Here is a 57,124-nt window from a genome sequence, read left to right on the forward strand (position 1 = left end):
CCCTTCCGGGCTGGCGGGGGCCCCCCCCTGCGGGGGGCCGTGGGCCGCCCCGGCCCCGGCCCGGGTTTCCGGGGGGGGGGGGGCCGCGGGGGCCCCCCCCCGCCACGGGGAGTCAGCCGGTGACTGGCAGGAAGCTCCAGTGGAACGTGGGAACAGGGGACGAGGGGCTGCTGATCGTCGCCTCGTCGGAGGAGGGGCTCCGGGTGAGGTTCAGCCGTTCCTCAGGGGTGGTGTGGTTGGTCAGCAGCGTTCCGTTGGGGCCGTCGGGGGTCGCGCACCACAGGTAGCCGTCGTCGTTGGGGCGGAAGCCGCCCATGGTGACGAGGCTGCCGTCCAGCGGTCGTCCCGGGTGGGCCGTTGTCGAGTTGACGTACTGGCCCAGGTTGACCAGGTAGAAGCAGGCGTCCGAGCCGATCCGCCCGGCGGAGATCGTGGCGAACCGCTGGTTCGAGCCGTGCCCGTTCGGGGCGAAGATCAGCGGCTGGGGCGCGGTCTCCAGATCGTCCACCGTGAGCGTGGAGGGCTGGGACCCGTTGTCCCCCGAGACGATCTCGTTGAGGCCCGCGGCCTCGCGGGGGTCCTGGAGGAACCAGCGCTGGGCGGCCGAGCCGTCGTAGTCGCGGCCGGCCAGCGCCTGGCCGCTGCCGACGTCGGTGAGGAACTGCCGGGTGGTGTAGTTCCGCAGGGTCCAGGTGCCGTCGAGCTGGTCGACCGGCGCCCAGAGCTGGTCCGGTGCCGCGTTCGGCCACAGCACCGTCCGTGCGTCGCGGGCGGCGCCCTCCTGCCCCAGGTAGCGACCGCTGTAGGGCGCGTTCGCGTGGAACAGGCGGTAGTAGCCGGGGTACTCGGGGTCGGGCGTCAGGCTGAACACCTGCGACGGGAGATTCGCCCGGTCGATCGGCTGGTCGGAGACCACGTGACTGGTCCCGGAGGGGCCGGCCGCGTTGGTGGTGGCGGCACTGCGGACCACGGCTTGGGCGGGCACGGCCGTCGAGGCCTGCTGCTGCGCGGGCGGCTGCTGGGCGGGCGGGACGGTGAGGGTGAAGACGACGGGGTAGTGGTCGGACGTGGTCAGGTTGGCCCGCGTCACTCCGCCGATGGTGGGCTGCGCCTGCGCCGTGGGAACGACGGCGTAGTCGATGGTCGAGGGCGGCGCCGTGCTGGTGACCAGCGGCGTCGGGCGCGTGGGCAGGTGTTGGGAGTGGACGGTGAAGTCCGGGGCGATCGCGGCCTGCAGGCTGTCCACCGCGCGGTTGTAGTCGCCCATCGCGATCCAGGGCAGATTGGTGCCCCTCAGCTGCTCCCGGATGTTGAGCAGGAGCTGGGGGTCGTCGCTGCCGCTGCCCGAGGATCCGTGCACCGAGAAGTAGACGACGCCACCGACGTTGACGCCGAGCGCGGGCCGGGAGTCCGTGCCGTCGGTGATCCTGCCTTCCCGCGTGGTGTACACGCCGTTGCGGTCGACCCGGGTGCGGCTGAAGACGGCCATGTTCACCCGCCCGACCGTTCCCGGCCTGGGATTGGTGTCCGTGTGCAGCCAGTACAGGAACCCCGTGGGCCGGGCGGCGGTGCCGATCCGGTACTCCTGGACCGGAACGGTGAACCCGCCGTTGTCGAACCACTGGATGTTGGCGGTCGCGATGTCCCCCAGGTACGTGGCGCCGCGGGGCGGAGCGCCGGCCTCCTGCAGGGCGATGACGTCGGCTCCGGCCTGCCCGAAGCCGCGCCCGTACAGCTGCGGCAGGTCGTTGGCGTACTTGTTGCCGTTGGCGTCGGGGGTGTCCGCCCCCTGCATGTTCCAGGTGGCGACCTTGCGCGTGTTGTCGTCGCGCGGTTCGAGTTCGCCGGTGTGCGCCAGGAACAGCGACGGCCGCTTGCCCGCGTCGAGGGGCACGACACCCTTGTTCGTGTAGTCGAGGGTCTCGCGGCCGCCCCAGTCGGGGATGGCCTGGCCGCCCTGGCTGAGCGGCTGGAACTGGTTCGGCGAGTCGTTGGCCGAGCCGAACTGGAACGCCGTGCCGGACTGGGTGCCGTAGGGAGCGTACGGCTCGAAGGGCCCGCCGGGCGTCGCTTGCTTGACCATCGTGTTGTTGTAGAACACGTTCTGCGGGCCGGAGGAGCCGGACCACTTGACCGCCTTGGGGCCGGCCGCCCACCAGATCGGGTACCAGGTGCCCTCGTCGACCTCGCCGCCCTCGCCGCCGCAGTTGGTCTGGCAGCTGCCCGAGCGGTGCTCGTACGGGACGCGCAGGGTGTTCTGCTCGAAGAGGTTGGCGTGCTCCCAGCCGCCGTGCAGGTTGAGGTCGGAATCGAGGTCGTTGCGGAAGGCGACGTTGCCGCTGGCCGACCACTGGAAGGTGAAGTGGCGCAGGTTGCGGCTGAGGTTGTAGGCGTACAGCGAGTCCCAGACGCGGCTGCCGCGCAGGTAGCCGTTGCCGCCCTTGCCCTTGTTCCAGGCCCCGTCGAAGCTGTTGCGCTCGATCTGGAGGTTGCGGGCGTCCTCGGTGACGATCGGGTGCGAGCCGGTCATCTCGGCCTTCAGCCCGCGGGCCCAGTCGTTGGCGGCCCACTTGAAGACGATGCCGTGCATCGCGTACTCGGGGGCCAGGTTGCCGTAGTTGTGCACGGCCTGGCCGGGAGTCAGCTGATACGTACCGCCGCCGAGCTTGGGCAGGCCGTTCATGTCCTGGGTGAAGGCGAAGTCCTCGAAGCCGACGCCCTGGACGACCTTGAGCGGGGTGACCTTGCTGGCGTACGGCTTGTCGCCCAGCGCGGGGGAGCCGTCGGAGGTGGAGTCGACGGGCAGGTCCCACTCCAGCGGGCGGTCCAGCGTGACGGTCCTGGCCGCCGCGTCCAGGGAGTCGACCCGGAACATCTGCTGGCGCATGTGCAGGTTGTCCATCTGGCTGCGGTCGGACACGCCCTGCTGCTCGTAGAACATGACGCTGTTGGCCGCCCCGACCCAGACGTAACCGCCCGGGGAGAACCTCTTCATGTCCGCCTTGGCGTCCAGCTGCACGGTGCTCTGGCCCTGGCGGGCCGCGTAGCCGGGGTCGGCGGCCGGGGCGGCGACCTTGATGCCGGAGGCCCAGTGCTGGTTGACGCTGCCCTCGAAGATGTCCTTGCGGTTGGCGGGGGCGGCCGCCCAGTCGTCCTGGTAGCGGTCGGCGATGTCGCGGGTCTGCACCCGGAACAGGCCGCGGCCGGGCCAGATCCAGCCGCCGGTGCCGACGTCGCTGCCGCTGCCGGCCTTCATGGCGTCCTGGTCCCAGCGGCCGTTGACCAGGGTGTCGTAGCGGGTGTTGACGTCGGGCCGGAACACCAGCCGGGTGCCGCCGTCGCCGGAGCCCTGCCCGCGCAGCACCAGGTAGTCGGCGTCGACGTAGATCTGCCGGGACACGTCGATCCGGCCGGCCGGCAGGGAGATGAGCGAGAGCCGGTTGAAGTTGGCGTTCGGCGAGCAGGTGGCCTTGACGTCGTCGACGGCCTTCTGCAGCCCGGCGGTGTCGTCGGCGCCGTCGTTCGCCCGCACGCCGTACCGGGCGGCGAGCACGTCCGGGGTGATGCGGCAACCGGGATCGTCGGTCAGATCGCCGTCACCGGGCAGCTGCCGGCCGCCCCGGAAGCCCACACGGGACCAGTCCGGCATCCCGGTCGGCGGCGACGTGCGGTTGGCGAAGCTCAGGTCCGGGCCCTCGGCGCCGGGGCCGGCCGTCACCGCGGTGGCGGGGGCTGCCGCTTCGAGGACGGGCGCGGCCGGGGCGAGCGCGGGGACGGTGAGGCAGAGCAGCAGGCCGGACAAGAGCGCGGCCGCTGGTCGGAGGCGTTTGATGAGAGTTCCTTCCGGGACGTCGGATGGTTCCGGGGGCGGGTGCCGGGGCAGTGGCGAGCGGGGCGGATCCGTCAGGGGCACCGCTCTCGGACCGGAGCCTGCTGCTACGGGCACCAGAACTGGAGGGAGGAGACCCGGTCGTTGAGGTAGTACTTGGAGCTTCCGGGGCCGTAGTCGGCCGTCGCACCCCAGTGCCACATCTCGGTGTAGTCCAGGTCGGAGGGGTGGAGCTCGCCGTACGGGTCGTCCATGAACTTGACCGAGCACTGCGAGTTGTTGATCCAGGACGACACCTGGTTGTCGGCGATCTCCCCGTTCAGGAAGTGGACCTGCGTGAGGCGCACGATCGCCGCGTTGCCGCCGGCCGGGGGAGGCGTGACGATCGCCTTCGAACCGGTCCCGCCCTCGTGCTGGTAGAGGCAGAGCGCCCACGCGGGGCAGCCGTCGTAGGGCGGGTTCGCCGCGGACGCCGGAGCCGCCGTGGCGATCAGCGCCGCGCCGGCGAGGACGGTCGCGACGACGGCGGACTTCAGCCGGAGGGATGTGCGGGTCATGGTGGGAACTCGCTTTCGGGGTCGGCCTGCAGAGCTGGTGCAGGCTGGGTGGCATGGCGTGCGCGCGGCCGTCGAGCGGTGCGTCCGGGCCGAGGGGGCCACGACGCACCGGGCTGGAGCCGCTGACCAACCGTGCTTCACCGCCACGCGTCGGCACATCAGTCATCTGACTGCGGGAGCCGACTGGTTCCGCGTCGGTGCACGTCGGGCGGTGAGCCGCGGGCGGGGATGACCGGACCCGTGCGGTCCGGCCGGCCCGGTCTTCGTAGGATGGGTGCAGCTCCTCCGGGAGGAACTCGTCCCGGAGGAGCCATGCCGCAGCACACGAAGCACCAGCTACTCGGGCGCGCCCGGGAGTTGGAGGTGCTGGACGGACTGGTGCGCGAGGTGGGCGGCGGGCGCAGCCGGGTGCTGGTGCTGCGGGGTGAGGCCGGCGTCGGCAAATCGGCGCTGCTCGACCACCTGGCCGGGCAGGCGGGGCGGTGGCAGGTCGTGCGCGCGGCCGGCGTCGAGGCCGAGGCCGAGTTCGCGTACTCGGCTCTGCAACGGCTGTGCGCCCCGCTGTTGTCGCACCTCGGCCGGCTGCCGGAGGTGCAGCAGGACGCGCTGCGGGTCGCGTTCGGCCTGAGCGCGGGGAACCCTCCCGAGATGCTGCTGGTCGGGATGGCGGTCCTCGGCCTGTTCGCCGAGGCGGCGGCCCGGTCCCCGCTGCTGTGCCTGGTCGACGACGCGCAGTGGCTGGACCTGATGTCCCGGCGGATCCTGGCGTTCGTCGGGCGCCGGCTGGACGCGGAATCGGTGGCGTTGGTGTTCGCCGAGCGGATCACCGACGGGAGGGCGCAGGACGAGGGCCTGTCCGGTCTGCCGGACCTTCCTCTGGGCGGGCTGGCCGACGCCGACGCCCGGGCGCTGCTGGACGGCGTGCTGCCGGGACCGGTCGACGCCCGGGTACGGGACCGGATCGTCGCCGAGACCGGCGGGAATCCGCTCGCCCTGCTGGAGTTGACCCGGGGCCTGTCGCCGGCGGAGTTGGCCTTCGGCTTCGGCGGGCCCGGCGCCGGCCCGCTGGCGACCCGGCTTGAGGACGGCTTCCGTCGGCGCGTGGAGGCGCTGCCGGTCGACACCCGCGCCCTGCTGCTGGTCGCGGCGGTCGAGCCGGTCGGCGACGGGGCGCTGTTGTGGCGTGCTCTGCTCCGGCTGGGAGTCGGTCCGGAGGCTGCGGCGGCAGCCGAGGCCGCAGGCCTGGTCACGCTGGGAGCCTCGGTACGGTTCCGGCACCCGCTGGTGCGCTCCGCCGTGTGGCGGGGCGCGGCCCCCGGTGAGCTGCGGAAGGCGCACCGAGCCCTGGCCGAGGCCACCGACGCCGAGCGCGACCCCGACCGGCGGGCCTGGCACCGGGCCCACGCCGCGGTCGGGCCGGACGAGCAGGTCGCCACCGCACTGGAGGGCTCCGCCGGCCGGGCCCTGGCGCGGGGCGGGCGGGCGGCCGCCGCCTCCTTCCTGGAACGGGCCGCCGCGCTCACCCCCGACCGGAAGGAGCGGGCGCGGCGCGCGCTGGCGGCCGCGGCGGCCAACGTCGCCGCCGGCCTGCCGACCCGGGTGCCCGACCTGCTCGCCGCCGCGGAGCTGGGGCCGCTGGACCGGTTGCAGCAGGCCCATGCCGGCCGGCTGCGGGCCAAGGCGTCGTCCATGACCGACTCGGGGAAGGGCGCGGTGCAACCGCTGCTCGACGCCGCGCGCCAGTTCCGGGACCTCGACCCGGCCGTCGCGCGGGAGACCTGCCTCGCGGCGTTCGACGCGGCCGTCTGGGCCTGGCCGCACGACGAAGACGGAATACGGCGAGCGGCCGAGGTCGCCCGTGGTCTGGCACCCGGCGACGAGCCGGCCGGAATCTTCCTCCGTGCCCTGGTCGTGTGGACCACGGACGGGCAGGCTGCCGCCTTCCCGCTCCTGGCGCGGGCGCTGCGCTCCCTCGCCGGCGAGGAGGAGCCGTCCGTCCTGTGGGCGGCCACCAACGCCGCCGCGGAGCTGGGCGATCTCCAGGCATGGCTGGACGTCACCGAGCGGGCGGTCCGCTTCGCCCGGACGACGGGCACGCTGTCGGTGCTCTCGACGGCTTTGCCCTACCGGGCGGGCGCGCTGGGCCATGCGGGGCGTCTCGCCGAAGCCGAAGACCTGCTGGCCGAGGCCGCGGCCATGGGGACGGCCACCGGCGTGGCGATGCGCACGGCCACGGCGGCCTTGATCGGCGCGTACCGGGGGCGGGAGCGGGAGGCCCTGGACCTGCTCGATGCCATGGAACGGGACGGCGAGCAGCGTGGCCTGGGCCGTCTCATCCGCGTAGCCGCGTGCGAGAGGGCCGTGCTCCACAACGGCCTGGGCAACTATCCGCTCGCCATGGAAGCGGCCCTGCGCGGGGGAGGGCACAAGGACCTCGTGGTGCACTTCTGGACGTGCAGCGAGCTGGTCGAGGCCGCGACCAGGGCCGGTGAGCCGGCCGTCGCGGCCGGGGCGCGCGAGCGGCTCGCCGACTGGAGCCGGGCCGGCACGCCCTGGGCCCTGGGCGCGCATGCGGTCGCCGACGCCCTGACCGGAGCACCCGAGCGGGCCGAGGACCGTTACCGCGAGGCCGTCGACCACTTCGGCCGCGGCGGGCTCGGAGTGTTCGAGACCCGGGCCCGACTGCTGTACGGGGAGTGGCTGCGCCGCCGGAACCGGCGTGCACAGGCCCGTACCGAGCTGCGGGCGGCGTACGGGGCGGCCGCGCGCATGGGCATGGAGGCGTTCGCCGAGCGGGCCCGGCGTGAGCTGCTCGCCACCGGTGAGACGGTGCGCAAGCGGACCGTCGGCACACCGGTCCTGACCCCGCAGGAGGCGCAGATCGCCCGCCTCGCGGCCGCAGGGCATCCGAATGCGGAGATCGGCGCACATCTGTTCCTCAGCCCCCGGACGGTCGAGTGGCACCTGCGCAAGGTCTTCACCAAGCTGGGGATCTCCTCCCGTCGGGAGATCGACGGCGCCCTGTCGGAGCGGTGACCGCCGTACGGTGATCGCCGAGGTCCGGCGGGCCCGTGGGACGGCTACGGCAGCACGGTGCGCAACTCCCGCCGTGAGCCGATGCCGAGTTTGGTGAACACCTTGCGCAGGTGCCACTCGACGGTCCGGGCACTGAGGAAGAGCTCGGCGCCGATCTCCGCGTTCGACCGGCCGTCCCGCGCGCGCCTGGCGATCCGGCTCTCCTGCTCCGTCAGCTCGACCGTCCGTCGGGCGGCGGGCGGCGACACCGGCACACCGCACGCGGCGAGTTCACGGCGGGTGCGTTCGGCGAACGCTTCGGCGCCGATCTCCACGAAGGCGTCGTGCGCCGCGCTCAGCTGCCTGCGGGCGTCCGGCTCGCGGCCCTGCCGGCGCAGCCATTCGCCGTGGAGCAGAAGGGCCCGGGCCAGCGCGACCGCGCCGCGGCTGCGCCCGAGCCGGTCGATCGCCTCGCGGTAGAGCCCGTCGGCCGCGGAGCCCTCGCTGACCAGGGCGCGCGAGCGTGCCTCGGTTCCGAGGCTCCACTCCGTCGCGCTGGGGGTGGTGGTGCGGGCGAGTCGTGTCACGGCCCGTTCCGCCAGGGCCCGGTCGCCGCAGCGGACCGCCGCCTCGACCAGCTCGCTCAGCGCCCAGGAGGCGAACGCGGTCTCCTCGGGGTTCGCGGCCGCCAGCACCGCGGCGTCCCTGGCCTCGGCGAAGCGGCCGAGGCCGTTGTGCAGGACGGCGTTCGTGTAGTCGACGAGCGAGAGCCCGAGGCCCTCGCACCGTTCGGCCGCGGTGCTCCGGGCGGCCCGGATCAGGTCGTGGGCCCGGGCCTGACCGCGCCAGGCGGCCAGAGCCGCCGCGTCGTAGGCGGGGCGGGCGATTCCGGTCGCCTCGGCGACGACCTCGGACTCCTCCAGCAGGTCGGCCGCCGCCCCGAACCGCCCGGCGTGCAGATGGGCGGCGATCCGCTGGGTCAACGCGACCGGCAGGATGGTCAGTGCGCCGGCGGCCCGGGTGCGGCGGACGTTCTGCTCCGTGAGCGCCTCCCAGGCCTCGTCGTCCCAGGTCTCCCACGAACCGTGGGCGGCGACGACGAGCCAGCGCGTCCCCTCCTCGACCGTCAGCTCGTCGCGGCGGATGGCGTCCAGGGCCCGCCGCATCAGCGGGGTTCCCTCGGTGTGGCCTTCGGTGAACAGCACGGCGTACGCGTCGAGCAGGAGGTCCTGTTCACGCGGTGGCCGGCCCGGCGCAGGCGCCGTGGCCGCGGCGGCGGCCACGCGCGGCACGGTCGCGCCGGCGGCGAACCGGCCGGCCAGCAGCGAGTAGCTGAACGTGTCCAGGTAGGTCTCGCGGGACAGGACCGGGTCGAGCCGCTCGAACCGCCGGGCCGTGTCCAGCAACAACCCGGGGGCCCGGGCGGTGTCTCCGGTGGCGAACGCCAGGTACCCCCGCAACTGGCCGACGCGGGCCGATCGCAGCTCGTCGTGCGGGCCGGACTCCGCCCTGTCGAGCAGGACCCGCGCCTCGTCCGGGGCACCCGCGTGGTACTTGCTCCCGGCGGCGGCGAGCTCGCGCTCGGCGCGCAGCGCCGGGTCCGCCGTCAGCGCGGCCGCGCGCTCCAGGAACCCGGCCGCCGCGGCCAGCCCGCCGCGGGACTGCGCCCGGTCCGCCGATGCCTCCAACTCCGCGGCCACCGACTCGTCGTGGTGCTCGGTGGCGTGGGCGAGGTGCCAGACGCGGCGGTCCTGATCCGCTTCCTGCGACATCGCCTCGGCGAGGGCCCGGTGGACCCGGCGCCGGGCATCCGCCGTGGCGGCGCGGTAGACGGCGGAGCGCACCAGCGGATGGCGGAACACGATCCGGACTCCGATCGTGAGCAGCTCCGCCGCTTCGGCGGCGCTCCCGGCCTGCGGGCTCAGCCCGAGGGCCGCGGCGGCCCGCCAGATGAGCACCGGATCGCCGACCGGGTCGGCAGCGGCCAGCAGCATCAGTTCCCGGGAACCGGCGGGCAGTCCGGCGATCCGGCGCCGGAAGCTCTGCTCGATCCGCGTCGAGAGTGCGGCGGCTTCGACCAGGCCGAATCCGCCGGCGAGCCGGTCGGGCGAGGCGAGCGAGAGCTCCCGCAGTGCCAGTGGGTTGCCCCGGGCCTCGGCGAGGATCGCTGAGCGGACGGCGCCGTCGAGCGGCCAGCGCACCACGGAGTCCAGCAGTTTCTGCGCGGCGTCCGTGTCGAGGCCCTGAACCGTCAACTCGCTCAGGCCGCGCATGCTGGTGATCGGCTCCCGGGCCGCGATCAGCAGGAGGACCGCCTCGGCCCGAAGCCGGCGTGCCACGAAGGCCACCACCTGCGCCGAGGCGTCGTCGAGCCAGTGCGCGTCGTCCACCACGCACAGCAGTGGCCGTCCGCGCCCTGCCTCGGCGAGCAGATTGAGCACGCCGAGGCCGACCAGGAACGGGCTCGGCGCGTCCCCGTTCCGCAGGCCGAACACGGTTGCCAGCGCCTCGGCCTGGGGCGGGGGAAGACGGTCGACCCCGTCCAGCAACGGGAGGCACAGTTGGTGCAGGGCGGCGTAGGGCAGTTCCACTTCGGACTCGACCCCGGCGACTCGCAGGATCCGTGCGTCCGCACCGGTCCGCAGGGCGTGGTCGAGCAGGGCGGTCTTCCCGACCCCGGCCTCGCCCAGGACGACGAGGGCGTCGCTGCGGCCGTCCCGCATCGCCCTCAGAAGGGCGTCCAGTCTTGCGCACTCCGCGCCCCGCCCGAGCAGCACCAGATCCTCCCCGAAGTCGACGCACGGGCGTCGTCGCCGATCCTAGACGATCGCGCGCCGGGCACCGGGCCGGCTCGGGGAGGACGGCCGGGAGGTGGCCGGGAGGTGGCCGGGAGGGCGGAGGGGGTGGACGCGCCTCCCGGCGCTCGGGGGCCGCTGGTCAGCGGCAGAGCGGTGCGGAGTCGTCAGCGGGTGGCGCGGGCGGCCAGAAGGCCGGCGTCCACCACCGCCTGGGCGAACGCCGTCGGCGCCTCCTGCGGCGCGTTGTGGCCGACGCCCGCGAGGACGCGGTGCTCGTAGGGGCCGGTGAAGAACCGCCGGTACCCGCTGCCGTCGGTCGTGGGCAGGAACGGGTCGAGGGCAGGATCCACGGCGATGGTCGGGACCGTGACGGGCGGTCGGGCCGCGAGCAGGTGCTCGTAGCGGTCGTAGCAGCGTTCGCCGTCGGCCAGGCCCAGGCGCCAGCGGTAGTTGTGGATCACGATGGCGGCGTAGTCGGGGTTCTCGAACGCGGTGGCCGTGCGCTCGAAGGTGGCGTCGTCGAAGTTCCAGGTCGGGGAGGTCTCCTCCCACACCAGCCGGCACAGGTCGTGCCGGTTCTGCCTGGTCTCCATGGCGACGCGGCCGCGATCGGTGGCGAAGTAGTACTGGTACCACCAGGTGCGCTCGGCCTTCGGCGGCAACGGGTTCTTCTGCGACGGCACGTTGACGATGAGGTAACCACTCACCGCCACCAGGGCCTTGACCCGCTCCGGCCACAGCGCCGCGACGGTTCCGGCGGCCCGCGAGCCCCAGTCGAAGCCGGCCAGCACCGCCCTGGGGATCTCCAGGGCGTCCATCAGGGCGATGACGTCGAGGGCGATCGCGGCCTGCTGGCCGGTGCGGGCGGTGGTCGGGGACAGGAAGGTCGTGGTGCCGTGACCCCGCAGGTACGGCACGATCACCCGGTAGCCGGCGTCCGCCAGCAGCGGCGCCACGTCGACGTAGCTGTGGATGTCGAAGGGCCAGCCGTGCAGGCAGATGACCACGGGCCCGTGCTCCGGCCCGGCCTCGGCGTAGCCGATGTCGAGCACGCCGGCCCGGATGCGCTTCAGGCCGGTGAACGCGGTACGGGTGCCCGGGGCGACGTCCGGGATGACCGCGGCCGGGCGGCCGGGCCGGTCGGCACCGGCCGCGAAGGCGGCAGGCGTGTTCGACGCGCCGCCGAGCGACGCGGCCGCGGCACCCACGCCGAGACCGACCGCTCTGGTGAAGGAACGCCTGTTGATCATCTCTGGTCCTTCCTGGAGACCTGCTGATGCCTCCACTGTTCATCGGCCACCGGCCCGGCGCATCGGTCACATGACGTCGAGACGCCCGTAGGGGCTCACGGACGCACGGAGGGTCTGCCGGGCCGCCGGATTCAGTCATTCGACTGTTTCCGCCGTCCCACCGCTCGGTGATCCTCGACGGAGCGCCGCGATGCCGGCGGGTCGTCGTGTGTGCAAGCGGAAGGTCTGGCCGTGCAGCAAACCCCCGTCGTCCTCATCCACGGTGCGTGGTTCCACCGGTCCTCCTGGGACGGCTGGGCCGAACGGTTCACCGCGCACGGCTACGCCGTGTGCGTCCCGGGCCGGCCCGGCGAAGGGCCCACCGCCGACCAGGCCCGCCGCGACCCCGGCCGGCTGCCCGACCTCGGGCTCGCCGCACTCACCGCCCACTACGAGGAGGTCGTGCGCACCCTGGACGACCCGCCGGTCCTCATCGGGCACTCGGTCGGCGGCCTCATCGCCCAGCAGCTCCTCGGGGCCGGCCTCGGCCGGGCCGCCGTCGCTCTCGCGCCGTTGCCGCCCGGCGGTGTGCCGCTGGAGGGCGGCCGGCCCCGGTCGTGGGCGCCGGGGCCGGCGGGAACGACCCGGAACCCGGGCTCCGGGCTGCTGCCGCGCGCCCGGTTCCGACACCTCGTCGTCAACGCGGTCTCAGCGGAGGAGGCCGAGGAGCTCTTCGACCGGTACGCCGTCCCGGCCCCGCTCCGGCTGCTCGCGGACCTCGGACTCCACCGCACCGCCGCCGGGCCGGCCGACACCGTCGTGGACACGGCCAATCCGGCGCGCGGACCGCTCCTGCTCGTCTCCGGCCAGGAGGACCGGATCGTCCCGGACGCCGTGACCCGCTCGGTCTACAAGCTCTACGGCGACTGCTCCGCCGTGACGGACCTGAAGCAGTTCGCCGATCGAGGGCACTCCCTGGTGTTCGACAGCGGCTGGCGCCCGGTCGCCGATCACGTCCTCGTCTGGCTGGCCGCCAACGGCGTCGAGGCCGTGGTCGCAGGGGGCTGAGCGCCGGCATCAGACCTGCGCCGCGTCGGTCCGGCTCAAGGCGTCGCGCAGCGCCGCCCGGGCCGTGATGCCCAGCTTGGGGAAGACGCGGTACAAGTGCGAGCTGACAGTACGCGGCGAGAGGTGCATCCGCCGGCCGATCTCCTTGTTCGTCAGGCCGCTGGCGGCCAGATCGGCGATGCGGCGTTCCTGCCAGGTCAGCGAGGCCGGGTCGAGCGCCGGGACGGGGGGCGGGGCCCCGGTGGAGCGCAGTTCGGCCCGGGCCCGCTCGGTCCAGCCGACCGCACCGAGCCGCTCGAACGCCTCGGCCGCGGGGACCACGTACCGCCGTGCCGCCGCCGGACCCTGGACGTGGCGCACCCGGATGCCGTGCGCCAGCCGGATCCGGGCCAGCTCGAACGGGAAGCGGCCGGCGTCCGGGTGCGATGCGGCCCGCGTGAACATCTCGGCGGCCTCCCGCTCGTCCTCGGCCGTCATCGCCAGCGCGCCGTAGGTGACCAGTGCCAGGCGGGGCGACACCTCCGGCAGACCGGTGTCGCGCGCGGCGAGGGCGTGCGCCCGGGCCTGCACGACGCGTCCGGTGCACCGGGCGGCCTCGACGAGGTCGAGCAGGGTGCGCGAGGCCTGGTACGCGTAGGGCCGGAACGTGCCCGGCTCGGTGATGCCGATGGCGTAGAGGTACGCGGTCTCGTGGTCGCCGGAGCCCAGTGCGGCGGTCGCGCCGGCGGAGTCGGCGACCTGGGTCAGGAACCCCAGACCGCGGGGACGGGCCCAGGCGTCCACCTCGGCCTGGAGGTCCCGCGCCTGCCGGACCTGTCCGCGCAGCGCCGCCAGCTGGGCCAAGTACGCGCGGCTCTGGGCGGCGAACAGGTGGTGGCCGTGTTCGGTGGCCAGGTCCAGGCCGCGCTGTCCGGTGTCCTCGGCCCGGGCCCATTCGCCCGCCGTCATCTGGTCGAGCATGATCTGGTGCAGCATCACCATGCCGGTGGCCACGGCTCCGGTCTCCAGCTCGCGGTCCACGACGCGCTGGAGGTGGGGGCGGTAGTGGTTCAGGACGTCGAGGTGGTAGGCGGACACGCCGAGCCGAGTGACGGCCCAGGGCTCCAGCTCGGACAGGCTCGCGGCGGCCCGTCGTACCGGCCCGGCCCAGCCCGCTCCGTGCCTGATCACATCGCTCCACGTGTCGCCGTAGAGGCGCGAGTGCTCGGTGACGAGGCCGCCCAGGGAGGCGAGGAGTCCGCGGGTGCTCTCCCAGGTCGCGCGGTCACCGCTGAACTGGCTGATCGCCAGGAGCAGGTTCACCAGCCGGGTGAGGACCTCGTCGGGTCCGGCGGCTCCGTCGGCGACGGCTGTCCCCGCGTCCCGGAGCTTCTCGGTGTCCCGCAGCTTCTCGATCGCGGCCGACACCTGGCGGTGCGTGGAACGGACGTCCCCGTCCTGGTAGAGCGCTCGGTAGGCGGCCGCCAGGACCGAGGCCGGCGAGTCCGTCGAGCCGGTCGCGAGGCCTGCCCGCACCAGCCGGTTCGCCTGGCCGAGGCGGGCGGCATGACCGGCGACGAAAGCCGCGTCGGTCAGCCGCCGGGAGCGGTCGGCGTGGTTCTCGCTGAGCTCGGCGGCCCGGGTCAGCCAGGTCACGGCCGCCAGCGCGCCGCCGCGCCGAGTCGCCGACCCGGCCGCCGCCTCCAGGACGCCGGCGACGTCCTCGTCCGGATCGACCGTTGCGGCCGCCAGGTGCGTCGCCCGGCGTTCGAGGTTCTCCCGGTGGAACCGCGCCAGCGCCAGGTGCGCGGCGCGGCGCTGGTTGGGAGTGGCCATCCGGATGACGGCCGACCGTACGAGCGGGTGGCGGAAGACGAGATCGCCGGTGACCACGTCGATGTCCAGCAGACCGGCGGCCACTGCCGCGTCGGCGTCGTGCATGCCCCGGCGGGTGCCGGGGACGGCGTCGGTGCCGCTCGGGGTCCCGGCGCCGTCGAGCGCGCCCATCAGCAGCTCGGTCCGGACCCGTTCGTCGAGGGCGCAGATGCGGGTGCCGAACATGTGTTGCAGCCGCCGGGGCAGGGGCACGCCGTGCTGACCGATCAGGTCTTCGACCGGGAGGTCGTCCAGCCGGCCGGCGAAGTGGGCGGGCAGCTCCACCAGGGCCAGGGGGTTGCCCCGGGCCTGCTCCAGGACGATCCGACGGACCCGTCGGCTCAGCTCCGGGTACCGGTCGTCCAGCAGGCGGGCCGCGTCCGCGTCGGTGAGGGCGGTGATCGGCAGTTCGGGCAGTGCGGCGGTGTCGAAGCGGGACGTGAGGTCGGTGCGGACCGCGACCAGCATCTTCGCCGGGCTGCCGACCAGGCGTCGGCCCACGAACCCGTAGATGGCGGCGCTGGAGTCGTCCAGCCACTGCGCGTCGTCGAGGACCAGCAGCAGCGGCCGCTGTGCGGAGGAGAGCGACAACAGACCGAGCACGGCGATGCCGAGGGCCATGACCGACGGCGGATCGCCCTGAACTCCGCCGAACACGGCGTCGAACACCGCCCGGGCCCCGTCGTCCAGCCGCGCGACGTCGGCGAGCAGCGGATGGAGGAACTGGTGCAGCCCCGCATAGGGCAGCTCGGACTCGGCCTCGACACCGGCGACCCGGAGGACGGGGTGGCCCTCCTGCTCCGCCAACGCGGCGGCGTGGCTCAACAGCGCACTCTTGCCGACCCCCGTCTCCCCTCGCAGGACGAGAGCCCGGCCCGTGGCCGACTTCACGAACGCCACGAGCTCCGCCTGCTCGTCCTCGCGGCCCACCAACGCCGTGGTGCCGCCCCCTCGTCGCAACCCGGTCATGTCCCCTGCCTCTTCCGGATGTCGCTCTCACCGCGCCGCAGCTCCATCAGCGCCAGCGGGTTGCCGCGTGCTTCGGCGACGATCGCCTCCCGGACCCGGGGGTGCACCGGACCGGGCAGCACCGAGTCCAGCAACGCCCGGGCGTCGTCGTCGCGGAGCCCGTCGACCCGCAGTTCCGGCAGGCCGGTGAGGAAACCGGCACCGGTCGGTGTGCGGAGCGGTGCCGAGGTGGACACGGCGAAGACCAGCGCCACGGACTCGGCGTCCAGCCGACGGGCGACGAACGCGAGGACGGCCGCGGAGATCCCGTCGATCCACTGCGCGTCGTCCACGACACAGACCACCGGCTCGACGGCGGCGGCCTCGGCGAACAGGCCCAGTACGGCCAGTCCGGTCAGCGGACCGCCAGGCGGTCCGCCGTCCCCCGGTCCGCGCTCCGGCCCCAGCCCCAGCGCCGTGGTGAGGGCGGCTCGCTGCGCCGCCGGCAACCGGTCCAGATGGCTCAGCAGCGGAGCGCATATCTGCTGGAGAGCCGAGTACGCGATCTCGAACCCGGTTTCCACCCCGACCGTGCGGACGACGCGGCCTGCCGGGGCCTGACCCGCCAGATAGGTGAGCAGGGCGGTCTTGCCGATGCCGGACTCCCCGCGCAGGACCAGTACGCGGCTGTGTCCCCGGCTCACGTCGAGCAACAGCCGATCGAGGACGTCCTGTTCCCGGGCGCGTCCGCGCAGTTGCGGCGGCAACGGATCCCCCGCCCCGTCCGGCCCGCCCTTGCCACCGGGCTCCACCCTCGTCAACTCCTTCGCCCCCTTCACCGCAACCGAAGCCGGTCGGCCTCCACCGGCCACGATCCCGGGACCACGGCCCCGTCGAGCCAGGGTCGAACCCTGGTCCGTACCCGGGCCGGCGCCCGACCGGTGTTCCGCCTCGGCGCCGGCGGAACCCAACACCCCGCGGTCCTCCAGAGCCTGCCGGCGCGACTGCCCGGGCCCGCACCGCCCGCCGCCCGGGGCGAGCACCCCGGGGCCCGCTCCGCTGCCGTGGCGGGGACTTCGCAGGCCCGGCGGTTGCGGGCGCCGAGCCGGTTGCGGTGCGCGGCGATCCACCCGACGGGGACGTCCCGCCGGCCGGGGGCGAGCAGCAGGTGCTGCGCCAGGTCGTCGAGGTCCGGGCCGTCGCCGTGCGCCTCGGGGCGGGCGCAGGCGTACGGCTTCGCGGATCCCGTGGCCCGGCCCGGGCCCCGGTGACCGGAGCCGTCCTGGCGAGGTGACCGCAGGGCCGTACGCCGGTGCGATGCGGGACGCCGGTCAGGCCGGTCAGCGGCTGATGTACAGGGCGCAGATGTCGTCGCGGCGGGCCTGGGGGGCGACGAGGGCCCGGGTGATCCCCTCCAACGGCCGCGGTTCGCCGACGTGGGCCAGGGCCGTGCCGGCCAGCCGGGCCAGGCCCTCGGTGATGGGCTCGTCCACCTTCTCGATCAGGCCGTCCGTGTAGAGCAGCAGATGGTCGCCGGGCAGCAGGTCCACGGTGGACGCCTCGTAGCGGGCGCCCGGAACGGCGCCGAGCAGGATGCCGCCGACGGAGGGCAGGAAGCGGGCTTCACCGCCGCGCAGCAGCAGGGGCGGCGGGTGGCCCGCGCGCACCCACGTGAGGCGGGAGGCCGCGGGCTCGTACACGGCCATGATCATGGTGGCCGTCGACCCGTTCCGCTCCGCGTGCAGCAGGAGGGTGTTGAGGTTGGCGAGGACGTCGGGCAGGGGGGTGCCGGTGATGGCCATGCCCTTGGCGGTGAAGCGCAGCAGGGCCATGGTGGCGACGGCGTCGAGGCCGTGGCCGGCGACGTCGCCGACGACGAGCAGCGCGCCGGCGTCGGGCAGTTCGATGGCGCTGTACCAGTCGCCGCCGAGGCTGAGTCCTTCCTGCAGGGGCAGGTAGGCGACGTCGACGGTGAGGCCGGCCAGGTGGAGCGTCTGCTGGGGCACGGGGAGCAGGGTGTCCTGGAGGCGGGCGGCGAGTTCGCGTTCGGCGGCCAGGAGGCTCTGGTGGGCGAGGGTGACCTGCTGCTGGTCCAGCAGCTGCTGTTCGGCGAGCTTGGCTTCGGTGAGGTCCTGGAAGAACCCGTGGACCCGGACCGGCTGCCCCAGCACGTCCGTCTCGGTCTCGGCGACCACCCTGACATGGCGCATCTCGCGGTCGGGAAGGCGGATGCGGAAGGTGAGGTCCAGCGGTTCGCCGATCTTGAGCAGACGCCGCACCGCGTCCTCCACCCCGGGGCGGTCCTCGGCCTCGGCGTGGGCCGACAGCTCCTCCAGCGTCATCGGGCCCAGCGAACGGTCCCGCTCGAAGATCGAATAGACCTGGTCGGACCAGGTGATCCCGCCACCGACCAGATCGCGGTCCACCCAGCCCATCCGGCCCAGGTGCTGCATGAGCGCCAGCCGGCGCTGCTCGCGCTCCTCGGTGTCCAGGCGGTTCCAGGAGACGATCAGCCCGCCCTGGCACGGCGTCACGCGCACCCCGTACCGGGACCGGTGCGGGATGCCGGCCGCCTTCTCCTCGTACTCCAGCTCGCCCTCGTAGACCGCGCCGCTCTCCAGCACCCCCAGGTAGCCGCGCCACAGATCGGTGGCCTCGATCCCCGGATACGTGGCCAGCACACTGAGTCCGAGCAGCCGCGCGCCGTGGCGCCCGCCGATGTCGACCGCCTCGGGCGAGGCCGCCACGAGCCGGAAGTCCGCCACCTCGCCCTCGGGCCCGTACTCCGGTTGGAGGAGGACGACCGACCCGGGAAGGACGGCCAGGACCTCCCGGACCGCGTCCCGGCCGGTCCCGGTCACCGGTCCGCCGCCCGGCCGGGCGCTGCCCGGTCCTCGTGGTCACTCATGGAACGAAGCATGTCACGCCCCCACCCGGATGGCGGCATCGCACCGGCCTCGGCCGCGCAGGGCGGTGGTGAGGGTGAGCCCGCGGCCGATCGGGGTGACGATGGCGGGCCGGCCGCAGCCGACGGCGTGCTCCCCGAAGAGGATCACCTTCCCGGGTCCGCTCCGGGTGCTCGTGCGGAGCGTCACGGGGCGGGACCGGGAGGCTCAGGGAACGATCGTGGGCAGCAGGCCGCCGTCGACGCCGAGGGCGCGGCCGGTGGTGGCGGAGGAGTGTTCGGAGGCCACGTAGGTGATCATGTTGGCGACCTCGTGGGGGCGGATCAGGCGTCGGAGCAGGGAGGCGGCGGCGCGGTTCTCGGCGAGGTAGCGGCGTTCCTGCTCGGTGGGGTCGAGGCCGGGATAGAGCTCCTCGAACATGGCGAGCACGCCGTCGCTCATGGTGGGCCCGGGGAGCACGCAGTTGACCGTGACGCCGGTGCCGGCGACCTCCTGCGCCATGCCGCGGGAGACGGCCAGCTGGGCGGTCTTGGTCATGCCGTACTGGACCATGTCGGGCGGGGTCTGGACGCCGGCCTCGCTGCTGACGAAGATCACCCGGCCCCAGCCGCGGGCGACCATCCGGGGCGTGTAGTGGCGGGCGAGGCGGACCCCGGAGAGGACGTTGACCTCGTAGAAGCGCAGCCAGTCCGCGTCGGTGATGTCGAAGACGGGCTTGGTCTCGAAGATGCCGGTGTTGTTGACCAGGATGTCGACGTCGGGCAGCTGCCGGATCAGTTCGGCGGTTCCTTCGGCGGTGCCGACGTCGGCGGCGATGCCGCGCCCGCCGATCCGCTGCGCGGTCTCGGCGACGCGGTCGGGGTTGCGGCCGTTGACCACGACGTCGGCTCCGGCGGCGGCCAGGGTCCGGGCCGCCGCCGCGCCGATTCCGGCCGTGGATCCGGTGACCAGCGCGGTCCGTCCGGTGAGGTCGATCTGCATCGGGGGGCACCTCTCGTCGGTGGGGAGCGGGAAGCGGCTAACCCGTCGCGGTGTCGGTGCGGACCTCGGGGCGGCCGGGCTCGGCCCACCGCGTGTGGAAGACGCCGTCGCGGTCGGTGCGGTGGTAGGTGTGGGCGCCGAAGAAGTCGCGCTGGCCCTGGATCAGGGCGGCGGGCAGGTGCTCGCTGCGCAGGGTGTCGAAGTGGGCGAGTGCGGCGGAGAACGCCGGCACCGGGATTCCGCGCAGGGCGGCGGTGGCGACGACCGAGCGCCAGGAGGGCAGGGCGTCGGCGATCTCGGCGGCGAACCGCTCCTCGGCCAGCAGGCTGACCAGGCCGGGGTCGGCGGCGTGGGCGGCGCGGATGCGGTCCAGGAAGGCGGCGCGGATGATGCAGCCGCCGCGCCAGATCGTCGCCACCGCCCCGAGGTCGATGTCCCAGCCGTACTCGGCGGCGGCGTCGCGGATCATGGTCCAGCCCTGGTCGTAGGCGATGATCTTCGAGGCGTAGAGGGCCTTCTCGATGTCGAGGACGCCGTGGCCGGGTTCGTGCGGGATCACCTCCGGGCTCTCCGCCGACAGCGGCCGGTAGGCGTCGCGCAGTTCGGTCCGGGCGGAGGCGACCCGGGCGAAGGTGGCCTGGGCGATGGCGGTGACGGGGGAGCCGAGGTCGAGGGCGGTCTGCACGGTCCAGCGCCCGGTGCCCTTCTGCTCGGCGGCGTCGCGGACGATGTCGACGAAGGGCTTGCCGGTGGCGGCGTCGGTGTGGGCGAGGACCTCGGCGGTGATCCCGATCAGGTAGGAGTCGAGGCGGCCCTCGTTCCAGCGGCGGAAGATCCCGGCGATCTCGGCCGGACTGTGGCCGCCGACCTCCCGCAGCAGGTGGTAGGCCTCGGCGATGAGCTGCATGTCGGCGTACTCGATGCCGTTGTGGACCATCTTCACGAAGTGGCCGGCGCCGTCGGTGCCGATGTGGGTGCAGCAGGGCTCGCCGTCGACGTGGGCGCTGATCCTCTCCAGCATCGGGCCGAGGACGCGGTAGGACTCGGCGGAGCCGCCGGGCATGACCGAGGGGCCGAGCAGCGCGCCCTCCTCGCCGCCGGAGACGCCGCTGCCGACGAAGTGGAGGCCGCGCTCGCGCAGCGCCCGCTCACGGCGGCGGGTGTCGGCGAAGTGCGCGTTGCCGCCGTCGATGATCATGTCGCCCGGCTCCAGCAGCGGGGCGAACTCCTCGATCACCTCGTCCGTCGGCCCGCCGGCCTTCACCATGACCAGCAGCCGGCGCGGGCGCTCCAGCGCGGCCACGAACTCCTGCGGCGACTCCGCCGGGACGAAGGTGCCCTCGTGGCCGAACTCCTCGACCAGGGCCTTCGTCCGCGCCGGGGTGCGGTTGTGGACCGCGACCGTGTAGCCGTTGCGGGCGAAGTTCCGGGCCAGGTTGCGGCCCATCACCGCCAGGCCCGTCACGCCGATCTGTGCGGATGCCTCCATGGCGGCTGCTCCCTTCTCCCCGGGGACGGCGCGGGGAGGATTGCGCGGGGATTCGGCGGTCCTCCCGGGCACGGCGGCGGGCCGCCGAGCCCCGGGGCGTCGGATCGGACGGTCGCGAAGCAGCGCGTCCCGGGCACCGGGAGGCGTTCCGCACGGCCGGAACCAGGATGGCCCCCGCAGGACGGGCGACGCGCGGGCGGCTGACCCGCCCGGGTGATTCCGCACGGAGCACGGGCGCTGCGCTCCGGTACGGTCCGAGCGGGTTCACGCCGCCGGCGGACGCCTGCGGTAGTCGCTCGGGGAGACGCCGAGGGTGCGCTTGAAGGCCACGCTCAGGGCGCTCTCGGAGCCGTAGCCGACGGCGTGGGCGATGGCGGCGAGGCCGTCGTCGCCCTCGCGCAGCCGCCGGGCGGCGAGTTCGATGCGCCACCCGGTGAGGTACTGCAGCGGACCCTGGCCGACGGCGGCCTTGAAGCGCGCGGCCAGGGTGGAGCGGGAGACCGCGCAGGTGCGGGCCAGGTCGGCGACGGTCCAGGCCCGGGCGGGCTCCCGGTGCAGGGCGGCCAGGGCGGTGGCGGCCAGCGGATCGGCGAGGCCGGCCAGCCAGCCCGACACCGCGTGGGGCTCGCGGACCAGGTGCAGCCGCAGCACGTGGACCAGCATGACGACGGCCAGGTGTTCCGCCACGAGGGCGGAGGCCATCGGCCGACGGGTCAGCTCCTCGTCGATCGCGGCGAGCGCCCAGCGCACCGTCCCGGCGTGCGGGGTGCCGGCCGGGAGGTGGACGACCGGGGGCAGCCGGTCCAGGAGCAGGTCCTGTGCGCGGGGGCCGAAGGAGAACCGGCCGCCGACCAGGAGGGTGTCGTCGCCCGTGCCCGCCCGGGCGACGCCGTTCCCGGCCCGGGCGAACAGCGGCGCGGCCGGGACGGGTTCGGCCCCGTGGCCGCTGCGCAGGGTGAAGGGGCGGCGGTGCGGGAGGAGGTAGCAGTCGCCCTCCGCCAGTGCGAGGGGCGCGTCGAGGCCGTCGACCTCCAGGAGGCAGGAGCCACGCCGCACCGCGTTGAACTTGACGCCCTCCGGTGCGGCGAACCGGACCGCCCACCGGCCCCCGGCCGCCAGCCCGGCCGACAGGTGGGCGCGGGTCTCCAGGAGGGTCAGCACGTCGTCCAGCGGGTCCACTGCGCCTCCAGGTCTCGGACGTTCGCTAAAGAAGTACGGACTTCCAACCATAGTGCGTCCGATCCTTGGGCCGTAGCGTGGCCGTATGACGACGCACTCCCTGCCCGAACGGACCTCCGCCTCCGCCCACCGCCCCGAGCCGCCCCGGCTCGCCACGCCCTTCGGGGCCGGCACCCGCGCCCTGGACGTGGTCGACGGCCTCGACCTGAGCGGCCGGCGGGCCGTGGTGACCGGAGGGGCCTCGGGGCTCGGCGCCGAGACCGTCCGGGCGCTGTCCGCCGCGGGCGCCGAGGTCACCATCGCCACCCGCCGCCCGCAGTCCGCGCAGGCGCTCCTGCGCGAGCTGTCGGCCGTCGCCGGTGCGGGCCCGGTGCGCGCGGCGGCGCTCGACCTGGCCGACCCGGCCTCCGTCGCGGCGTTCGTCCGCTCCTGGTCGGGGCCGCTGGACGTGCTCGTGGCGAACGCCGGGATCATGGCCCTGCCCGAGCGCACGCTCGGCCCGGCCGGCTGGGAGATGCAGCTGGCCACCAACCACCTGGGCCACTTCGCCCTCGCCACCGGCCTCCACCCCGCCCTGCGGGCCTCCGGCGCGGCGCGCGTCGTGATCGTCAGCTCGGGCGCCCACCGCGGCGCGCCCTTCGACTTCGAGGACCCGCACTTCGCGCACCGGCCGTACGACCCCTGGACGGCCTACGGGCGCTCCAAGACCGCCGGCGTCCTGTTCGCGGTCGGCGCCCGGCGCTGGGCGGCCGACGGCATCACGGCGAACGCGCTCAACCCCGGCTTCGTCCTCACCCGCCTCCAGCGGCACCTCGACGACGCCACCATGCGGGCGTTCGGCGTGATGGACGAGGCGGGGAACCTGACGCCGCCGTCCTTCTACAAGACCCCGGAGCAGGGCGCCGCCACCTCCGTCCTGCTGGCCGCCTCTCCGCTGCTGGACGGCGTCACGGGCCGCTACTTCGAGGACGGCCGGGAAGCGCCCGTCGTGCGCGGCGACGAGGACCGCCCGGGCGGGGTGGCCGCCCACGCGCTCGACCACGGGGCCGCCGACCGGCTCTGGGAGGACGCCGGGGCGGCGCTGCGCTCCGTCTGACCGGGGTGCCATGTCGGCGGGGACGGGTCTGCGGAGGCCGGGCGGTAGATTCCTGTACGGACCGGTACCAGGTGCGTAAGGATCGCGGGGCAGATGGAGAAGCGGAAACGGAGCCGTCGGGGGACCGGGCAGCAGCTGCGCGGGGAGATCCTGGACGCCGTCGACCGGTTGCTGGAGCGGGCGGGCGGGTACGACGGCCTGACCATGCGCGGGGTGGCCACGGAGGCGGGCGTCACCGCGGGGGCGATCTACCTCCACTTCGACGACAAGGCGAGTCTGTTCTGGGCGTCGTTGGCGCGGCACTTCGACGCGCTGGCCGCGCGCATGCAGGCCGCCGAGGCGCAGGCCGGGGAGGACGCCCGGGACCGGCTGGAGGCGTTGGCGCACGCCTACTGCCGGTTCGGTCTTGCCAACCATGGTCCGTACCGGCTCATGTTCGAGGTGCAGCAGCCCACCGCGGGTGCGCCCGATCCGCGCGTCCACCCGGCGGCGCAGGTCACCGACCTCTTCGCGCGGGCTGTGGACCGTTGCGGGCAGGAGGGCCGTCCGCTGCGGCTCCCGGTGCTGCAGACCGCGCAGACGCTCTGGATGGCGCTGCACGGCATCGTCGCGGTGCAGCACGTCCTCCCGTTCCGCCCGGTGGACGAGGCGGTGGACGGGGGCGCGGGCGAGGCCGCGCCGGCCGGGGCCGCTGAGCCCGGGCCGTTCGTCGACTACATCCTCCAGCTCACCGACGGGGCCCTTGCCGTCCTGGTCGGTACCGAGCGGGGGGAGGGGCCGGCCAGGGTCGCCGACACGGCGGTGGAACGCGAGCTGCGGGCCAGGCTGGCGCCGCGCCCCGAGGGGGGCGCGGCGCGATGAGCCGGGGTCAGGAGGCGTCGGCCGTGTAGAGGTCCGTGATGGCATCGGCCAGGTCGGGTGAGGCCGAGCCCATCGCGGACATCCCCGCGTCGATCCGGATGGCCTGCCCGCGGATGGCCTGCGAGGCGTCGGTGGCGAGGAACAGCGCGAGGTTGGCCACGTCCGAGGGCTCGGTGACCCGGTCGGTGGTCTGGTGGCGCACCACGGCGTCGCGCAAGGCGCCGGGGAACTGCGGGGCCGCTCCCTGGGAGAGCACCAGCGACGGAAGGATCGCGTTGGCGTTGATGCCCTGGCGGCCGTGCGAGGTGGCGATGAACCGGGTGAGCGAGGTGACGGCCGCCTTGACCGACCCGTAGGCGACGCGGTTGACGTCGCCGACCTCGCCCTGCTGCGAGGAGGTGATCACGATGTTGCCGCCGCCGCGCGCGATCAGGTGCGGGATGGCGTGGCGGGTGCCGTGGACGACACCCATGAGGTTGACGCGGAAGGACAGCTCCCACGCGGAGTCGGGCGTGTTGACGACGTCGTGGTCGTCGGGGGAGGCCGCTCCGGCGTTGAGGTGCACCACGTCCAGGCCTCCGAACGCGTCGACGGTCGCCTGGATGCTGGCGCGCGTCTGCTCCTCGTCGGCCACGTCCACGGTCAGGGCGATGGCGCGTGCGCCGTCGGCGCGCAGCCGTGCGGCGACCTTCTCGGCGGCCTCGCCGTTGCGGTCCGCCACGGCGACGGCGGCGCCCTCGCGGGCGAAGAGCTCCGCGGTCGCTTCCCCGATGCCGCTTCCCGCTCCGGTGATGTAGGCGATCTTCCCGTCGAGTCGCGCAGTCATGTTCCGTCCCGCCTTCGTGCGTCGGTGCAGTGTCCTGGTCCTGAAGCTAAACATTGTTCAGTTAGTGACGCAAGGGAGGGTTCGGGGCCGGGGAAGGCGCCGCGCCGGGGGGCGGGCGAGTCCGGCGGGTGCGAGGGTGTGCACCTTTCGCCGGCCCCGCCCGGGAGTCTGCGCCCAGGTGACGGGCAGGTTGCCCGGGAACATCCCCGGCCTGAAATCGCGGGCCCGGCGGGATCGCGGCGGTCGGACATTCTTTCGGATCAGCTGCTCGGCCGAATGTTCGAGCGGCGAGGAATTCAGGATTCCGCTCGGCTCGGGATTGTCCCGTGGAGTGACGAGTGTGACGCCCGGGAATTGATGGCGAACGGCAGTTCGTCAGCAGGATGTTTGCTGCCCACCGGAATCGGACGCATGAGTTCACTGTTCGAGGCGGCGGGACCTCGGGCGGTGCACTCATCGGGTGATCGCATTTGTGCAGCTCCAGGCCTTGGTGTGGGAGCGCAACGGGTGGCGCGGAGTGTCTTCGGTCTCCTTCCGTGGTGTCCGGCTGGCCGAAACCAGACGCTTGCGGATCATCGACGGCGCGATTCAGAGTTCTGCCTGCCCGCGCTCGCCCGCTAATCGACTCTGGACGTGATGGAACGGTATGGCCGGTTCGGATGCTGTCGCGATCGTCGGTTTCGCCTGCCGGGTGGCGGGAGCGGACAACCCGGACGCGTTCTGGGAACTCCTGCGCACCGGCGTCGATTCCGTCCGTGAATTCCCCGACGGCCGGCGCGCCGCGACACCGCCGGAACGCCCCGCCGCCACGGTCGCCGGCGGCGCGCCGGAGCGGCCCCGGCGCGGCGGCTACCTGGACGACGTCAGCGGCTTCGACCCCGGGTTCTTCGGCATCACTCCGGGCGAGGCCGCGCTCATGGACCCGCAGCAGCGGCTGATGCTCGAACTGTGCTGGGAAGCCCTGGAACACGCGGGCATCCCGCCGCACGGGCTGAGCGGCGGCCCGGTCGGCGTGTTCGCCGGGGCGATCTGGGACGACTACGCCGTCCTGCTGCGCCGCGCGGGCATCGCGGCCGGTGCGCGCCAGGTGACCGGCCTGCACCGCAGCATGATCGCCAACCGGGTCTCCTACACCCTCGGCCTGCGCGGCCCCAGCATGACGGTCGACGCGGCCCAGGCGTCCTCGCTGGTCGCGGTGCACACGGCCTGTGAGAGCCTGCGGCGCGGGGAGTCCGAGCTCGCCCTGGCCGGCGGCGTCAACCTCGACCTCGTCCCCGACGGGCCGGGCGAGGCGGGCAAACTGGGCGGACTCTCCCCGGACGGCCGGTGCTTCACCTTCGACGCGCGCGCCAACGGCTATGTGCGCGGCGAGGGCGGCGCGGTCGTCGTGCTCAAGCCGCTGGCCCGCGCGCTCGCCGACGGCGACACCGTGTACTGCGTGGTGGCGGGCAGCGCGATGAACCACGACGGCGGCGGGGCGGCGCTCACCTCGCCCGAGGCCGCGGCGCAGGAACAGGTGATCCGCGCGGCCCACCGCCGGGCCGGATTCCGCCCGGCCGACGTCCAGTACGTCGAACTGCACGGCACCGGAACCCCCGTGGGCGACCCGGTGGAGGCGGCCGGCCTCGGCGCCGCGCTCGGCACCGGCCGCCCGGCCGGCGCACCGCTGCGGGTCGGCTCGGTGAAGACCAACCTCGGGCACCTGGAGGGCGCGGCCGGAATCGTCGGGCTGGTCAAGACGGTCCTGGCGATCCGCCACCGGGAGCTGCCGCGCAGCCTCAACTACGAGACCCCGAACCCCCGCATCCCGCTGGGCGAGCTCGGCCTGCGCGTCCAGGACACGACCGGCGCCTGGCCGATGCCCGGACAGCGGCTGGTCGCCGGGGTGAGCTCCTTCGGCATGGGCGGCACCAACTGCCACGTGGTGCTGGCGGAACAGCCGGACGGTGGACGTGCGCAGGCCCCGGCGGCGGCCGCCGACGGCCCTGCCGAGCCGGCCGCCGGCCCCGGGGCCCCGGCCTTCGTCCCGCTCTCCGGCGCCACGCCCGAGGCGCTGCGCGCCCAGGCCGACCGCCTGCACCGACACCTGCTGCGGCACCCCGGCGTGGAGCCGGCGCACCTCGGCTGGTCGGCCGCCACCACCCGGAGCCACCTCGCCGCCCGCGCCGTCGTCCACGCCCCCGACCGCGCGGGGCTGCTGGCCGGCCTCGACGCGCTGCGCACCTCGGGCGCGGCCCCCGGCGTGGTGAGCGGTGAGGTCAGGCCCGGCCGGACCGCCTTCCTGTTCTCCGGCCAGGGCAGCCAGCGCCCCGGCATGGGCCGCGAACTGCACGAGCGGTTCCCCGTGTTCGCCGCCGCCTTCGAGGAGGTCTGCCGGCACCTCGACCCGCACCTGCCGCGTCCGCTGCGCGAGGTGCTGTTCGCGCCCCAGGGCAGCCCGGAGGCGGAACTCGTCCACCGCACCGAGTTCACCCAGCCCGCCCTCTTCGCCCTCGGGGTGGCGCTGCAGCGGCTGCTGGCGCACTGGGGCGTCGTTCCCGACCTGCTGCTCGGCCACTCGATCGGCGAGCTCACGGCCGCGCACGTGGCCGGCGTCCTCGACCTGCCCGACGCCTGCGCCCTGGTGGCCGCCCGGGGCCGGCTGATGCAGCAACTGCCCGCCGGTGGCGCGATGCTGGCCGTCCGCCTGGGCGAGGCGGCGGTCGTGGCGGCACTCGCGGACCTGGGGGACCGGGTCTCGGTCGCGGCCGTGAACGGGCCGGCGGCCACCGTGGTCTCCGGCGACGAGGAGGCCGTCCTCGCGCTCGCGGAGCAGTGGCGGGCGCAGGGCCACAAGGTCCGGCGGCTGCGGGTCGGCCACGCCTTCCACTCGGCGCGGATGGAGCCGATGCTCGACGCCTTCGCGCAGGTCGCGCGGGGGCTGACCTTCCGTCCGCCGACGACGCCCGTGGTGTCCAACCTGACCGGCCGCACGGCGTCCGCCGAGGAGCTGTGCTCGCCCGGCTACTGGGTGCGCCAGGTGCGCGGGGCGGTGCGCTTCGGGGACGGCGTCGAGCGGCTGCGCGAGGGCGGTGCGAGCGTCCTGGTCGAACTCGGGCCGGACGGCAGCCTGTCCGCGCTGGCCCGGGAGTGCCCGGTGCCCGAGGGCGGCGAGGCCTTCGCGGCCGTCGCCACCCTGCGGGCCGGCCGGCCGGAGGCGGACGCCCTGGCCGAGACCGCCGCCCGGCTGCACACGCTGGGTGCCGCGCTCGACTGGACCGCGCTCTTCGAGGCCCGGGCACGGCGGCGGGTCGCGTTGCCCACCTACGCGTTCCGGCGCACGCCGCACTGGCTGCGCGCCGCCGCTCCCGAGGACGTCGCGCCCGAGGACGTCGCGCCCGAGGACGTCGCGCCCGAGGACGTCGTTCCGGAGAACGCCGTTCAGGGACGGGCCGCTCCTGCGGCGCGGCTGCCCCAGGCGCCGCCGGCGTCGCCGCTCGCCCGCCGGATCGCCGGGCTGCCGGAGGCTGACCGGGCGCGCGTCGTGCTGGACCTGGTCCGCTCGCACGCGGCCGCCGTGCTCGGCCACGCCACCAGGGACGCCGTCCGCGCGGACCTCGCCTACCGCGAGTCGGGACTCGACTCGCTCGCCACCGTCGAACTCCTCCAGCGGCTGTCGGCCGCGACCGGCCTCGACCTGCCCGCGAGCGCCGGCTACGACCATCCGACGCCCGCCGACCTCGCCCGCCACCTGTGCTCCCGGGCCCTGGCAGGGCCCGCGCCGGAACGGCCGGCCGAGCCGGCCGAGCCGTCCCCGGCGGCCGACCGCGACGGCGACCCGATCGCGGTCGTCGCCATGGGGTGCCGCTTCCCCGGTGGCGCCCGCACGCCCGAGCAGCTGTGGCGGCTGGCCGCCGACGGCGTGGACGCCATCGGAGCGTTCCCCCGAAACCGCGGCTGGGACCTGGACCAGCTGCACGGGACCTCCCCGGACCGGCTGGGGAGCACCTATGTGCGCGAGGGCGGATTCCTCGACGGCGCGGGCGAGTTCGACGCCGAGTTCTTCGGCATCAGCCCGCGCGAGGCCCTCGCCATGGACCCGCAGCAGCGCCTGCTGCTGGAGACGTCCTGGGAGGCACTGGAGCGCGCCGGGCTCGACCCCGCCGGGCTGCGCGGCGACCGCGTCGGGGTGTTCGTCGGCGCCACCGCACAGGACTACGGCCCGCGCATGCACCAGCCCGTCGACGGCCTGGACGGCTACCTGCTCACCGGCACCACCCCGAGCGTCGCCTCCGGCCGGATCGCCTACGAGCTCGGCCTCGAAGGCCCCGCCGTCACCGTGGACACCGCCTGTTCCTCCTCGCTCGTCGCCGTGCACCTGGCGGCCCAGGCCCTGCGCAACGGGGAGTGCACGCTGGCCCTCGCGGGCGGGGCCACCGTGATGGCCGAGCCCGGGATGTTCGTCGAGTTCGCCCGGCAGCGCGGCCTCGCCCCGGACGGCCGCTGCAAGCCGTTCTCCGCCGACGCCGACGGCACGGCGTGGGCCGAGGGCGTCGGCGTCGTCCTGCTGGAGCGGCTGTCGGACGCCCGGCGCCACGGCCACCCGGTGCTCGCCCTGGTGGTCGGCTCCGCCGTCAACCAGGACGGTGCCAGCAACGGCCTCAGCGCCCCCAACGGGCCGGCCCAGCAGCGGGTGATCCGGCAGGCGCTGGGCTCCGCCGGGCTGGCGCCCGCGGACGTCGACGTGGTCGAGGCGCACGGCACCGGCACCGCGCTCGGCGACCCGGTCGAGGCCCACGCCCTGCTCGCCGTCTACGGCGCCGGCCGCGACCCCGGACGCCCCCTGCTGCTCGGCTCGGTGAAGTCCAACATCGGCCACACCCAGGCCGCGGCCGGGATCGCCGGGCTGATCAAGACCGTCCTCGCGATGCGGCACGGGCTGGTGCCCGGCGTGCTGCACCTGCGCGAGCCCTCGCCGGCGGTGCGCTGGGCGGACGGCGCGGTCAGCGTGCCGGCGGCCGCGACCCCGTGGCCCGCGCCCGATGGTCCCGACCGGCCCCGACGGGCCGGTGTCTCCTCCTTCGGCATCAGCGGCACCAACGCGCACGTGATCGTCGAGCAGGCGCCCGCGCCGGCCGGACCGGCGCCGGAGGCCGGTGGCGGCGGACACCCGGACCTGCCCGTGCCGCTCACCGTCTCCGGCCGCACCGAGGCCGCGCTGCGCGCCCAGGCCGGCCGGCTGGCCCGGCACCTGGCCCCGGCCGCCGAAGCCGGGGCCGAAGCCGGCGCGGCCGCGACGGCGGGTGACCGGTTCGCGCTCGGCCACGCCCTGCTGCGCGGCCGGACCAGGTTCGACCACACCGCCGTCGTCCTCGCCCGTACCCACGCCGACGCGCTGCGCGGGCTGACCGCGCTCGCCCAGGGCGAACCGGCCGACAACCTCGTCCGGGCCCAGTCCGCCGCCCGCGGCGCGACCGCCCTGGTGTTCCCCGGCCAGGGCTCGCAATGGGCCGGCATGGCTGTCGAACTCCTTGACTCCTCGCCGGAGTTCAAGGAAGAGATGGAGGCCTGCGCGGCGGCGCTGGCCCGCTGGACCGACTGGTCGCTGCACGACGTCCTGCGCGGCCGGCCGGGCGCACCCGACCTGTCCCGGGTCGACGTCGTCCAGCCCGTGCTGTTCGCCGTCATGGCCGCGCTGGCCCGGCTGTGGCGGGCCGCCGGCGTCGAACCGAGTGCCGTCGTCGGCCACTCGCAGGGCGAGATCGCCGCCGCGTACGTCGCGGGCGCGCTCACCCTCGACGACGCCGCCAAGGTGGTCGCCCTGCGCAGCCGCGCCCTGCTCGGCCTGGCCGGTACCGGCGGCATGGTCTCCGTCCCGCTGCCCGCCGAGGAGACCGGCGCGCTCCTCGCGCCCTGGGGCGGCAGGATCGGCATCGCCGCCCGCAACGGCCCCGTCGCCACTGTCGTCTCCGGGGACGCCGCCGCCCTCGACGCCCTCCTCGCCCACTGCGAGCGGAGCGGCGTGCGCGCCCGCCGGATCCCGGTGGACTACGCCTCGCACTCGGCGCACGTCGAGCCGCTGCGCGAACCGCTCCTCGCCGCGCTCGCCGACCTCGCGCCCCGCGCCGCGCGGATCGCCTTCTACTCGACCGTCACCGGCGGGCTGCTGACCGACACCACCACGCTGGACGCCGACTACTGGTACCGCAACCTGCGCCAGGAGGTCCGCTTCGAGCCCGCCGTGCGCGCCCTGCACGCGGACGGCCACCGGCTCTTCGTCGAGGCGAGCCCGCACCCCGTCCTCAAGATCGGCACCCAGGAGACGCTGGACGCCTGCGGCCCCGAAGGCCCCGAAGGCGCCGGGGCCCCCGAAGGCGCCGGGGGCACGACCGGTGCCGGCGGCACGGCCATCGGCACCCTGCGGCGCGATCACGGCGGCCTCGGACAGTTCCTCGCCTCGGTCTCCGAGGCCATCGTCCACGGCGCGCAGCCCGACCCCGACGCGCTGCTCCCCGGCGACCACCGCGGCCGGCACGTCGACCTGCCCACCTACGCCTTCCAGCACCGCCGCTACTGGCTGACCACCGGGCCCGCGCAGGCCCGCCCCACCGACCTCGGCCTCGACGCCGTCGACCACCCGCTGCTCGGCGCCGTCACCACGACCCCGGACGGCACCACCCTGGTCACCGGCCGGCTCTCCGCGGACACCCGGCCCTGGCTGCCCGACCACGCGGTCACCGGCACGGTCGTGCTGCCCGGCACGGCCTTCCTCGACCTCGTGCTCCGGGCGGGCGCGCTCGCCGGCTGCCCGGGAGTCGAGGAGCTCACCCTGGAGGCCCCGCTGGTGCTGCCCGACACCGGGCGCACGCAGCTGCGGGTGGCCGTCGCCCCCGCCGACCCGGCGGGCCGGCACGCCGTCACCGTGGACTCCCGGCCGCCCGCGTCGCAGGGCGAACCGGGCGACGAGCCCGCGGAGCGGCCCTGGACCCGGCACGCCTCCGGCACGCTGACGGCCGCCGACGAGCCCATCGCCGCTGCGGTGCAGGGCAGTTGGCCGCCGCCGGGCAGCGAGCCGGTGGAACTCGCCGACGCCTACGAGCGTCTCGACCGCCTCGGCTACGGCTACGGCCCCTGGTTCCAGGGCCTCACCGCCGCCTGGCGCGCGGGAGACCACCTGTACGCCGAGGTCCGCCTGCCCGCCGAACCAGTCCGGGGCGATGCCGCGCACGGAGTCCATCCCGCCCTGCTCGATGCGGCCCTCCACCCGCTGCTGCTGGCCGACGCGCCCGCCGGTGGCGCCGGCCCGCGCATCCCGTTCGGCTTCACCGGCGTGCGACTGCACGCCACCGGAGCCACCGCGCTGCGCGTCCGGCTGTCGCCCGCGCCGGACGGCACCACCGCACTCGCCGCCGAGGACCTCAGCGGGGCGCCCGTTCTCACGGTCGGCGGCCTCAGCCTGCGCGAACTGCCCGCCGACCGGCTCGCACCGGCCGGGGCCACCCCGCGCGACGCGCTGTTCGCCCTGCACTGGACGGAACTGAGCGTGCCCGCCGCCGCGGGGGATCCGGACCGGGTGGTCCTCGGTGCCGACGACCTCGGTCTCGACCCGCGCGCCACGTTCCCGGACCTCGCCGGGCTCGACGCCCACACCGCCGCCGGGCATCCGGCGCCCGCCGTGGTGGTCGCCGCCGTTCCCGGCACGCCGGGCGACCCGGCCGAGGCCGCGCACGCCGCCGCCCGCTGGGCCCTCGACACCGTCCGGGCCTGGCTGGCCGGGGACCGCCCGGACGGGGCCCGGCTGGTCGTCGTCACCCGGGGCGCGGTCGCCGTCCGGGACGGGGACGCCGTGCCGGGCCTCGGCCAGTCCCCGGTGTGGGGCCTGCTGCGCACCGCACAGTCCGAGCACCCCGGCCGGCTCACCCTGATCGACCTCGACGACCCCGCGCGCTCCGGCCGCGCCCTGCGGGCCGCCCTCACCGCCGACGAGCCCCAACTGGCCCTGCGCGACGGGATCCCGCACCGTCCCCGGCTGGTCCCGGCCGCGGCCCCGGCCGCAGCCCCGGCCCCGGCTGCGGCGGCGCTCGGCGGGCGCCCGCTCGATCCTGAGCGCACGGCGCTGATCACCGGCGGCACCGGCACCCTCGGCGCACTGATCGCCCGCCGACTGGTCACCGAGCACGGCCTGCGCCACCTGCTGCTGGTCAGCCGGGCCGGGCAGCTGGCGGACGGCGCCGAGCCGCTGCGGGCCGAACTCACCGCGCTCGGCGCGCGGGTGACGATCGCCGCCGGCGACGTCGCCCGCCGCGAGGAGCTTGCGGCGCTGATCGCCGGGCTCCCGGCCGCCCACCCGCTGGGCGTCGTCGTGCACGCCGCCGGCGTCCTCGACGACGGCACGGTGGAGACCCTCGCCCCCGCACGCCTGGCCGCCGTCCTGCGCCCCAAGGCGGACGCGGCCTGGCACCTGCACGAGCTGACCCGGGAGCAGGACCTCGACGCATTCGTCCTCTTCTCCTCCGTCACCTCGGTGACCGGCAACGCCGGACAGGGCGCCTACACGGCCGCGAACGCCTTCCTCGACGCGCTGGCCGGGCACCGCCGCGCGGCCGGGCTGCCGGCGATCTCTCTCGCCTGGGGCCTGTGGGCCGAGGGCAGCGGGATGACCCGCCACCTCGCCGCCGCCGACCGCGCCCGACTCGCCCGCGGCGGCATCGGCCTGCTGTCCACCGAGGACGGGCTCGCGCTGTTCGACGCGGCGCTGCGGACCGACCTGCCGTACGCCGTCACCGCCCGCCTCGACCGGGCGGCGCTGCGCGACCTCGCGGCGGCCGGCGCCGTGCCGCCCGTGCTCCGCGGACTGGTCCGTGCCCCCCTGCCACGGGTGGCCGGGGCGGCGACGGGCACCGCGGTCGGCGACGGCGCCGGGGAGGCGTCCTCCTGGGCGCGCCGGATGGCGGGCCTGCCCGAGGACCGCCGCGCCCGCGCCGCCCTCGACCTCGTCCGCAGCCAGACCGCCACCGTGCTCGGCCACGGCGAAGCGGACACCGTCGACGTCCGGCGCGCCTTCCGCGAGCTGGGCTTCGACTCGCTCACCGCGCTGGAACTGCGCAACCGCATCAACAGCTTCACCGGCCTGCGGCTGCCCGCCACCGTGGTGTTCGACCACCCCAGCGCCGCCGCCCTCGCGGCGCGGCTGACCAGGGAGGTGGCGGGCGCCCCGGCAGTGGCCGCCCCGACGCCCGCGGCCGCCCCGGCCGACGACGATCCGGTCGTGATCGTCGGCATGGGCTGCCGCTATCCCGGCGGCGTCACCGGGCCCGAGGACCTGTGGCGCCTCGTCGCCCGGGAGACCGACGCGGTCGGCGGCTTCCCGACCGACCGGGGCTGGGACGCCGACGCCCTGTACGACCCGGACCCGGCCCGCCCCGGCACGGTGTACACCCGGCACGGCGCCTTCCTGTACGACGCCGGCGACTTCGACGCCGAGTTCTTCGGGATCTCGCCGCGCGAGGCCCGCGCGATGGACCCGCAGCAGCGCCTGCTGCTGGAGACCGCCTGGGAGGCGCTGGAACACGCGGGCGTGGACCCGGCCGGGCTGCGCGGCTCCCGGACCGGCGTCTTCACCGGCGTCATGCACCACGACTACGCCTCCCGGCTGCACCGGGCCCCCGACGGCTACGAGGGCCTGCTGCTCGCGGGCAGCGTGGGGAGCGTCGTCTCGGGCCGGGTCGCGTACGCGCTGGGGCTGGAGGGTCCGGCGGTGAGCATCGACACGGCGTGCTCGTCGTCGCTGGTCGCGCTGCACCTGGCGGCGAGCGCGCTGCGCTCGGGGGAGTGCGACCTCGCGCTCGCGGGCGGGGTGACGGTCATGTCGACACCGACCGTGTTCGTGGAGTTCGCCCGTCAGCGCGGTCTGGCGGCGGACGGGCGGTGCAAGCCGTTCGCGGCGGCGGCGGACGGGACCGGCTGGGGCGAGGGCGTCGGCCTGCTCGTCGTCGAGCGGCTGTCGGACGCGGTGCGTCACGGGCACCGGGTGCTGGCGGTGGTGCGGGGCAGCGCGGTGAACCAGGACGGTGCGAGCAATGGGTTGACGGCGCCGAACGGGCCGTCGCAGGAGCGGGTGATCCGGGCGGCGCTGGCGAGCGGGGGGTTGGCTGCGGCGGACGTGGACGTGGTGGAGGCGCACGGGACGGGCACGACGCTGGGCGACCCGATCGAGGCGCAGGCGCTGCTGGCCACGTACGGGCAGGAGCGGCCGGCCGATCGGCCGCTGCGGCTCGGTTCGGTGAAGTCGAACATCGGGCACACCCAGGCGGCGGCGGGTGTGGCGGGTGTGATCAAGATGGTGATGGCGATGCGGCACGGGGTGGTGCCGAAGTCCCTGCACGTGGATGCGCCGTCGCCGCACGTGGACTGGTCGTCGGGCGCGGTGGAGTTGCTGGCGGAGTCCGTGGAGTGGCCGGAGACGGGGCGGCCGCGCCGGGCCGGGGTGTCGTCCTTCGGGATCAGCGGCACCAATGCCCACGTGATCATCGAGCAGCCCGCTTCCCTCGACCGTGAGGGCGTTCCGGCGGAGCCGGTGACGGCCGCGGGTGCGGGTGCGGTGGTGCCGTGGGTGCTGTCGGCACGATCGGCGGCGGCCCTGCGTGCGCAGGCGGAGCGGTTGCGCGGCTGGCTGGGCGACCGTCCGGAGGCCGATCCGGTGGCGGTGGCACGGACGCTCGCGTCGGGGCGGGCGGCGTTGGAGTACCGGGCGGTCGTCGTCGGGCGGGATCTGAGCGAACTCACCGATCGGTTGGGTGAGTTGGTTGACGTCGAGGCGGCTGCGGGTGCTGTGCCCGGTTCGGGTGCGGTGTTCGTGTTCCCGGGTCAGGGGTCGCAGTGGGTGGGGATGGCGGCCGAACTCCTTGACACCGCGCCGGTGTTCGCGGCGGCGGTGGAGGAGTGTGCGGGGGTGATGGATCCGCTGACGGACTGGTCGTTGCTGGAGGTGTTGCGGGACGGTTCGGGTGGGTTGCTGGAGCGGGTTGATGTGGTGCAGCCGGTGCTGTTCGCGGTGATGGTGGGGTTGGCGCGGTGGTGGGAGTCGTGCGGGGTGCGGCCGGCGGCGGTGATCGGGCATTCGCAGGGTGAGATCGCTGCGGCGCATGTGGCGGGCCTGTTGACGCTGGAGGATGCGGTTCGGGTGGTGGTGCGGCGTTCGCAGGCGCTGCGTGGGGTGACGGGTGGCGGGATGCTGTCCGTCGGCCTGGGGGCCGAGCGGGCCGCCGAACTCGTCGCCGGGGACGCGCGGTTGTCGTTGGCGGCGGTGAACGGCCCGTCGAGCGTGGTGCTGTCCGGGGAAACCGAGGCGCTGACGGCCGTGGTGGAGTGGTGTGAGCGTGAGGAGGTGCGGGCGCGCTGGATCCCGGTCGACTACGCCTCGCATTCCGCGTACATGGACGCGGTCCGCGATGAAGTCGTCGAACTCTCCTCGTCCGTACAGCCATGGGCGGGCCGGGTGGCGATGTACTCGACGGTGACCGGCCAGGTGGTCGATGAGCCGGAGCGGTTGGCGGGTTCGTACTGGTTCGACAACCTGCGCGGCACCGTCCGGCTGGACGCGGCAGTGCGCGCGGCCGTCGCCGACGGACACACGGTGTTCGTCGAGTGCAGCCCGCACCCCGGCCTGGTCGTCCCGGTCGCCGACCAGCTCGAAGAGGTCCCGGGCGCCGTGGTCCTGGAGACGCTGCGCCGCCACGAGGGCGGCCCCGAACGTCTGGTGACGGCACTGTCCGCCGCCTTCGTCGCCGGCCTGCCCGTCGACTGGACCACCCTGCTCCCCGCCGGACCCCAGGCCGAGCTGCCGACCTACGCCTTCCAGCACCGCCGCTACTGGCTCGACGCGCCGCCCGTCGCGGGGGCCGCGCACGACCTCGGGCTCGTGGCGGCCGGCCATCCGCTGCTGGGCGCCGCCGTGCGCTCGCCGGAGGACGGCGGACTGTCGTACACCGGACGGCTGTCCGTGCCCGCCCACCCCTGGCTCGCCGACCACGCCGTGCACGGGACCGTCCTCGTCCCGGGCACCGCCCTCCTCGACCTCGCGGCCTGGGCCGGCGCCGAGGCCGGCTGCCCGGTGGTCGACGAACTCACCCTGCACGAGCCGCTCGTGCTGGCCGAACAGGCCGCCGTGCGGCTGCACGTGGCACTCGCCGCGCCCGACGCGACCGGTGTCCGGGCCCTTGCCGTCCACTCCCGGCCCGAGGGCGTCCCCGAGGACGAGCCGTGGGCCCGGCACGCCACCGGCAGCCTCTCCTCCACCCCGCCGCAGGCCGTCGCCGACGACCTCCTTCCGTGGCCGCCCCCGCAGGCCGAGGCCGTCGACACCACCACCCTCTACGAGCGCCTGGCCGAGGTCGGCTACGACTACGGCCCCGTCTTCCAAGGCCTGCGGGCGGCCTGGCGGCACGGCGACGACCTGTTCGCCGAGGTCGAACTCCCGGGTGAACCGGGCCAACCGGGCCAACCGGGCGGAGCAGGAGAACCGGGCGGACCGGAAGCACCGGACGCGCACGGCCACCACCTGCACCCCGCGCTGCTGGACGCCGCCCTGCACCTCACCGCGCTGGACGCGGTGGAGGCCTCGGGCAGCACCCTGTTGCCGTTCGCGTGGACAGGGGTGACCAGGGAGCCGGCCGCCGGGCCCGTCACCGCCCTGCGGGTGCGGCTGCGGCGCACCGGCGGTGCGTCGGTGTCGCTGCTGGCCACCGACCGCAGCGGCTCGCCCGTGGCGCGTGTCGAGTCGCTCACGCTGCGGCCACTGGCCCCCGGCCGGCTGGCCGGTCCGGTCGCCGCCGACCCGGCCTGGCTGCACCGGGTGGACTGGACGGAGACGGCCCTGCCCGAGGCCGGGACCGACCCGCAGCAGCGCTGGGCGCTGCTCGGCACGCCGTCGCCGGACCTGCCGGCCGTCGCGGAGGACCACCTGCCCGCCCACCCCGACCCGGCCGCGGCGGCCGAGGCCGGGACCGACGTCGCCGTCCTGCTCTGCCCGCCGGCGGACGGCACCGGACCCGAGGCCGTCCGCACCGCCGTCCACACCGTCCTCGGCGTCCTCCGCGGCTGGCTCGCCGAGGAACGGCTCGCCGCCGCCCGCCTGGTGGTCGTCACCCGGGGCGCGATCGCCCCCGACCCGTCCGAGGACGTCCCCGAGCCGGTGCACGCGGCGGTCTGGGGCCTCGTCCGCAGCGCCCAGACCGAGCACCCGGAGCGCTTCGTGCTGGTCGACCTCGACCACGACCCGCACCGGGCCGGCCTCCCGCTCCCCGTGGACCGGCTGCGCGCCGTCCTGACGTCCGGCGAGGCCCAGGCGATCGTCCGGGACGGCACCGTGCTGACCCCGCGACTGGTCCGCGCCGGCGCCGACCGGGCGCTCGTGCTGCCGGACGGGCCCGCGCCCTGGCGCGTCGAGTCCGGCCCGCAGCACACCATCGACGCCCTCGCCGTCGTCGGCCACCCGGCCGCGGCCGAACCGCTCGCCGCCGGACAGGTCAGGGTCGCGGTGCGCGCGGCCGGCGTGAACTTCCGCGACGCGCTGATCACGCTCGGCATGTACCCCGGCCGCGCGGTCGTCGGCGCCGAGGCGGCGGGCGTCGTGACCGAGGTCGGACCGGGTGTCACCGCGCTCGCGCCGGGCGACCGGGTGATGGGCCTGTTCGACGGCTCCTTCGGTCCGCTGGCCGTCACCGACCACCGCCTGCTGGCCCGCCTGCCCGCCGGCTGGTCGTACGCCCGGGCGGCCTCCGTGCCGGTGGTCTTCCTGACGGCGCTCTACGGGCTGCGCGACCTCGGCGGGCTGCGGCCCGGCGAGACCGTCCTCGTCCACGCGGCGGCGGGCGGCGTCGGCATGGCCGCCGTGCAGCTCGCCCGGCACTGGGGCGCCACGGTGCTCGCCACCGCGAGCCCCGCCAAGTGGCCGGTCGTACGCGGACTCGGCGTGCCCGAGGGCCTGATCGCCTCCTCCCGCGACACCGCCTTCGAGCGGCAGTTCGCCGAGGCCGCCGACGGCCGGGGCGTGGACGTCGTCCTGAACTCGCTCGCCGGGGAGTTCGTCGACGCCTCGCTGCGCCTGCTCGCGGACGGCGGCCGGTTCGTCGAGATGGGCAAGACGGACGTGCGCGCCCAGGAGGCCGTCGCGGCGGACCGCCCGGACGTCCGCTACCGGGCGTTCGACCTGATCGACGCCGGACCGGACCGGATCGCCGAACTGTTCGCCGAGCTCGTGACGCTCTTCGGGACGGGCGCCCTGCAACCGTTGCCCGTCCGCACCTTCGACCTGCGCCACGTCCGCGAGGCGGTGCGTTTCGTCAGCCGCGCCCGGCACACCGGCAAGGTCGTGCTGACCCTGCCCCGGCCGCTCGCCGCCGACGGGACGGTGCTGGTCACCGGGGGTACCGGCACCCTCGGCCGCCACCTGGCCCGCCACCTGGCCGCCCGGCACGGCGTCCGGCACCTGCTGCTGCTGGGCCGGCGCGGCGCGGACGCCCCCGGCGCGGGCGCGCTGGCCGCCGAACTCGCCGAGCTGGGTGCCGAGGTGAGCATCGAGGCCTGCGACGCGGCCGACCGCGAGGCCCTCGCCCGGGTGCTCGCCGCGATCCCCGCCGAGCACCCGCTCACCGCCGTCGTCCACGCGGCCGGGGTGCTGGACGACGGGCTGGTCGACGCGCTGACGCCGGAGCAGGTCGACCGGGTCCTGCGCGCCAAGGCCGCGGCCGCCGCCAACCTGCACGACCTCACCCGGGACGCCGGACTGTCCGCCTTCGTGCTGTACTCCTCGGCCGCCGGCGTCCTCGGCACCCCCGGCCAGGCCCCCTACGCCGCGGCCAACGCCTACCTCGACGCCCTCGCGCACCACCGCCGCGCCCGGGGCCTGCCGGCCACCTCCCTGGCCTGGGGCCTGTGGGCCGAGCGCACCGGACTGACCGGACACCTCGCCGCCGCCGACCTGAAGCGGCTCGCCCGCGGCGGGCTGCTGCCCTTCTCGACGCCGCAGGGGCTCGCCCTGTTCGACGCCGCGTGGCAGCGCCCCGAGGCGGCCCTCGTCCCGGCGCGGCTGGACCTCGCCGCGCTGCGCACCGCCACCGGCCCCGTGCCGCCGCTGCTGCGGGCGCTCGCCGGTCCGGCGTCCCCGCGCCGCGCGGCGGCCGCCGACGACGCCCTGCCGTGGGCCCGCCGGCTGGCCGGCGCCCCGGCCGGGGAACGCGTCGACCTCGCGCTGCGCCTGGTGCGGGCGGAGGCGGCGGTGGTGCTCGGCCACGACTCGGCGGAGAGCGTGCGCCCCGAGACGGCCTTCAAGGAGCTGGGGTTCGACTCGCTGACCGGTGTCGAGCTGCGCAACCGGCTGAACGGCGTCACCGGTCTGCGGCTGCCGTCGACCCTGGTCTTCGACCACCCGACCCCGGCCCGGCTCGCCGGCTTCCTCGCCGCGGCCGCCCAGGGCGACCCCGTGTCCGTCGGGGCGCCGCCCGCCGCGAGCACGGTGGTCCGCGCCGACGACCCGGTGGTGATCGTCGGCATGGGCTGCCGTTTCCCCGGTGGCGTCGCTTCGCCGGAGGACCTCTGGGAGCTGGTCGCCGCCGGTGGCGATGCGATCGGTGATTTCCCGGGTGATCGCGGCTGGGACGTGGCCGGGCTGTTCGACCCCGACCCGGAGGCGTCCGGGAAGAGCTATGTGCGACGCGGCGGATTCCTGTCCGGCGTGGCGGCCTTCGATGCCGAGTTCTTCGGGATCTCGCCGCGCGAGGCGCTGGCGATGGACCCGCAGCAGCGTCTGTTGCTGGAGACGGCGTGGGAGACCTTCGAGCGGGCCGGCATCGACCCGCGCTCGCTGCGCGGCACCCGGACCGGCGTGTTCGCCGGGATGGCCGGGCACGACTACGCGACGGGCGGGATGCCGGCCGGCGTCGAGGGGCACGTGCTCACCGGCAACGCCACGAGCGTCGCCTCGGGCCGCGTCGCCTACACCTTCGGACTGGAGGGCCCGGCGCTGACGGTGGACACCGCGTGCTCGTCCTCGCTGGTCGCGCTGCACCTGGCGGCGAACGCGCTGCGGTCCGGGGAGTGCGACCTCGCCCTCGCCGGCGGGGTGACGGCGATGTCCACCCCGGACTTCTTCGTGGAGTTCTCCCGCCAGCGCGGTCTGGCCCCGGACGGCCGGAGCAAGGCCTTCGCCGCGGCGGCCGACGGCATGGGCGCGGCGGAGGGTGTGGGCCTGCTGCTGGTCGAGCGGCTGTCGGATGCGGTGCGTCACGGGCACCGGGTGCTGGCGGTGGTGCGGGGCAGCGCGGTGAACCAGGACGGTGCGAGCAATGGGTTGACGGCGCCGAACGGGCCGTCGCAGGAGCGGGTGATCCGGGCGGCGCTGGCGAGCGGGGGGCTGGCTGCGGCGGACGTGGACGTGGTGGAGGCGCACGGGACGGGCACGACGCTGGGCGACCCGATCGAGGCGCGGGCACTCCAGGCGACGTACGGGCGTGAGCGGGCCGGTGAGCCGTTGTGGCTGGGGTCGGTGAAGTCGAACATCGGGCACACCCAGGCGGCGGCGGGTGTGGCGGGTGTGATCAAGATGGTGATGGCGCTGCGGCACGGCGTGCTGCCGAGGACGCTGCACGTGGGCGCGCCGTCGCCGCACGTGGACTGGTCGGAGGGTGCGGTCGAGCTGCTGACGGACGACGTGCCGTGGCCGGCGCGCGGTGAGCGGGTCCGCCGGGCCGGGGTGTCCTCGTTCGGGATCAGCGGCACCAATGCGCACGTGATCCTGGAGGAGGCCCCGGCCGGGGCCGGGAGCGAAGCGCAGGCCCACACCGGTGGGGTTGTTCCCTGGGTGCTGTCGGCGGGGTCCGCGGCGGCCCTGCGTGCGCAGGCGGAGCGGTTGCGCGGCTGGCTGGGCGACCGTCCGGAGGCCGATCCGGTGGCGGTGGCACGGACGCTCGCCTCGGGGCGGGCGGCGTTGGAGCACCGGGCGGTCGTCGTCGGGCGGGATCTGAGTGAACTCGCCGATCGGTTGGGTGAGTTGGTTGACAGCGGGGCGGCTGCGGGTGCTGTGCCCGGTTCGGGTGCGGTGTTCGTGTTCCCGGGTCAGGGGTCGCAGTGGGTGGGGATGGCGGCCGAACTCCTTGACACCGCATCAGTGTTCGCGGCGGCGGTGGAGGAGTGTGCGGGGGTGATGGATCCGCTGACGGACTGGTCGTTGCTGGAGGTGTTGCGGGACGGTTCGGGTGGGTTGCTGGAGCGGGTGGATGTGGTGCAGCCGGTGCTGTTTGCGGTGATGGTGGGGTTGGCGCGGTGGTGGGAGTCGTGTGGGGTGCGGCCGGCGGCGGTGATCGGGCATTCGCAGGGTGAGATCGCTGCGGCGCATGTGGCGGGCCTGTTGTCGCTGGAGGATGCGGTTCGGGTGGTGGTGCGGCGTTCGCAGGCGCTGCGTGGGGTGACGGGTGGCGGGATGCTGTCCGTCGGCCTGGGGGCCGAGGGGGCCGCCGAACTGGTGGCTGGGGACGCGCGGTTGTCGTTGGCGGCGGTGAACGGCCCGTCGAGCGTGGTGCTCTCGGGGGAAACCGAGGCGCTGACGGCCGTGGTGGAGTGGTGTGAGCGTGAGGGTGTGCGGGCGCGCTGGATCCCGGTCGACTACGCCTCGCATTCCGCGTACATGGACGCGGTCCGCGATGAGGTCGTCGAGCTCTCCTCGTCGGTGAGCCCGTTGGTGGGACGCATACCGATGTACTCGACGGTGACCGGCGAACTGGTGGATGGGCCGGAGCGGTTGGCGGGTTCGTACTGGTTCGACAACCTGCGCGGCACGGTCCGGCTGGACGCGGCGGTGCGCGCGGCCGTCGCCGACGGGCACACCACGTTCGTCGAGTGCAGCCCGCACCCCGGCCTGGTCGTCCCGATCGCCGACCAGCTGGACGACGTCCCGGGCGCCGTGGTCCTGGAGACGCTGCGCCGCCACGAGGGCGGCCCCGAACGTCTGGTGACGGCACTGTCGGCGGCCTTCGTCGCGGGCCTGCCCGTCGACTGGACCACCCTGCTCCCCGCCGGACCCCAGGCGGACCTGCCGACCTACCCGTTCCAGCGCGAGCGCTTCTGGGTGACGGCCGCCGATGCGGGATCCTCCGGGGCCGGCCGCGGTCAACTCGCCGTCGACCACCCCGTCCTGGGCGCCGCCGTCGAGCTGGCCGACGGCTCCGGAACGGTCCTGACCGGCCGCCTCTCCACCGCCGCCTTCCCGTGGCTCGCCGACCATGCCGTGCTCGGCACGGTCATCGTCCCCGGCACGCTGTTCGTGGAGCTCGCCCTGTGGGCCGGAGACCGGGTCGGTCACGGTGAGATCGAGGAGCTCACCCTGCCCGCACCGCTGGTGCTGCCCGAGACGGGCGGCGTCCAGCTCCAGGTCTCCGTCGGCGCGCCGGACGAGGCCGGGGCCCGGGCGGTTGGCATCCACTCCCGGCCCGAGGACGCGCCCGCCGACCAGCCCTGGACCCGGCACGCCACCGGTACCCTGGTCGTCCCGGCAGAGGGGGCCGAGGCCGCCGCTCCGGACCTCACCGCCTGGCCGCCGCCGGGTGCCGCACCCGTCGCGACCGATGGCGCGTACGAGCGGCTGGGCGCTGCCGGCTTCGACTACGGCCCGGTGTTCCAGGGCCTGCGGGCCGCCTGGCGGCGCGGCGAGGAGATCTTCGCCGAGGTCGAACTCCCCGTGGAGGCCGACGCGGTGGCCGACCGCTTCGCGTTGCACCCCGCTCTGCTGGACGCCGCCCTCCACGCGCTGGCGGCAGCCCGCGAGCCGGACGGGCCCGCCGGCGCGACGGCCGCGGCCCGGGTGGCCTTCGCCTGGCGCGGCGTCCGGTCGGCCGCCGGGCCGAGGGCTGCGGAGGCCGCCTCCCGCCTGCGTGTCCGGCTGTCGCCCATCGGCGCGGACGCGGTGTCGCTGCACCTGGCGGACGACGCGGGAGTGGGCGTCGCGTCGGTGGCGGCGCTCACCGTCCGCCCCGTCACGGCGGAGCAGCTGCGCCCGGCCGGTCCGGCGCACCGCGACGCGCTGTTCCGGGTGGAGTGGCGGGCGGCCGAGCCCGACTCCGGGACGGTCCGGCCATGGGCACTGCTCGGCGCGGTCGACGACGCGGACGCGCCCGGTCCGGCCGCGCGCCTGGCCGAGGAGCACCGCCCGGCCGCCCGGTTCGACGACCTCGCCGCGGCCGCCGCAGCCGACGAGGACCTGCCCGCCACGGTCGTGCTGCACGTCCCGGTGGCGCCCGGGGCCGGGGCGGACGTCCCCGCCCGGACCCGCAGGCTGCTGGGCTCGGTGCTCGGTCTGCTCCAGGACTGGCTGGCGCAGGACCGCTTCGACGGCTCCCGCCTGGTCGTCGTGACGACCGGTGCGCTCGCCGCCCGTGCGGACGAGCCGGTCGCCGATGTCGCGGCCGCCGCCGTCTGGGGCCTGGTGCGCTCGGCGCAGTCGGAGCACCCCGGCCGCTTCACCCTGGTCGACCTCGGCGCCGACGAGGCCTCGCTCGCCCGCTGGCCGCTGGCCCTGGCCGCCTCGGAGCCGCAACTGGCCGTCCGGGACGGGGCGTTGCTGGTGCCCCGGCTGGTCCGCGCGACCCCGCCGCCGGCCGCCGACGACGGGCTCGACCCGGAGGGCACCGTCCTGGTCACCGGCGCCACCGGCGGCCTGGGCACGCTCGTCGCACGGCACCTGGTGACCGGCCACGGTGTACGCCGGCTCCTGCTGCTGTCCCGCCGGGGCACCGCCGCGCCGGACGCCGCCGCACTGCTCGCCGACCTGGCCGCGCTGGGCGCCGAGGCCACCCTGCTGGCCTGCGACCTCGCCGACCGCGACGCCCTGGCCGAGGCGCTGGCGCGGGTGCCCGACGAGCACCCGCTGACCGGCGTGGTCCACACCGCGGGCATCGTCGACGACGGACTGGTGGAGACCCTGACGGCCGGCCACCTGGACCGCTCGCTGCGCCCGAAGGCCGACGGGGCGTACCACCTGCACGAGCTCACCCGGGACGCCAAGCTCGCCGCCTTCGTGCTCTTCTCCTCCGGGGCGACCACCTTCGGCGGTCCGGGCCAGGGCAACTACGCGGCCGCCAACGCCTTCCTGGACGGCCTGGCGCAGCACCGCCGGGCGCTCGGCCTGCCGGCGATCTCCCTCGCCTGGGGCCTGTGGGCCGGGACCCGGGGCATGGGCGGGCGGCTGAGCGAGGCCGACCTCGCCCGGTGGGCGCGGACGGGTGCGGTCGCGATGCCGGCCGAGGAGGCGCTGAGCCTGTTCGACCTCGCGCTCGCCGAACCCGGCGCGACCCTGGTGCCCGCGCACCTGGACCTCCGGGCGATCCGCGCCCGTGCGGCGGCCGCACCCGCGCTGTTCGGCGACCTGCTGGGCGGAGCGGCCCGCCGCGGCGACCGGCAGGCGGCCGCGGCACCGCCGGCCGCCCGGATCGCCGCCCTGGCGCCCGCCGAGCGTGAGCGGGCGCTGCTGGAGATCGTCCGGACCGAGGCCGCGGGCGCGCTGGGCCACCGGTCGGCCGACGCGGTGCACGCGACCCGCGCCTTCAAGGAGCTGGGCTTCGACTCGCTGACCGGTGTCGAGCTGCGCAACCGGCTGAACGGCGTCACCGGTCTGCGGCTGCCGTCGACCCTGGTCTTCGACCACCCGACCCCGGCCCGGCTCGCCGGCCACCTGCTGGAGCGGCTGTTCGGCTCCGCCGGGCCGGAGGAGACGGCGCCCGTGCCGACCCCGGCCGCCGGCACGGGCACCGACGGCGATCCGGTCGTGATCGTCGGCATGGGCTGCCGCTTCCCCGGCGGGGTCGGCTCGCCCCAGGACCTCTGGGAGCTGGTCGCCGCCGGTGGCGATGCGATCGGCGACTTCCCGGGTGATCGCGGCTGGGACGTGGCCGCGCTCTTCGACCCCGACCCGGAGGCGTCCGGGAAGAGCTACGTGCGACGCGGCGGGTTCCTGTCCGGCGTGGCGGACTTCGATGCCGAGTTCTTCGGGATCTCGCCGCGCGAGGCGCTGGCGATGGACCCGCAGCAGCGTCTGCTGCTGGAGGCCTCCTGGGAGGCGGTCGAGCGGGCCGGCATCGACCCCGGTTCGCTGCGCGGCAGCCGGACCGGGATCTTCGCCGGTGTCATCGACAACGACTACGGCTCGCGCCTCGACCGCGTCCCGGAGGAGGTCGAGGGCTACGTCGGCTACGGCAGTGCGAGCAGCATCGCCTCCGGCCGGGTGGCGTACTCGCTGGGGCTGGAGGGTCCGGCGGTCAGCATCGACACGGCGTGCTCGTCCTCGCTGGTCGCGCTGCACCTGGCGGCCAACGCGCTGAGGTCCGGGGAGTGCGACCTGGCGCTCGCGGGCGGGGTGACGGTCATGTCGACGCCCGAGTTCTTCGTCGAGTTCTCCCGGCAGCGCGGACTTTCCCCGGACGGCCGCTGCAAGGCGTTCTCGGAGGCGGCCGACGGCATGGGCGCCGGCGAGGGCGTCGGGCTGCTCCTGCTGGAGCGCCTCTCGGACGCGCGCCGCAACGGGCACCGGGTGCTGGCGGTGGTGCGGGGCAGCGCGGTGAACCAGGACGGCGCCTCCAACGGGCTGTCCGCGCCCAACGGGCCCGCCCAGCAGCGGGTGATCCGCCAGGCGCTCGCCAACGCGGGCCTGACCACGGCGGACGTCGACGCGGTGGAGGCGCACGGGACGGGCACGACGCTGGGCGACCCGATCGAGGCGCAGGCGCTGCTGGCGACCTACGGGCGGGGCCGTCCCGGGGACCGGCCGCTGCGACTCGGCTCGGTGAAGTCCAACATCGGCCACGCCCAGGCGGCGGCGGGGGTGGCCGGTGTGATCAAGATGGTGATGGCGCTGCGCCACGGCCTGCTGCCGAGGACGCTGCACGTGGACGCGCCCTCGTCACACGTGGACTGGTCGGCGGGCGCGGTGGAGCTGCTGGCGGAGTCGGTGGCGTGGCCCGAGACCGGTCGCCCGCGTCGCGCGGCGGTGTCCTCGTTCGGGATCAGCGGCACCAATGCGCACGTGGTGCTGGAGGAGGCGCCGGAGGCGGAGTCCCCGGTTGCTGCGGAGCCGGTCGGCGGGGTGGTGCCGTGGGTGCTGTCGGCCCGGTCGGATGCGGCGCTGCGTGCGCAGGCGGAGCGGTTGCGGGAGTGGGCGGTGGCGCATCCCGGGGTCGATCCGGTGGATGTCGGCCGGTCGCTGGTGACGGGCCGGGCGGTGTTCGAGCACCGGGCGGTGGTCGCGGGGCGGTCGGTGGGGGAGTTGGTGGACCGGCTGGGTGAGGTGGCCGGGGGTGAGTCGGTCGCGGTGTCGGGGTCGGGTGCGGTGTTCGTGTTCCCGGGTCAGGGGTCGCAGTGGGTGGGGATGGCGGCTGAACTCCTTGATGTGTCACCGGTGTTCGCGGCGGCGGTGGAGGAGTGTGCGGGGGTGATGGATCCGCTGACGGACTGGTCGTTGCTGGAGGTGTTGCGGGACGGTTCGGGTGGGTTGCTGGAGCGGGTTGATGTGGTGCAGCCGGTGCTGTTCGCCGTGATGGTGGGGTTGGCGCATTGGTGGGAGTCGTGCGGGGTGCGGCCGGCGGCGGTGATCGGGCATTCGCAGGGTGAGATCGCTGCGGCGCATGTGGCGGGGTTGCTGTCTTTGGAGGATGCGGTTCGGGTGGTGGTGCGGCGTTCGCAGGCGCTGCGTGGGGTGACGGGTGGCGGGATGCTGTCCGTCGGCCTGGGAGCCGAGCGGGCCGCCGAACTCGTCGCCGGGGACGCGCGGTTGTCGTTGGCGGCGGTCAACGGCCCGTCGAGCGTGGTGCTCTCGGGGGAAACCGAGGCGCTGACGGCCGTGGTGGAGTGGTGTGAGCGTGAGGAGGTCCGGGCGCGCTGGATCCCGGTCGACTACGCCTCGCATTCCGCGTACATGGACGCGGTCCGCGACGAGGTCGTCGAACTCTCCTCGTCCGTAGAGCCATTGGTGGGACGCATACCGATGTACTCGACGGTGACCGGCGAACTGGTGGATGGCCCGGAGCGGTTGGCGGGTTCGTACTGGTTCGACAACCTGCGCGGCACGGTCCGGCTGGACGCGGCGGTGCGCGCGGCCGTCGCCGACGGACACACCACGTTCGTCGAGTGCAGCCCGCACCCCGGCCTGGTCGTCCCGGTCGCCGACCAGCTCGAAGAGCTCCCGGGCGCCGTGGTCCTGGAGACACTGCGCCGCCACGAGGGCGGTCCCGAGCGTCTGGTGACGGCACTGTCCGCCGCCTTCGTCGCGGGCCTGCCCGTCGACTGGACCACCCTGCTCCCCGCCGGCCGGCACGTCGACCTGCCGACCTACGCCTTCCAGCACCGCCGCTACTGGCTCGACCAGGGTGTCCGGGCGGGCGACCCGGCCGGGCTCGGGCTGGCCCCGGCCGGGCACCCGCTGCTCGGCGCGGCGGTCAGCTCGGCCCACGACGGCACCGTGCTGTTCACCGGTCGCCTCTCCACCGCGGCTCACCCGTGGCTCGCCGACCACGTCGTCCTGGGCACGGCGATCGTGCCGGGGACGCTCTTCGTCGAGCTGGCAGCCTGGGCGGGCGGCGAGGTGGGCAGTCCCACCGTCGAGGAGCTGACCCTGCACACCCCGCTCGTGCTGCCGGATTCCGAGGCGCTGCGGATCCAGGTCGTCGTGGGTGCGCCGGACGAGGCCGGCGCCCGGGCGGTCGGCATCCACTCCCGGCCCGAGCACGCGCCCGCCGACCAGCCGTGGACCCGGCACGCGGAGGGCACGCTGCTGGAGGGGGCGGAGGCCGACGATGCCGGCCCCGAGTGGGCGAGCTGGCCTCCGACCGGTGCCGTACCGCTGGACGTGGACGACTTCTACGAGCGCCTGGCGCTCTCCGGGGTCGACTACGGTCCCGCGTTCCGGGGGCTGCGGGCCGCCTGGCGGCGCGGTGACGACCTGTTCGCCGAGGTCGGGCTCCCCGCCGAACACGAGCGCGAGGCGGCCGGCTTCGCCGTGCACCCGGCCCTGCTCGACGCGGGGGTCCAGACGCTCCGCGTGGGCGCCGGCGAGGACGAGGACGTCCGGGTCGCCTTCTCCTGGCACGGTGTCCGCTTCTCCGGCAAGGGGCCGGTCGGCCTGCGGGTCCGGCTGACCCCGGGCGGGGAGGGCGCGGTGTCGATGCGCGTCGCGGACGCGGCGGGCCGTCCGGTCGCGGTGGTCGAGTCGCTGACCGTGCGCCCGGTCTCCGCCGAGCAGTTGCGCGCGGCCGGCGGTGCGCAGCGGGACGCGCTGCTCCGGCTGACCTGGTCGCCGTGGGACGAGGACGCGCCGGGCCCCGGCGTGCCCGGACGTGTCGCCGTCCTCGGCGCGGCGGACACCCCCGACACCCTCAGCACCCTCGGCACCCTCGACGACTTCGCCCCGGAGGCCCGGTACGCGGACGTGGCGGCCCTCGCCGCCGCCGTCGCGGCCGGCGCGCCGGCACCCGACACCGTCGTGCTCGCCGCGACCGGCCTGGACCCGGACGCCGAGCCGACCGCCCCGGCCGTCCGCCGGATCCCGCTCGCGGTGGCCCGGGTCGCCGCCCAGGTCGCCGCCTGGGCAGCCGAACCGGGGCCGGCGGACAGCACGCTCCTGGTGGTGACCCGGCAGGCCGTCCACACCGCGGACGGGGACCGGGTGCCCGACCCGGCCCGGGCGGCCGTCTGGGGTGCGGTGTGCGCGCTTCAGGCCGCGCACCCGGACCGGATCCTGCTGGCCGACCTGGACGGCGACCCGGCCTCCGCGGCCGCACTGCCCAGGGTGGTGTCCGCCGGCGAACCGAGGCTCGCCGTGCGCGGCGGACGGCTGCTCGCCCCGTCACTGGTCAGGGCGGCGGCGGCCGACGACATCGCCCCGGTCGAGCCGTGGGGCGCGGGCGGTGGCACGGTGCTGGTCGGCGGCGCGGACGGCGCGCTCGCCGGCGCGCTGGCGGGACACCTGGTCGCGGCCCACGGGGTCCGCCGCCTGGTCCTGCTGCCGGGCGGCGACACGGGCATCGACGCCGTGCACCGGCTGGCGGACCGGCTGGCCGGGGCGGGAGCGGAGGCCGAGGTGGTCGGCCGGACGCCCGGCGACCACGAGGGGCTGCGCGCCGCGCTGGAGGCGGCCGTCGCCGGGCACCCGGTGGCCGGCGCGCTGCTCGCGGTGGCCGGTGCGGCCCGCGACGACGCGGAGCCGGACGTCGGGGCGAGCCTGGCCCTTGCCGGACTGCTCGCGGCGCATCCGGGCGCGTCGCTCGTGACGGTCTCCTCGGCGGGCGGCCTGACCGGTGCCCCCGAACCGCCCGCGGCCACCGCGGCCGCCGCCTTCGCCGAGGCGCTGGCAGCCGCCCGGCACGCCGACGGCCTGCCCGCCGCCGCGCTCGCCTGGGGGCCCACCGGAGCCGACGGCACCGATTCCGAACTCCCGCAAGGGCTAGTGGAGGTGCCGGAGGCCGAGGCGCTCGTGCTGTTCGACGAGGCGCTGCGTGCGGCCGGTCCGGGACTGGTGCTCGCCCGGCCCGACCGGGTGGCCCTGCGCACCCGCCCGGAGACCGTGCGCGGTCCGCTGCGGCAGCTGCTCCGCGCCCTGGAGGTGCGTCGCGCGGCCGAAGGCGTCCGGACCCCCGAGACCCCGGACGCGGACGCCCTGCGACGGCGGCTGGCGGCGCTGTCCGAGGAGGAGCGCGAGCGCGAACTGGTCACGCTCGTCAGGACCGTGGCGGCTGCCGTCCTCGGACACCCGGGGGCCGACGAGGTCGGGCCGGAGCGGGCGTTCAAGGAGGTCGGCTTCGACTCGCTGATGGCGGTCGAACTGCGCAAGCGCCTGGTGCGCGCCACCGGGGTGCACCTGCGCTCGACCCTGGTCTTCGACTTCCCGAACCCGGTGAGCCTGGCCCGTCACGTGCTCGCGCGCCTCGCCGAGGACTCCTCGGCGGCCACCCCGGTGCTCGCCGACCTGGACCGGCTGCACGAGGCGCTCCCGGCGCTCCTGGCCGAGGACGGGGCCCGCGACCGGATCGCCGAACGCCTGCGCGAGCTGCTGGCGCTGTGCGGGACGCCGGACGACGGCGCCGACGGAACGGACGAGGACGACCTCGGGTCGGCCACCGACGACGAGCTGTTCTCCCTCGTCGACCAGGGGTTCGAGTGAGGCCGCGGACCCACCCGGGCCCCCCGTGGGACCGGCACCAGCACCGGCACCAGCACCAGAGCAGCGACAACGACCGTTCGATCGAGGAGTCGGAGTAGACGTGGCCGAGTCGGAAGAGAAGCTGCGGTCCTACCTCAAGCGGGCCGTCGCCGACGCGCGGGACGCGCACCGGCGGGTCCGGGAGCTGGAGGAGCGGGGCCGCGAGCCGATCGCGATCGTGGGCATGGCCTGCCGCTTCCCGGGCGGGTTGTCGACGCCGGAGCAGCTGTGGGAGTTCGTGGCGGGCGGCGGCGACGCGATCGGCGCCTTCCCGACCGACCGGGGCTGGGACCTGGAGGCCCTGTACGACCCCGACCCCGACGCCCCCGGCACGGCGTACGTCCGCGAGGGCGGATTCCTCCACGACGCCGCCGACTTCGACGCCGGATTCTTCGGCATCTCGCCGCGCGAGGCGCTGGCGATGGACCCGCAGCAGCGCCTGCTGCTGGAGATCTCCTGGGAGGCGGTCGAGCGGGCCGGCATCGACCCGAGCGCCCTGCGCGGCAGCCGCACCGGCGTGTACACCGGGATCAACTGGCTCGACTACACCACCGTCCTCGCCCGGACGGCGAAGGGCCGGGACGGCACGCTGGGCATGGCCAACGCCGCCAGTCTGCTCGCCGGCCGAGTGTCCTACGTCCTCGGCCTGGAGGGGCCGGCGGTGACGGTGGACACGGCGTGCTCCTCGGCGCTGGTCGCGCTGCACCTGGCGGTCGGCGCCCTGCGTGCCGGGGAGTGCGACCTCGCGCTCGCCGGCGGCGCCACCGTGATGTGCACCCCGGAGACCTTCGTCAACTTCAGCCGGCAACGCGGCCTCGCGCCGGACGGCCGCTGCAAGCCGTTCTCGGCGGCGGCCGACGGCTTCGGCCCCGCGGACGGGGCGGGCCTGCTGGTGGTCGAGCGCGTGTCGGACGCGCTACGTCACGGACACCCCGTCCTGGCCGTGGTGCGCGGCTCCGCGGTGAACCAGGACGGCGCGTCCAACGGGCTGACGGCGCCGAACGGCCCGTCCCAGGAACGGGTGATCCGGGCGGCCCTGGAGGCCGCCGGCCTGGCCGCGCGCGACGTGGACACGGTGGAGGCGCACGGCACCGGTACCCCGCTGGGCGACCCGATCGAGGCGCAGGCGCTGCTGGCGACGTACGGGCGGGGCCGTCCCGAGGACCGGCCGCTGTGGCTCGGTTCGGTGAAGTCCAACATCGGGCACACCCAGGCCGCGGCGGGCGTGGCGGGTGTGATCAGGACGGTGATGGCGCTGCGGCACCAGGAGTTGCCGCGCACCCTGCACATCGACGCCCCCTCGCCGCACATCGACTGGGAGACCGGCAACGTCCGGCTGCTGACCGAGCCCGTGGTCTGGCCGCGCTCGGACCGTCCGCGCCGGGCCGCCGTCTCGTCGTTCGGCGCGAGCGGCACCAATGCGCACGTGGTGCTGGAGGAGGCGCCGGAGGCGGAGTCCCCGGTTGCTGCGGAGCCGGTCGGCGGGGTGGTGCCGTGGGTGCTGTCGGCCCGGTCGGGCGCGGCCTTGTGTGCGCAGGCGGAGCGGTTGCGGGAGTGGGCGGTGGCGCATCCCGGGGTCGATCCGGTGGATGTCGGCCGGTCGCTGGTGACGGGGCGCGCGGTGTTCGAGCACCGGGCGGTGGTCGCGGGGCGGTCGGTGGGGGAGTTGGTGGACCGGCTGGGTGAGGTGGCCGGGGGTGAGTCGGTTGCGGTGTCGGGGTCGGGTGCGGTGTTCGTGTTCCCGGGTCAGGGGTCGCAGTGGGTGGGGATGGCGGCCGAACTCCTTGACACCACACCGGTGTTCGCGGCGGCGGTGGAGGCGTGTGCGGGGGTGATGGATCCGCTGACGGACTGGTCGCTGGTGGAGGTGTTGCGGGACGGTTCGGGTGGGTTGCTGGAGCGCGTTGATGTGGTGCAGCCGGTGCTGTTCGCGGTGATGGTGGGGTTGGCGCAGTGGTGGGAGTCGTGCGGGGTGCGCCCGGCGGCGGTGATCGGGCATTCGCAGGGTGAGATCGCCGCGGCGCATGTGGCGGGGCTGCTCTCCCTGGAGGATGCGGTTCGGGTGGTGGTGCGGCGTTCGCAGGCGCTGCGGGGGGTGACGGGTGGCGGGATGCTGTCCGTCGGCCTGGGGGCCGATCGGGCCGCCGAACTGGTGGCTGGGGATGCGCGGTTGTCGTTGGCGGCGGTGAACGGGCCGTCGAGCGTGGTGCTGTCGGGGGAAACCGAGGCGTTGACGGCCGTGGTGGAGTGGTGTGAGCGTGAGGGTGTGCGGGCGCGCTGGATCCCGGTCGACTACGCCTCGCATTCCGCGTACATGGACGCGGTCCGCGACGAGGTCGTCGAGCTCTCCTCGTCGGTGAGCCCGTTGGTGGGACGCATACCGATGTACTCGACGGTGACCGGCGAACTGGTGGATGGGCCGGAGCGGTTGGCGGGTTCGTACTGGTTCGACAACCTGCGCGGCACGGTCCGGCTGGACGCGGCGGTGCGTGCGGCCGTCGCCGACGGGCACACCACGTTCGTCGAGTGCAGCCCGCACCCCGGCCTGGTCGTCCCGGTCGCCGACCAGCTCGAAGAGGTCCCGGGCGCGGTGGTCCTGGAGACGTTGCGCCGCCACGAGGGCGGTCCCGAACGTCTGGTGACGGCGTTGTCCGCGGCCTTCGTCGCGGGCCTGCCCGTCGACTGGACCACCCTGCTCCCCGCCGGCCGGCACGTCGACCTGCCGACCTACGCCTTCCAGCACCGCCGCTACTGGGCCGAACCCGACCCCACGGACGTCCTCGGCGCCGGCTGGGGCCAGTCGGCGATGGAGCACCCGGTCCTGGGCGCCGCCGTCGAGCTCGCCGACGGCTCCGGAACGGTCCTGACCGGCCGGCTCTCCACCGCCACCCACCCGTGGCTCGCCGACCACGCCGTGCTCGGCACGGTCATCGTCCCCGGCACGGCCTTCCTCGAACTCGCCCTGCGGGCAGGGGCCGAGGCGGGCGTCCCGGTGGTCGAGGAGCTCACCCTGCACACCCCGCTCGTGCTCTCCGACACCGGGGCCGTGCGGATCCAGGTCACCGTCGAGGACCCGGACGAGACGGGCGCCCGGGCGGTCGGCATCCACTCCCGGCCCGAGCACGCGCCCGCCGACCAACCCTGGACCCGGCACGCCGCCGGCCTGCTCACCGCCGCCCCCGAGGGCCCGGACGCATCCGTGACCGACGAGGCGGCGGCCGAGCAGTGGCCGCCGCCCGGATCCCTGCCGGTCGACGCCGACGACCTCTACGAGCACGCGGCGGCGGCGGGCTTCGACTACGGCCCGCTGTTCCAGGGCCTGCGCCAGGTCTGGCGGCGCGGCACCGAGCTGTTCGCCGAGGTCGAACTCCCCGACGAGGGCGGTGCCGACGCCGACCGCTTCGCGCTGCACCCGGCCCTGCTCGACGCCGCGATGCACCCGATGCTGGTCCGCGGTGAGGCGGACGCGCCGCTCCAGGCCGGCCTTCCGTTCTCCTGGACGGCCGTCCGGCTGGACACCCGCCACAGCCGCGCCCTGCGCGTGCGGCTGGTGGCGGGCGCGGCCGGCGCGATCTCGCTGAGCGCCCACGACCAGGACGGCCGGGCGGTCGTCTCCATCGGCGCGGTGGTCGTCCGGCCCGTCTCCGCCGAGCTGCTGCGGACCGCCGACACGCCGCTCCGCGACTCCCTCTTCGAACTCCATTGGAAAGAAGCGGAGTTCACGGCCGGACCGGCTTCCGGCGCGGCCGTCACCCTGGACGAGGCCCTCGCCCTCCTCGACGACTCCGGGGAGCGCCTCCCGGAGACCGTGCTCGTGCGCGTCCCCGCCGCCGAGGATCCGGAACCCGCGCGGACGCACGAGCTCACCGCGCACGTCCTCGGCCTCCTGGGCCGCTGGCTGGCCGATCCCCGGACCGCCGACGCCCGTCTCGTCCTGCTGACCACCGGCGCGGTCGCGGTCGGCGCGGGCGAGCAGGCCACCGATCCCGCCTCGGCCGCCGTCTGGGGCCTGGTCCGCTCCGCGCAGGCCGAGCACCCCGGGCGCTTCGTGCTGGCCGACGCCGAGGCCGGCACCCCCGAGGAGGCCGTGCTCGCCCAGGCCGCTTCGGGCGAGAGCCAGCTCGCGCTGCGTGGCGCCACCGGGTACGTCCCCGGCCTGGTCCGGGCCGCCGCCCGCCCCGAGGACACCGGCTTCACACCCGCGCCCGAGGGCACCGTGCTGATCACCGGCGGTACCGGCACCCTCGGCGCCCTGCTGGCCCGCCACCTGGTCGCCGAGCGCGGGGTGCGTCACCTGGTGCTGCTCGGCCGCCGCGGCACGGACGCGCCCGGCGCGGGCGCGCTGGCCGCCGAACTCGCCGAGCTGGGTGCCGAGGTGAGCATCGAGGCCTGCGACGCGGCCGACCGCGAGGCCCTCGCCCGGGTGCTCGCCGCGATCCCCGCCGAGCACCCGCTCACCGCCGTCGTCCACGCGGCCGGGGTGCTCGACGACGGGGTGATCCAGGCCATGACGCCCGAGCGGCTGGCCGCCGTGCTGCGCCCCAAGGCCGACGCCGCGTGGAACCTGCACCTGGCCACCCGTGAGCTCGACCTCGACGCCTTCGTCCTGTTCTCCTCGGCCGCCGGCCTGATCGGCAACCCCGGGCAGAGCAACTACGCCGCAGCCAACGCCTACCTCGACGCCCTCGCCCGCCACCGCCGCGCCCACGGCCTGCCCGCGACCTCGCTCGCCTGGGGCTGGTGGGCCGACGGCAGCGAGATGACCGCGGGGCTCGGCACGGCCGACCGCCGACGCATGACGAGCCTCGGCGTCCTGCCGCTCTCCGCCGAGCAGGGCTGCGCGCTCCTGGAAGCGGCCGTCAACCGCGCCGAGCCCGTTCTCATGCCGGTCCGGATGGACCTCGCCGTGCTCCGCCGCGCCGACGGCGACGCGATGCCCGCGCTGCTGCGCGACCTCGCCCGGGTGCCCGGCCGCCGTGGCACCGCGGCCGGCGGAAGGGCGCGGTCGGGCGCGCTGACGGCCCGGCTGGCCGGTCTGCCGGAGGCCGAGCGCCGGCAGCTGCTGGTGCGGACCGTGTGCGCCCACGCCGCCGCCGTGCTCGGACACGGCGACGAGGACGGCATCGAGGAGAGCCGCGCGTTCCGCGAGCTGGGCTTCGACTCGCTCACCGGGCTCGAACTGCGCAACCGGCTGAGCGGTGCCGTCGGCCTGCGCCTGCCCGCGACGCTGGTCTTCGACTATCCGAACCCGAGGCTGCTGGCCGGCCGCCTGGCCGAACTGCTCACCGGCGGTCCGGCCCCGGTGGCCCCGGCCTCCCCGGCTGCCCGGCCCGTGCCGGCGGCCCCGGACGAGCCGATCGCCATCGTCGGCATGGGCTGCCGGCTGCCGGGCGGCGTGACCTCCCCGCAGGAGCTGTGGGAGCTGGTCGCCGCCGGTGTCGACGCGCTCACCGACTTCCCCGCCGACCGGGGCTGGGACCTCGACCGGATCTTCGACCTCGACCCCTCGCGCCCGGGCAGCACCTATGTGCGGACCGGCGGATTCGTGGACGACGCGGCCGACTTCGACGCCGGCTTCTTCGGGATCTCGCCGCGCGAGGCGCTGGCGATGGACCCGCAGCAGCGCCTGCTGCTGGAGGCCGCCTGGGCGACCGTCGAATACGCGGGCATCGACCCGGAGTCGCTGCGCGGCAGCCGCACCGGCGTGTTCGCGGGGGCGATCTACTACGACTACGCGACCCGCCTGAACCGGGTGCCGGACGAGCTGGAGGGCTACCTCGGCAACGGCAACGTCGGGAGCGTCGCCTCGGGCCGCGTCGCCTACGCGCTCGGGCTGGAGGGCCCGGCGGTGACCGTCGACACGGCCTGCTCGTCCTCGCTGGTCTCGCTGCACCTGGCCTGCCAGGCGCTGCGCGCCGGTGAGTGCGACCTGGCGCTGGCCGGTGGCGTGACCGTGATGTCGACGCCCGCCGTCTTCGTCGACTTCGCGCGTCAGCGCGGTCTGGCGGCGGACGGGCGGTGCAAGCCGTTCGCGGCGGCGGCGGACGGGACCGGCTGGGGCGAGGGTGTGGGCCTGCTGCTGGTCGAGCGGCTGTCGGACGCGGTGCGTCACGGGCACCGGGTGCTGGCGGTGGTGCGGGGCAGCGCGGTGAACCAGGACGGTGCGAGCAATGGGTTGACGGCGCCGAACGGGCCGTCGCAGGAGCGGGTGATCCGGGCGGCGCTGGCGAGCGGGGGGCTGGCTGCGGCGGACGTGGACGTGGTGGAGGCGCACGG

18 protein-coding genes are annotated in these 57,124 nt (G+C 75.5%); 6 read left to right on the forward strand and 12 right to left on the reverse strand.

All coding sequences use genetic code 11. The annotated features are described in order from the left end of the window. Positions 1 to 112: 112 nt before the first annotated feature. On the reverse strand, positions 113 to 3,802 hold the full coding sequence (locus tag ACF1AK_RS11680) for an endonuclease/exonuclease/phosphatase family protein (protein ID WP_391498588.1): 3,690 nt from the start codon (positions 3,800 to 3,802) through the stop codon (positions 113 to 115). Between the two features lie 134 nt (positions 3,803 to 3,936). Next, on the reverse strand, positions 3,937 to 4,386 hold the full coding sequence (locus ACF1AK_RS11685) for a peptidase inhibitor family I36 protein (RefSeq protein ID WP_391498589.1): 450 nt from the start codon (positions 4,384 to 4,386) through the stop codon (positions 3,937 to 3,939). A gap of 312 nt (positions 4,387 to 4,698) precedes the next feature. Between ACF1AK_RS11685 and ACF1AK_RS11690 the strand changes: the two genes are divergently transcribed. Further along, positions 4,699 to 7,422 carry an ATP-binding protein gene (locus ACF1AK_RS11690; RefSeq protein WP_391498590.1) on the forward strand — a complete coding sequence of 908 codons (2,724 nt, stop codon included), beginning with the start codon at positions 4,699 to 4,701 and terminating at the stop codon, positions 7,420 to 7,422. 44 nt (positions 7,423 to 7,466) lie between these two features. On the opposite strand, the gene ACF1AK_RS11695 is transcribed toward ACF1AK_RS11690, so the two are convergent. After that, positions 7,467 to 10,178 carry an ATP-binding protein gene (locus ACF1AK_RS11695; protein ID WP_391498591.1) on the reverse strand — a complete coding sequence of 904 codons (2,712 nt, stop codon included), beginning with the start codon at positions 10,176 to 10,178 and terminating at the stop codon, positions 7,467 to 7,469. Positions 10,179 to 10,363: 185 nt separating this feature from the next. Beyond that, entirely contained in the window at positions 10,364 to 11,449 is a 1,086-nt protein-coding gene (locus ACF1AK_RS11700) for an alpha/beta fold hydrolase (protein ID WP_391498592.1), read from the reverse strand. 231 nt (positions 11,450 to 11,680) lie between these two features. Between ACF1AK_RS11700 and ACF1AK_RS11705 the strand changes: the two genes are divergently transcribed. Beyond that, on the forward strand, positions 11,681 to 12,496 hold the full coding sequence (locus ACF1AK_RS11705; protein ID WP_391498593.1) for an alpha/beta hydrolase: 816 nt from the start codon (positions 11,681 to 11,683) through the stop codon (positions 12,494 to 12,496). Between the two features lie 9 nt (positions 12,497 to 12,505). Here ACF1AK_RS11705 and ACF1AK_RS11710 read toward each other — a convergent pair whose 3' ends face one another. From ACF1AK_RS11710 to ACF1AK_RS11740, 7 genes are all read right to left on the reverse strand, one after another. After that, the gene (locus ACF1AK_RS11710) at positions 12,506 to 15,319 is read right to left on the reverse strand and encodes an AAA family ATPase (RefSeq protein ID WP_391498594.1); all 2,814 of its coding nucleotides are present in this window, start codon (positions 15,317 to 15,319) and stop codon (positions 12,506 to 12,508) included. Then, the gene (locus ACF1AK_RS11715; protein WP_391498595.1) at positions 15,316 to 16,110 is read right to left on the reverse strand and encodes an AAA family ATPase; all 795 of its coding nucleotides are present in this window, start codon (positions 16,108 to 16,110) and stop codon (positions 15,316 to 15,318) included. The genes ACF1AK_RS11710 and ACF1AK_RS11715 overlap by 4 nt, the downstream gene beginning before the upstream one ends. Before the next feature lie 528 nt (positions 16,111 to 16,638). Then, a complete protein-coding gene (locus ACF1AK_RS11720) occupies positions 16,639 to 18,159 on the reverse strand; it encodes a PP2C family protein-serine/threonine phosphatase (RefSeq protein ID WP_391498596.1) in 1,521 nt (506 codons plus the stop codon). Between the two features lie 60 nt (positions 18,160 to 18,219). Continuing rightward, positions 18,220 to 18,354 carry a hypothetical protein gene (locus ACF1AK_RS11725; protein WP_391498597.1) on the reverse strand — a complete coding sequence of 45 codons (135 nt, stop codon included), beginning with the start codon at positions 18,352 to 18,354 and terminating at the stop codon, positions 18,220 to 18,222. Positions 18,355 to 18,411: 57 nt separating this feature from the next. Further along, on the reverse strand, positions 18,412 to 19,185 hold the full coding sequence (locus ACF1AK_RS11730; RefSeq protein WP_391498598.1) for an SDR family NAD(P)-dependent oxidoreductase: 774 nt from the start codon (positions 19,183 to 19,185) through the stop codon (positions 18,412 to 18,414). A gap of 37 nt (positions 19,186 to 19,222) precedes the next feature. Next, entirely contained in the window at positions 19,223 to 20,674 is a 1,452-nt protein-coding gene (gene gndA, locus ACF1AK_RS11735; protein ID WP_391498599.1) for an NADP-dependent phosphogluconate dehydrogenase, read from the reverse strand. Between the two features lie 264 nt (positions 20,675 to 20,938). Beyond that, positions 20,939 to 21,853 carry an AraC family transcriptional regulator gene (locus ACF1AK_RS11740; protein ID WP_391498600.1) on the reverse strand — a complete coding sequence of 305 codons (915 nt, stop codon included), beginning with the start codon at positions 21,851 to 21,853 and terminating at the stop codon, positions 20,939 to 20,941. A gap of 85 nt (positions 21,854 to 21,938) precedes the next feature. Between ACF1AK_RS11740 and ACF1AK_RS11745 the strand changes: the two genes are divergently transcribed. Together ACF1AK_RS11745 and ACF1AK_RS11750 are read left to right on the forward strand one after the other, a co-directional pair. Next, positions 21,939 to 22,949 (forward strand): SDR family NAD(P)-dependent oxidoreductase, encoded by a 1,011-nt coding sequence (locus tag ACF1AK_RS11745; protein ID WP_391498601.1) that lies wholly within the window; start codon positions 21,939 to 21,941, stop codon positions 22,947 to 22,949. Positions 22,950 to 23,042: 93 nt separating this feature from the next. Next, positions 23,043 to 23,810, forward strand: coding sequence for a TetR/AcrR family transcriptional regulator (locus ACF1AK_RS11750; RefSeq protein ID WP_391498602.1), 768 nt, complete (start codon positions 23,043 to 23,045; stop codon positions 23,808 to 23,810). Positions 23,811 to 23,817: 7 nt separating this feature from the next. On the opposite strand, the gene ACF1AK_RS11755 is transcribed toward ACF1AK_RS11750, so the two are convergent. Beyond that, positions 23,818 to 24,636, reverse strand: coding sequence for an SDR family NAD(P)-dependent oxidoreductase (locus ACF1AK_RS11755; RefSeq protein WP_391498603.1), 819 nt, complete (start codon positions 24,634 to 24,636; stop codon positions 23,818 to 23,820). Positions 24,637 to 25,282: 646 nt separating this feature from the next. Between ACF1AK_RS11755 and ACF1AK_RS11760 the strand changes: the two genes are divergently transcribed. Next, on the forward strand, positions 25,283 to 50,809 hold the full coding sequence (locus ACF1AK_RS11760) for an SDR family NAD(P)-dependent oxidoreductase (RefSeq protein WP_391498604.1): 25,527 nt from the start codon (positions 25,283 to 25,285) through the stop codon (positions 50,807 to 50,809). A gap of 100 nt (positions 50,810 to 50,909) precedes the next feature. Next, a partial coding sequence (locus ACF1AK_RS11765) for an SDR family NAD(P)-dependent oxidoreductase (RefSeq protein ID WP_391498605.1) occupies positions 50,910 to 57,124 on the forward strand: 6,215 nt, incomplete at its 3' end.

Source organism: Kitasatospora sp. NPDC015120 (assembly GCF_043080305.1).
Classification (GTDB): Bacteria; Actinomycetota; Actinomycetes; order Streptomycetales; family Streptomycetaceae; genus Kitasatospora.

Coding starts and splice junctions, on each gene's coding strand:
- ACF1AK_RS11685 (WP_391498589.1), bottom strand. CDS start 4,386: ATGACCCGCACATCCCTCCGGCTGAAGTCCGCCGTCGTCGCGACCGTC.
- ACF1AK_RS11690 (WP_391498590.1), top strand. CDS start 4,699: ATGCCGCAGCACACGAAGCACCAGCTACTCGGGCGCGCCCGGGAGTTG.
- ACF1AK_RS11700 (WP_391498592.1), bottom strand. CDS start 11,449: ATGATCAACAGGCGTTCCTTCACCAGAGCGGTCGGTCTCGGCGTGGGT.
- ACF1AK_RS11710 (WP_391498594.1), bottom strand. CDS start 15,319: ATGACCGGGTTGCGACGAGGGGGCGGCACCACGGCGTTGGTGGGCCGC.
- ACF1AK_RS11730 (WP_391498598.1), bottom strand. CDS start 19,185: ATGCAGATCGACCTCACCGGACGGACCGCGCTGGTCACCGGATCCACG.
- gndA (WP_391498599.1), bottom strand. CDS start 20,674: ATGGAGGCATCCGCACAGATCGGCGTGACGGGCCTGGCGGTGATGGGC.
- ACF1AK_RS11745 (WP_391498601.1), top strand. CDS start 21,939: ATGACGACGCACTCCCTGCCCGAACGGACCTCCGCCTCCGCCCACCGC.
- ACF1AK_RS11750 (WP_391498602.1), top strand. CDS start 23,043: ATGGAGAAGCGGAAACGGAGCCGTCGGGGGACCGGGCAGCAGCTGCGC.
- ACF1AK_RS11755 (WP_391498603.1), bottom strand. CDS start 24,636: ATGACTGCGCGACTCGACGGGAAGATCGCCTACATCACCGGAGCGGGA.
- ACF1AK_RS11760 (WP_391498604.1), top strand. CDS start 25,283: ATGGCCGGTTCGGATGCTGTCGCGATCGTCGGTTTCGCCTGCCGGGTG.